Consider the following 46,976-nt stretch of genomic DNA (forward strand, 5'->3'; position numbering starts at 1 on the left):
GCGCTGCCGCGCCGGCGCCTGCCGTTTCCGCGGCATCGGCCGGCGGCAAGTCCGCCAGTGCGCCCGCGCCTGCGGCCAGCACAGCCGCCAACAACATCACGTTGACCAACCTGACTTCGTGGACTTTCGGCGAACTGCCGGAGCTGCTGGAAATCGCTCAGGGCAAGCTGACGCTGATCGGCTTCCCGGCGCTGGTCGACAAGGGCACGCACTGCGACCTGGAAGTGTTCGACGATCCGAATGTTGCCGCGCGCACGCACCGCGTCGGCCTGCGCCGCCTGTTCGCGCTGCAGATGAAGGACCAGATCAAGTTCATCGAAAAGAGCATCCCCGGCCTGCAGCAGATGGGCATGCAGTTCATGAGCATGGGCACGCAGGAAGAACTGCGCGAGCAGATCATCAACAAGGCGCTGGACATCGCCTGCCTGCAGGACCCGCTGCCGGTCGACGCCGCCAGCTTCGCCAAGCGCAAGGAAGAGGGCAAGTCGCGCCTGGTGCTGCTGGTGAACGAGATCGCGCGGTTGCTGTCGCAGGTGCTGACCGAGTTCCACGGCCTGCCCAAGCGTCTGCAAGGTCTGCCGCAGCAGGCGGCGCAGGACATGCAGCAGCAACTGCAAGGGCTGGTGCACAAGCGCTTCCTGCAGGAGAACGACTACAGCCAGCTGGCGCACTTCCCGCGCTATCTGAAGGCGATGAACGTGCGGATCGAAAAGCTGCGCGGCGATCCGTCCCGCGATGCGAAACTGACGGCGGAATGGCAGCAGGCCGCCGCGGCTTACCAGCGTGCGATGCGCGACAAGTCGGCCGGCAAGAATACCGATCCGAAGCTGGTGGAATTCCGCTGGATGCTCGAGGAATTGCGCGTCTCGCTGTTCGCGCAGGAGCTGCGCACGCCGATGCCGGTGTCGGCCAAGCGCTTGCAGAAAGTGTGGGAGTCGATGCAGCGCTAAACCGGCCCTGTGCGCGTTGCCGTACGCAGCGCGCGGCGGCTTTGGGGTAGACTGATTGGCAACTCCAGGAGGTTGCGATGAAGGTCAAGACCGGCAAGCTGATGAGTAGTCTGCTACGGGCCGGAACCCGGTCCGCGAAGCTGTTCGTCGCCGTCTCCAAGGCGGCCGCCGAGGCGGCCGCGCCGCCCAAGCCGAAAACCAGGAAGCGCAAGGCCGCTGTCAAACCGCGTGCGACCGGCGGCACGCGCGTCGGCGCCTCGGCCGCGGTGGCGCCCGCGCCGGAGTTCGCGTCCGCCGTCGCTCCCGGCAAATGGTTGTCTTCCCACGTGCCCGCCGCCGGCGGCAAGCGCATGAACTATTGGCTGTATCTGCCGAACAGCCGCGCGGAAAACCTGCCGCTGGTCGTGATGCTGCACGGCTGCCAGCAGACCGCCACCCAGTTCGCGCAGGGCACGCGCATGAATTTGATGGCGGAGGAGGTGGGCCATGCGGTGGTCTATCCTCAGCAACTGCTCAGTAGCCACCCGCAGCGCTGCTGGAAATGGTACGACCGCGACACGCAGCATGGCGGCGGCGACGTCCCCACCATCGTCGGTATCGTCCACAGGGTGATGACGCAGTACCCGGTCGACCGCTCGCGCATCTACATCGCCGGCATCTCGGCCGGCGCCGGCATGGCCAACATCGTCGCGCTCAACCATCCCCATCTGTTCGCCGCCGTCGGCCTGCATTCCGGCCCGGTGTTCGGCGCCGGCCACAATACACTGGGCGCCCTGAGCGTGATGAAAAATGGCGCGCCCGGCATGCGTCCCGATCTCGCGGTGCAGGAAATCCTGCAGCGCCATCCCGAATTCCCCGGCATGCCGGCGATCCTGTTGCAGGGCGAGGGCGACGGCGTGGTCCACCCCATCAACCAGGCCCAGTTGATGCGCCAAAGCCTGCAGCTGAACCGCCTGGCCGGCCTGGCGAAGATCACACACAAGCCGCGCGGACGCGGCGGCAGCCGCAATGCGCACCAGTTGCACGAGTTTTATGAGGGCAGAAAACCCATCCTGCGCGTGGTCCAGATCGAACAGCTGGAGCATGCCTGGAGCGGCGGCGATCCGGCGCTGTCATTCAACCAGCGCGCCGGACCGGATGCGAGCCGGATGATGCTGGAGTTCTTCCGCCATCACCAGCGCGTTTGAATCACTGCTGCGTGCCGATGCTGGTGATGCGGCCTTGTGCATCCAGCTTGACGACGGTCGGAATATTGCGCACGCCGAAGGCGCGGAAAACGGCGCCATCCTGATCCAGCGCCTGCGGAATCGCGGTGTGCTTCTCCTTGGCGTAATCGCTGAGCTCCGAGCGCGAAGTCCACAACGGCGACGCAATGGCCAGCCATTCCTGGCCGCGGCCCTCGGCCTGTTTCTCCGTCTCGATGCGGGTGCGGGCGCAGGCGGCGGCGACGGCCGGACGGCTGTCCTTCAGATACGACTCGCACCAGGGCGAGAAGAACACCAGCGTGCGCGGCTTGCCGGCGCCCAGCGTCACCTTGTCGCCGGCCATGGTGGTGAGGCTGATGCCGCTGACCTTGTCGCCGACCTTGAACGCCGCCGGCGCCTTGCCCTGCGGCGCCAGTGCAACCGCGTCGCCCGAAGCCGGCGTCTTCGCCACCCGCTCCAGCGCATCATGCAACTCCTTGTCATCCAGATGGCCGACGTGCACGACGCGGCCATTGGCATCGATCACGATATGCTGCGGCGTCACGCGCAGATCGAGCTGGGCGCCGAGCGTGCCGTCGTCGATCACGGTCGGTATATGCAGCTGGTACTTGGCGACGAAGGCGCGGACATCGGCCGCGGTCTCGCTGTAGCCGGTATTGACCGCCACCATGGCGATGCGCTTGCCGTATTGCTGATAAATCTGCTCGAACCCCGGCGCCTGCTGATTGCAGGGGATGCACCAGGTGGCCCAGAACTTCAGATACACAGGCTGCTTGCCGTAGAACGACGCCAGATCGATACGCTGACCGTCGATGCTCGTCAGCGTGGCGCGCGGTCCCGGCTGCCCGACCAGTTTCTGCCCCACACGCTGCGCGCGCTGCCGGCCATCGCCGCCATCATTCGCATCCGCCGCCCCGGCGCCCGCCGACAGCAAGCCGCACAACACCAACACCACCGCGCTCCATTTCATGACACACCCTCGATGAGTTCAACATCAACCCATCCTACCCATCCGCTGGCACAGATAAAAGGTGCAAGAATCGCCTACACGACTAGGCCAAGAAAGCATGAGCCACCTCAAGCCTGCGGTTCGATAGCGGTCGTAAGCTTTTCTTGTTTGAGTGTATCTCATGGAATACACTGTAAAAGGTTAGCCAAGATGGATGTCTTACAGACTGAGGGTTTCAGCTCATGGTTTGCTCATCTTAAAGATAAAAAAGCCCGGGCGCGCATACAGATGCGTATAGATCGCCTGGAGGATGGGAACTTGGGTGACCATCATTTTGTCGGCGACGGCGTATCCGAATTGCGGATTGATTATGGCCCGGGCTATCGCGTTTACTATGCAATGCAAGGGAGCACAGCCATCATAGTTTTAGCCGGCGGCGATAAAGCGTCTCAAAGCAAGGACATCAAAATCGCGCGATTGCTTGCGAAACAGTTGTAGGGGACAGACATGACACTCAAATTAACAAGCTGGGATAGCGCGGCACATCTGCGGAGCCCAGAGGATATTGCACTCTATCTCGATGCGTGCCTTGAGGAGGCTGGAGACGATGTGGAATTTATTGCCAAGGCTCTGGGCAATATCGCTCGTTCGCACGGCATGACTCAACTCGCTAATGACACTGGCCTGGGACGAGAAAGCCTGTACAAGGCACTTTCAGCTGACGGCAATCCAAGTTTTGCCACGGTTCTGAAAGTGATGCGCGCACTTGGATTGCAATTCCGTGTCAAGGTGGCAGCTTAAAGCAGCAGAAAGGCCAGGGCGGCGACTGCGGTGGGGGCGAGGGCGCCTGCCAGCAGGCCGAGCGTGCCGATGGATTCGTCGCGGAAGCCGCGGCGCAACAGGGCCACGCCCGCCGGGTTCGGCGCGTTGGCGATCACGGTCAGGCCGCCGCCAGTCACGGCGCCCGCCATCAGCATGTATTGCGCCGGCGCGGAGATGCCGTCGATCAGCGAGCCCAGATAGGTGAGGGCGGCATTGTCGGTGATCGCGGTCAGGCTCATGGCGCCGAAAAACAGGGCCAGCGGCGACAGGCTTTCGACGATGGGCTGCAGCCACCATTGCTGCATGCCGCCCAATACCACCAGCCCGGCCAGGAAGAAGCCGACCAGCAAGCCTTCCTTGATGATCAACGGACTCTGGTGCCGCTGGTAGGCTTGGGTGTAGCCGAGGAAGAACATGAACACACCCAGGAACAGTTCCGTGTGATGGCCCAGCAGCACCACCGCCGCCAGGAAGCCCAGGTGGATGGCGCTGGCGGCCAGCGGCACCGGGGCGGCTGCGGCATCGCCGGCGGCCGGCGCGCGCAGGTGGCGGCGCAGTGCGAAGGTGGCGGCGCTGGCGTTGATGAGCACCGCCACCATCGCTTTCCAGCCGAACTGCGCCGCCATGAAGGCGCTGTCCCATTGCCAGTTCGCGGCCACCATCAGCACCGGCGGCGCGGCGTAGGCGGTCAGCAGGCCGCCGATCGAAATGTTCACGAACAGGACGCCCAGCGCGGCGTATTTCAGCCGTTCCGGCATGCCGTCGCGGAAAATCAGCGGCGCCAGCATCAGCGCCGCCAGCGTCATCGCGGCCGGCTCGGTGATCAGCGAGCCGGTCAGCGGCACCAGCGCCAGGCCCAGCCACACCAGCGCCACCTCGGTACGCAACGGCATCGCGCGCGCCATCGCCAGCAGTACGCGCTCGACGATGGCCAGCACCGGCCGCGACGCCGCCACCACCATCACCACGAACACGAACAGCGGCTCGGTGTACTGGCGCGATTCGGCGTAGGCGACCGCCGCTTCGCCACCGTTGAGCAAGGCCAGCGCCAGTATCAGGACGCAGGCCCAGAAGCCGAACACCACCTCGACCTCGCCCAGCAGATGGAACAGCCCGGCATGGCGCGGGTGGCGGTGCGCCAGCACCTCGAAGGATTTGGCGGCGAAAGTGTGCAGCAGCGCCAGGCCGAACAGGATCGCGCCGACCAGTTGTATCGTTTGCAAAATGCGTCCTTTGTCAATTTTTCTTCCAGCATGGTACCGCAAAGCACGCACGATACACCTTGCCAAAATGGCCTTGAAAGAGTACTGTGTATTTATACAGTATTTGCCTTATAATGCCATGAACCACCCCGAAACCGTGCACCCGTCCCTGTGGCGGGCCTCTCAGCTTGCGCACAGCCAGACGCGTTGCCTGGATACGGGCTTTGCCGCGCTGTCGGCGCAGTTGCCGGGCGGCGGCTGGCCGCTGGGCACGCTGATCGATTTGCTGCTGCAGCAGTCCGGCATCGGTGAACTGCGTTTGCTGCAACCGGTGTTAAAGGCGCTGGGCCAGCGGCCCATTGTGCTGCTGGAGCCGCCGCATGCGCCGCAGGTGCTGGCGCTGGCCGCGCTTGGACTGGAACCGTCGCAGCTGCTGTGGCTACGCAGCGGCGCCAAGGCCAGCGACGCGCTGTGGGCGGCCGAGCAGGTGCTGCGCAGCGGCTGTTGCGGCGCGCTGCTGATGTGGCAGAAACAGGCGCGCGGCGAAACGCTGCGCCGCCTGCATCTGGCGGCGCAGAGCAACGACACGCTGTTCTGCATGCTGCGGCCGCTGGCGGCGGCGCAGGATGCGTCGCCGGCGCCGTTGCGGCTGTCGCTCAAGCCCACCCAGGGCGGCGTGCACATCGGTTTCGTCAAGCGGCGCGGGCCGCAGCGCGACGCGCCCTTGTTTCTTCCCTTGACCCCGTCTTTGTTGCAACGAAATCATGCGCCTCTGGATCGCGATACACCTGCCCCGGCTCCCGCTCGAAGTATTCTGCCCGCGCTGGTCGGCGGATAACGGCACGGTGGTGCTGGAGCGGGAGCGGGTGGTCGCCATGGCAGACTCGGCCTACGAGGCCGGCGTGCGCGCGGGCTTGCGGCGCGGCGGCGCCATCATGCTGGCGCCGCGCGCGCAGTTCCAGCAGCGTTCGCCGCCGCTGGAGGCGGAAGGGCTGCACGCCGCCGCCATGGCGCTGCTGCAGTTCACGCCGCAGCTGGCACTGGCGGAAGAGGCGACGCTGCTGCTCGACGTCGGCGCCAGCCTGCGGCTGTTCGGCGGCATCCGCGCGCTGTGCCGGCAAGTGGCGGCCAGCGTGCGCGCGCTGGGCTTCACCGGCACCCTCGGCTGTGCGCCCACCGCGCGCGGCGCCTGGCTGCTGGCCTGTGCCGATGCCGGCCGCGCCGTCACCATGGGCACGCTGGCGCGCAAGCTGGCGGCGCTGCCGGCCGCTCTGCTGCCGCCGGCGCGGCCGTATCTGGGCTGGCTGGAAGGCATAGGCTGCCAGACCCTGGGCCAGCTCCACGCACTGCCGCGTCCCGGCCTGCAGCGCCGTTGTGGCCGCGCTGTGCTGGACATGCTGGACGATGCCCATGGCGCCCGGCCGGAACTGCACACCTGGCTGGAGGCGCCGGCCAGTTTCCGCGCCAGGATGGAACTGTTCGACCGCGTGGAGCAGGCCGACGCGCTGCTGTACGGCGCCCAGCGGCTGCTGCTGCAGCTGACCGGCTGGCTGAGCGCGCATCAGCTGGCGGTGGAACGTATCCAGTTGTTGCTGGAGCATGAGCGCGGCCGGGTGGCGCGGGCGCCGACCGTGATCGAGGTGGTGCTGGGCGAGCCGACCTGGCGCGACACCCATCTGCTGCGGCTGCTGAAAGAGCGCCTGGCCAAGCAGGTGCTGGAGGCGCCGGTGATCGGGCTGGCGCTGGAGGCGCCGCAGGTGCGGCCGATGGCGCCGCCCAGTGAGTCGCTGTTTCCCGAACCGGGCGGCAGCAAGGAGGACTGGCAGCGTGTGCTGGAGCTGCTGACCGCCCGGCTGGGGGCGGAGAATGTGCTGCAGGCTGTGCCGCGCGCCGATTACCGTCCCGAGCAGGCCAACCACTGGGCCAGCATCCAGGAAAGAATCCGTCCGGCCGACGCGCGCGCGCAATTGCCGCCGCAGGTGGGCAGTCTGCCGCGGCCGGCGTGGCTGCTGGCCAGGCCGATTCCGCTGGTACTGCGCGACCACCGGCCCTATTACGGTTCGCCGCTGCGCATCTGTTCCACCGGCGAGCGCGTCGAGGCCGGCTGGTGGAGCCAGACGCTGGCCCGCGACTACTACATGGCGGAGGGCGAGGACCGCGCGTTTTACTGGTTGTACCGCGAGCGCAGCGGCCAGCAGGATGAGCGCGAGCCGCGCTGGTACTTGCAAGGCTTGTTCGGCTGAGTTTAAGTTTCTTTAAAAGAAAGGTCTTTATCATGCCCTGCTTAGACTTTATGCGATTGAGAAATGAAACTAGGACCTTTACTGGTGCCGTACACCGCCCTGCTGGTGTTGTTGACGGCGCTCGTCTGCCTGGCCATGGCCCGGTATTTCGACCGCCGTAGCGAGCGCAAGATCGAAGCCACCATCACCTGGATGCTGTTGATCGCACTGGCGGCGGCGCGGCTGTTCTTCGTCTGGCGTTATCGCTCGCTGTATCTGAGCAGCCCGCTGACCATCCTCGACATCCGCGACGGCGGCTGGGATGCCGAGGCCGGCGTGATCGCCGCCTGGGTCTATGCGCTGGCGCAGATCCACCGCACGCGCGCGATCCGCAAGGCCATGCTGTGGACGGTGGGCGCGGCCAGCGTGGTCTGGATCGCCGGCTCGCTGGCGCTGTTTGCCCGCACCGCGACACAGGGCAGCATGCCGTCCCAGGTGCTGCAGGACCTGCAAGGCCGCCCGGTGACCATCGGCGACTTCCGCGGCAAGCCGACGGTAATCAATTTCTGGGCCACCTGGTGCCCACCCTGCCAGAAGGAAATGCCGGCCATGGCGGCGGTACAGGCGCAACGGCCGGACGTGAATTTCGTCTTCGTGAACCAGGCCGAGCCGCTGGATACGGTGGTCGAATTCCTCACCATTGCCCGGCTATCGCTGAAAAATGTGCTGCTCGACCCGCAGCAGGCCGTGGCCCGCGATTTCCAGGTGATGGGCTATCCGACCACCCTGATGTTCGACGCCTCCGGCAAGCTGGTGTACCAGCACATGGGCGCGCTGTCGGAAGCCGCGCTGACCCAGCATTTGGGAGAGGTGGCGACACAGCCGCCCGGAAGTTTGGTTAAATGATGCCTGATTCCATCACCAGGACAGGCCATGCATTCACATCGACAAGAATTTATCGGCGCCCACGGCGATAAGCTGGCGGCGCGGCTGGACCAGCCGGCGGGCGAGATCAAGGCGTATGCGCTGTTCGCCCACTGCTTCACCTGCGGCAAGGATGTGTTTGCCGCGAGCCGGGTGGCGCAGGCGCTGACCGAACATGGCATCGCCGTGCTGCGTTTCGATTTCACCGGCCTGGGCGCCAGCGAGGGCGAGTTCGCCAACACCAATTTCTCGTCCAACCTGGCGGACCTGGTGGCGGCCGCCGATTTCCTGCGCCAGCAGTTTCAGGCGCCGCGTCTGCTGATCGGCCACAGCCTGGGCGGCGCGGCGGCGCTGGCGGCGGCGTGCGAGATGCCGGAAGTCAAAGCGGTGGTGACGATCGCCGCGCCCAGCGATACCGCCTCCGTGGTCGGCCTGTTCGGCCAGCATCTGGATGAGATCGCGCGCGAAGGCGAAGCGCTGGTGCAGCTGGCCGGGCGGCCATTCCGCATCCGGCAGCAGTTTGTCGAGGATGCGGGCAGCCACAACCTGAAGCAAAAGATCGCCGGCCTGCAGCGCGCGCTGCTGTTGATGCACGCGCCGGGCGACGACACGGTCAGCATCAACAACGCCATGGATATTTTCATGGCGGCCAGGCATCCGAAGAGTTTTATTTCGCTGGACAGCGCCGACCACTTGCTGACCCGGCGCGAGGATGCGGTCTACGTCGCCAACCTCATCGCCGCCTGGGCCGGGCGCTATGTATTTTAGAAATCTTCCGACAGGTCTTTCCAGCCCTTGCCGGCGGCAAAGGTATTGAATTCGTCGGGCGCTTCCAGCACCAGCAGCCGGCTTTCCTGCAAGACCGGATCGCCGGGCGCCAGCTCCGGCCCCTTGTAGCCGACCGTGCGCAGTTGCGCCACCACGGCCGCGATCAGGGCCTTGTCCTTGTGCAGTCCGCTGATCGGCGCCTTGAAGTCGACATACACGTCGATGGCGCCGTAGCCTTCATCGAAAATGCGGATCGCCTTGACGTCGTGGGCGCGGCCGGCGCCGTCGGTGGCCTTGAACGGGCCGCTGAGCTGGATATCGGTGTCTTTGTTCATGGACTCAGCATAACCGTTCTAGTCGACTTTCGGCAAGGCCATGCCGCGCTGGACGGCGGGGCGCGCGCCTATCATGTCCAGCCAGCGGTTCAGATGCGGCTTGTCGGCCAGCTTGTCGCCGACGGCCGGCTTGAGCTTGTCGCGCGCGGCCACCGCCCACGGGTAGCAGGCTATGTCGGCGATGCTGTACTGCGCGCCGGCGATGTAGGGATGTTTCGACAGCTGCTTGTCCATCACGCCCATCAGGCGGTCGGCTTCTTCGACGAAGCGGTCGATCGCCAGCGGCGATTTTTCCTCCGAGCGCAAGGCGAAGAAGCCGAGCTGGCCGAACATCGGCCCCAGCCCGCCGATCTGCCAATGCAGCCATTCCAGCACCTGGTAGCGCGCGGGACCGGCGGCCGGCAGCAGTTGCCCGGTTTTCTCGGCCAGATACTGCAAGATCGCGCCGCTTTCAAAGATGGTCAACTTGTTGCCGTCGGCGTCGACGTGTTCCAGGGCCGGGATCTTGTTGTTGGGCGACATGGCCAGAAACTCGGGCGTGAATTGTTCGCCCTTGCCGATGTCGACCGCCAGAATATCGTATTCCAGCCCCAGCTCCTCCAGCATGATGGGAATTTTGCGGCCGTTCGGCGTGGTCCAGGTGTGCAGTGTCAGCATCGCGATCCTCCAGTCTAGTGCGGCTAGGGTACCGCGTTTGCTGCCGGAGGCGCGTTCAGTTTAAACGTGGCAAGGCCATGCCGCGCTGCACGGCCGCGCGCGACGACAGCGTGTTGATCCAGCGCCGCAGATGCGGCCTGCTGCCCAGCGCCGGTGCGTGGCGCAGCGCCGCCACCCACGGGTAACAGGCGATGTCGGCGATGCTGTATTCCTCGTTGGCCATGTAGGTGTAGCGGGTCAGCTGGCGATCCATCACACCCAGCAGGCGATCGGCCTCGTCGGCCAGGTGGGTATTGGTGGACTCGGCCACCAGCTGGCTCAGCACCGGGCCCAGGCTGGCGGTCTGCCAGTGCAGCCATTCCAGCACCTGGTAGCGGTCGGCGCCATGGTCGGGTAGCAGTTGACCGGTTTTCTCGGCCAGATACTGCAGGATGGCGCCACTTTCGAATACCGTGATGGTTCTGCCGTCGATTCCGCTATCGCTCAGCACCGGGATTTTGTTGGTCGGCGAGATCGCCTGGTAGGCCGGGGAAAACTGCTCGCCCTGGATCAGGTTGACGGTCTTGATGAGGTAGGGAATCCCGAGTTCTTCCAGCATGATGGAAATCTTGCGGCCGTTCGGGGTGGTCCAGGTGTGCAGCGTGATCATGATCGTGCTCCTTGAAAAACAGGCCGGGAGCATCCCGGCCTGTGGACCACGTTACGCTGTCTGCCGCGCTCGGCTTTGATGTGGGATTACTTCAGTGGTTGCAGGATCGCTTCCAGCCGGTCCGGCGTGCCGGCGATGCGTTCCAGGCGCGGATACTTCAGGCCGTCGTGATAGTCGAGCGCATAGGTCTGGTACAGATTGCCTTTTTTGACCAGCAGGTTGATCGGCTCCTTGCCGCCCTTGGCCGCCGTCACCGCCGCGCGCAGCAGTTCCGGCTTGTAGGCGCGGCCGTTCACCGCCAGCAGTTGCGCGCCGCCGGACAGGCCGGCCTTGAAGCCCACGCCTTCCCACTGGAACGCTTCCAGCTTGCCGTCCGCGCCCACCGAGAAGCCCAGCGAATACTGGAAGTTGGCCGACTTGCTCAGGTCTTCCTGCGCCTTGAGGAAATCGGTCGGCTTGTCGGTGTACACCAGCTTCCAGCCGGCGCGTGCCAGGCCGTCCAGCGGTGCGCCCGGGCCGTGGCCGTCCAGGCGGCTGCGCAGGAACTGCGCCCAGTCGTAGGGCTGCACCGCGTTGAGCGCCTTCACCACGTCGTCGAAGGTGTAGTGCTTGGCGACGTAGGCGCCGTCGTCGACGCCGAAGAAGCTGCGGGCGAAATCGTTCAGCGATTTTTTCTCGCCTGACAGTTCGCGGATCTTGGTGTCGGCGTCCAGCCAGATCAGTTCACCTTCCGAGTAGTAATCCTCGGCGCGCTGCCAGTTGTTCCAGCCCTGCGGCCGGCGGGCGTTGACGATAGGATCGTTGACGGTGTCCTGCACCGCGCGCCATTCGCGGCCCTTGACGTTGTCGTAGCGGGCGGCGGTGGCGGCGATCAGGTCGCGCGTATGTTCCGGCTTGATCAGGCCCGCGCGCGCGGCCAGCACCTGGCCCCAGTACTGGGTCTGGCCTTCGTACACCCACAGCAGTTCGTTTTGCAGCGGGGTGTTGAAGTCGGGCACGTTCTGGCCGGCCGGGCGGCGGAACTTGCCGTTCCACGAGTGGGTGAATTCGTGCGACAGCAGCTCGCGCCGCGCTTCGTACTTGTTCCACTCGGCGAAGTAACCAAGCTTGACGCCGTTCTCGCTGGACTGGTGGTGCTCGCGGCCGATGCCGCCGAATTCGTCGCTGATGGCGAACAGGAAATCGTAATGCTTGTAGTGCTGCGAGTTAAACAGCTTATACGCTTGCCGCACCATCTCGCGGTGCGGCGCGATCTGCTCCGGCGTCGCCTCCAGCTGCTCGGCCGAGTCGGCCACCACGTTCAGGCGCACCGGGATCTTCGCGCCCGGATCGAGGTCGATCTGGCGGAAATAGCGGCCGGCGAACAGCGGCGAGTCGATCAGGGTTTCCAGGTCCAGCGGCTTGAAGGCGACGTCGTCGCCGGTGCGCGCCTGCTGTTCCAGCGCGCTGCCGTACTGCCAGCCGGCCGGCACCTTCAGGTTCGGCTGCACCGTGATCTTGCGGCTGTTGTAGCCGGCCGGGTACAGCGTCACCGATTGCCACTGCACGCCGACGATGTCGTTGGTCATGGTGGCGCGGCCCTGGTTGGCCTCCACCGGCGACAGGTATTCGAACTCGACCTCGACGCTGGCGGCGCCTTTCGGCACCTCCAGGTGGAAGGCGTAGACGTTGACCATGTCGCGCACCCATTGCAGCGGCTGGCCGTTGGCCGTCACCTTCAGGCCGGCGAACTGGTTGAGCGCGCCGCTGGGACCGTGATTGCCGGGGATCCACTGCGGATACAGCAGGGTCAGCTTGCCGGGCTTGGCCGGGATGGTCTCGCGCACGCGGAAGATATTCTGCGCGGTGTTGGATGCATCTACTTTCAGGACGATGGTGCCCGGGTAGGGCGTATCGGAGGCGGCCTGGGCGCTGAAGGCGGTAGCCAGCACGGCGGCAAGTACGGCACGGGTCAGTAACATGATCAAAAACCGGTTTGAAAAAGGAAACGAGTGTAGCACGAAGGAAATCGAAAAAATTTGAAAAAAGACCTCTTGAAACCTTTTTGGGCCGACTTATATAGGACTCAGCGGTTGCCCAGACGGGGACCGCGAGACGGGGATGCTCCCGACACTCACAACCCATATCGCTTATTTTGACAAGGATATTTATCATGCGTACTTTCGACCTGACCCCCCTGTACCGTTCCGCTATCGGCTTCGACCGTCTGGCACAAATGCTGAATGACGCCGCCCGCAGCGACTCCGCTCCCAGCTATCCTCCTTACAACATCGAACTGGTTTCGGAAGACCAATACCGCATCGTCATGGCGCTGGCTGGCTTCAACCGTTCGGAAATCGACATCACCTTCGAGCGCGATTCGCTGACCGTGGTCGGCCGCAAGCAGAAAGAGACCACCGAGCGCACCTTCCTGCACCGCGGTATCGCTTCGCGTGATTTCGAACAGCGCTTCCAGCTGGCCAACCACGTCAAGGTGACCGGCGCCAGCTTCGACAACGGCATGCTTACCATCGAACTGGTGCGTGAGATTCCGGAGGCGTTGAAGCCACGTAAAATCGTCATCGACGGCGCGGACAACGTGACCGCGCTGGAACAACGCGCCGCCGCTTAAGCGCGTCTGACAGCAGTACCACAAATGGCCGGTGATCCGGCCATTTGTGCGTTGTGGCGCCACACCTGGCTGCCCCCAAAGTTAAGCAGGGTCTAAGTTTGATCCTTCATATTGGATACATCTAAAATCCTTATTCATCCAGGAGAACCGTTATGTCCAAATCGACTCTCAAACAGGCCGCTGTCGCAGTCGCCGTGCTGGGCGTGATCGGCGTCGGCGGTGCAGTCGCAGTCAAGCAGAATGCCGCTGTCGCAGCCGCCACCGTCCCCGCCGCCGCCGTTGCGCCCGCAACCGCCGCGGCGCCGGCGCCGGTCCCGGTTGGCGCGCCTGGCATCACGCTGCCGGACTTCAGCACCATCGTCGCCCATAATGGCCCGGCGGTGGTCAACATCAACGTCACCGGCAGCACCAAGACCGCCTACGAAGGCGATGGTCCGCAGGCGCGTGGCAACGACCCGTTCGGCGACGATCCGTTCTATGAATTCTTCCGCCGCTTCCAGGGCCAGCAGCGCGGCCAGCAGCGTTCGGTGCCGACCCATGGCCTGGGCTCCGGCTTCATCATCAGCTCGGACGGCATCATCCTGACCAATGCGCACGTGGTGCGCGATGCCAGCGAGGTGGTGGTCAAGCTGACCGACCGCCGTGAATTCCGCGCCAAGGTGCTGGGCTCCGACCCGCAGAGCGACGTCGCCGTGCTGAAGATCGACGCCAAGAATCTGCCGGTGGTGCCGCTGGCGCGCGACAACGACCTGAAAGTGGGTGAATGGGTGCTGGCGATCGGCTCGCCATACGGCCTCGATAACACCGTGACCGCCGGCGTGGTCAGCGCCAAGGGCCGCTCGCTGCCCGATGGTAATGTGCCGTTCATCCAGACCGACGTCGCGGTCAATCCCGGCAACTCGGGCGGCCCGCTGTTCAACACGCGCGGCGAAGTGGTCGGCATCAATTCGCAGATCTACAGCCAGACCGGCGGCTACCAGGGCTTGTCGTTCGCCATCCCGATCGACGTGGCGAACAAGATCAAGAACCAGATCGTCTCCACCGGCAAGGTGGTGCACGCCAAGCTGGGCGTGACGGTGCAGGAAGTCAACCAGAGCTTTGCCGATTCCTTCAACCTGGCGACGCCCGAAGGCGCGCTGGTGTCGAATGTGGAACGCGGCGGCCCGGCCGACAAGGCCGGCCTGAAAGCCGGCGACGTGATCCGCTCGCTGAACGGCCAGAAGGTCATCAGCTCTGCCGACCTGCCGTCGGTGATCAGTCTGTCGGCGCCGGGCGAGAAGATCAACCTGGAAGTCTGGCGTCAGGGCAAGCCGGTGCAGATCACGGCCACCCTGGGCAATGCCAGCGACAAGGTCGCCAGGGCCGATGCGCCGGTCGATCAGGCCAGCGCCAAGATGCGTCTCGGTCTGTCGCTGCGGCCGCTGGACCCGGCCGAGCGCCGCGATTCCGGCATCGCCAGCGGCCTGCTGATCCAGGACGCCGGCGGCGCCGCGGCCGATGCCGGCGTGCAGCCGGGCGACGTGCTGCTGTCGGTGAACGGCCGTCCGGTCAACAGCATCGATCAGGTGCGCGAGGTGGTCGGCAAGTCTTCCAAGTCGGTGGCATTGCTGATCCAGCGTGGCGACGATAAAATCTTCATACCGGTCCGCCTGGGGTAATCTGCTGGCCGGCAGAACGCTGAACAAAAACAGAAAGGGAACAATATGCGACTTCTGCTGGTAGAAGACGACACGATGATCGGTGAAGTGGTGCTCGACCTGCTGCGGGCCGAGCACTACGCGGTGGACTGGGTCAAGGACGGCGCGATGGCCGACACCGCGCTGCAGACCCAGACCTACGACCTGGTGCTGCTGGACCTGGGCCTGCCGCGCAAGGACGGCCTGGACGTGCTGCGCTCGATGCGCGCGCGCAAGGAACTGACCCCGGTGCTGATCGCCACCGCGCGCGACGCCAAGGAACAGCGCATCGCCGGCCTCGACGCCGGCGCCGACGATTACGTGCTCAAACCCTACGACCTCGACGAACTGCTGGCGCGTATCCGCGCCTTGCTGCGCCGCTCGGCCGGCCGCGCCGAACCGATCTTCGAACACGGCAACGTCACCGTCAATCCGCAGACGCGCGAAGTGATCGCCGACGGCAAGCCGGTCAGCCTGTCGGCGCGCGAATGGGCGGTGCTGGAAGCGCTGATCGCGCGTCCCGGCATCGTGCTGTCGCGCCACCAGCTGGAAGAAAAGCTGTACAGCTGGAAGGATGAGGTCAACAGCAACGCGGTCGAAGTCTACATCCACGGCCTGCGCAAGAAACTCGGCGCGGAACTGATACAGAACGTGCGCGGCCTGGGCTACATGGTGCCCAAACTATGAAGGTGAAGGTCCCGTCGCTGCCGCGCGTGCCGGTGGTGACGCACTCCCTGCGCGGCCGCCTGCTATGGTTTTTGCTGGCCGCCATCACCATGGCGGCTCTGGCGCAGGCCACCATCGCCTACCGCAGCGCGCTCAGCGACGCCGACCAGATCTTCGACTACCACATGCAGCAGATGGCGATGTCGCTGCGTTCCAGCGCCACGCTGACCAACAAGGCCGCCGACACCGCGGCCGATCCGGAAAACGATGACCTGGTGGTGCAGGTCTGGACCCCGGACGGTGCCCAGGTATTCCGCTCGCTGTCGCGCGCGGCGCTGCCGCAACGGGCGGTGCTGGGCTTTTCCAACGTGCGGGTCAACAAGACCACCTACCGCGTGTTCTCGGTGCAGACTTCCAACCAGACCGTACAGATCGCCCAGGACATGGCGGTGCGCCAGCGCATGGCCGGCACGCTGGCGCTGCGCACCGTCGGACCGATCGCCGTCATGGCGCCGGTGCTGATGCTGGTGGTGTGGTGGGTGGTGTCCGGCTCGCTGGCGCCGGTGTCGCGCGTCAAGCGGCAGGTGGCGGCGCGCCAGGCCGACGATTTGTCGCCGGTGTCGGAAAACGACCTGCCGGACGAGGTGCTGCCGCTGGTGCAGGAACTGAACCTGCTGTTCGTGCGCGTGCGCACGGCGTTCGAGGCGCAGCAGCACTTCGTGGCCGATGCCGCGCACGAGTTGCGCACGCCGCTGGCGGCCCTGAAATTGCAGGTGCTGAGCCTGGAGCGGGCGCAGGATGCCGCCGCGCGCAGCGTGGCCGTCTCGCGCGTCACGGCCGGCATCGAGCGCGCCACGCGGCTGGTCGAGCAACTGCTGGTGCTGGCGCGGCAGGAGGGCGGCGTCGAGGAAGTCAAGCTGGAGCCGGTCAATCTCAGCGACCTGGTCAAGCGCGTGCTCGGCGACATGAACGGCCTGGCCCAGGCGCGCCAGATCGACCTGGGCCTGAATCATGCCGACGAGGTGGTGCTGGCCGGCCAGCAGGACGCGCTGCTGATCCTGCTGCGCAATCTGGTCGACAACGCCATCAAGTACACGCCGGCCGGCGGCACCGTCGATATCGACTTGCGCCGTAGCGTGGGCGCCACAAAAAACGCCCCGGCGCGCATCGTGCTGAGCGTGGAAGATTCCGGTCCCGGCATCCCGCCGGAAGAGCGCGAACGGGTGTTCAGCCGCTTCTACCGCGTGCCCGGCAGCCCGGCCGGCGGCAGCGGTCTGGGCATGGCCATCGTGCAGTCGATTGCCGAGCGCCACCATGCCACCCTCAAGCTCGACCAGTCCGAGCGGCTGGGGGGGCTGAAGATCAGCGTCGATTTTCCCGAGACTGTAAAGCCCACTCCAGTCTAAAATGCCGTTTTTACATGGCGTGGGAGTGGTGCATGAAGAAAATCGGATTTTCGGGAACGCTGGACCCGATCACCAACGGTCATATGTGGGTGATCAACGAAGCGCGTTCGCTGGCGGACGAGGTGGTGGTATTCCTGTCCGAGAATCCGGCCAAGAAGCCCAAGTTCACGGCCGAGGAGCGCAAGAGCATCATCGCGCTCAGTTGCGCCGAGCAGGGCTGGGATAACGTCTCGGTGGTGATCGTGCGCGGCGACTACACGGCGCGCGCGGCCAAGAAGCAGGGCGTGCACTGCCTGATCCGCGGCATCCGCACCACCGCCGACTTCGACTACGAAAACCTGATCCAGCAGACCAACGTCGACGTGCTGCAGGGCGCCAAGACCGTGTTCGTGATGCCGCCGCGCGACCTGGGTTCGGTCAGCTCCTCGTTCGTGAAAGCGCTGGAAGGGCCGATCGGCTGGAACTGGATCATGAAGAAATTCGTGCCGGGACCGGCCTACCACGCCTGGGTGCTGAGCTGGCTGCGGCGCGAGTGGGAAACCCTGTGGGACTACGAACACCGCGACGCCACCGCCATCGCCCACGCCGACGACTGGTTCGCCCGCCTGACCGGCGAGACCGCGTATGGCGGCGCGGCGCGCCATTACCACAACCTCGACCACCTGGTGCACGGCCTGTGCGAAATCCGCGTCTGGGCCGCCAACACCCGGCCCGACGCGGCCGACGTCGACATCATCAAACAGGCGTTCTGGTTCCACGACGCGGAATATGGCCACAACCGCGATGCCGGCGCGCCGACCAACGAAGAAGCCAGCGCGCAACTATGGCTGGGCAGCCACCTGGGGCAGGAAATGAGCGACGCGGCCGAGCTGATACGTGCGACCGACCACTTCCAGGAAGCCAGCATCACCCATCGCCTGAAAGATATTTTGCTGTGTGTGGATCTGGCCATCCTCGGCCAGGACGACGAGGTCTACCATAACTACGCGCGCGCGATCCGGCAGGAATACCTCCACCTGCCGGACGACGAATATCGTCGCCAGCGCAGCGGCGCGCTGGCGCACCTGAGCCGCAAGGCCGAAGCGGGCCAGCTGTTCCGCGACGCCTACTTCGCCGACCAGTACAACGAGCGCGCCATCGCCAACATGCAGCGCGAAATCGCCGGGCTGTAGAGTCCCCCGATTTTACTGCGGCGGCAGTTCGATGGTTTCCTTGCGCGCGGCCATGGCTTCGCCCAGTTCCATCAGGTCCAGCTTGGTTTTGCGGACTTTCGGGAACATGTCGGTTTCTTCTTCTTCGACGTGGTGGTCGATCATTTCCGACAGCACTTTGACCTTGGCGTCGAACAGGTCGTCGGTCGGTTCCATTTCCTGGATCTGCGCAATCAGGTCTTTGGCGGAAGCGTGTTCGACCAGCGACTCGTCCATGATGTCGTCGTCCTTGATGGCTTTGCGTACAGCCGGATAGAAGATTTCTTCCTCGATCATGGTGTGCCTGATCAGCTCTTCGCAGATCTGCATCGCCAGCTTGTGCTTGCTGACATTGGCGCGATCGCCCAGTTGTTCGTATTGCTCGAACAGCGATTTCACCTGTTCATGGTCCTCCGTCAGCAGGGTGATCGCATCCTGCGGATCGGTTTCGGTCGGGATGGCTTTGCCTACTTTGGCGGGCGTGTGGGAAGTGGTTCTCATGTCGGCTCCTTACGTGGCTGATGGACGTACGAGCCCAGTCTAGAAGCCGCTCCCCCCACCGTCTGTGCGTTGCGCCACGTTGTTTACGGAGCCAGCCGCGTGAAGACGAAGTCGTGGTTCTTGACCAGCGCCTGGTGACAGCCCCAGCAAGTCTGATGCTGGGCTTCATCTGCGGGCTTGCCGTCGATGAAGCGGCCGAAACCCCAGCCGCCGGTCGCCGCATATTTCCTGGAATCCTTGACCATCACCTGCACCGTGGTGGCCTTGCCCGGCACATAGGCGGGCGGCGATTCCGCCGACTGCACGTGTTTCCAGGCCAGCTTGACCAGTACCGTGCCGTCGGGGAAAGGCAGCTGGTTTTTTTCGATCGCGGCCATGGCGACCGGATTGCCCACCACCACGCGCAATTCGTCCAGCGGCGCCGTTTCGTGGGCCGGGGCAATGAATTGCCATTGGCGGTAGCCTTCGGGCAGCGTTACACCATAGATCGGCGAGGCGGCGGGGGCGGCCGCCCGGGCCAGGCCAGTGGCGGCAAACAGCAGGGATAGCAGCAGAGATTTCATGGCAGAGCTCCTCAAGAATTTAATAATCGTATCAGATTAAATCGTATGCGTCAGTAATTCCTTTTAAAAACGGCCCGTAGGCCGTTCGCGTGGCGACCGGTTCAGAACCGGTTCCAATTATTCCGCCGATGTTCGCTGGCTTCCATCATCAAGTGAGAGGCTCTTTGCTCATCCTTTCGGGTAAGGTCATCGCCGCGCTGCACCGTCATCGCCAGTTCCTGGATGGCGGGCGGATACTCGTGCTCGGCCGCTTCCTCCAGCCAGGCGCGGCCCTTGGCACGGTCGCGGACGACGCCGATGCCGTCGTTGTAGAGGTAGGACAGCAGGAACATCGCATGCGGGTTGCCCAGCTGGCTGGCTTGTTCCAGCCAATGCGCGGCCCGGACCGGATCGCGCGGCACCCCTTCGCCATTCTTGTACAGCAGGCCCAGCATCAGCGATGCCTTGGCGTGCTGCTGACGGGCCGCCATGTCGTACCACGGCGCTGCGGCTGCCGGCGCGGCCGGTACGCCGGCCACGCCGACCCGCAGCATCTCGCCGGCCTGGAACGCGGCTTCGCGGTCGCCGCCGCGCGCCGCCAGCTCGAACAACGCGAGCGCGGCGTCGCGCTGTTTGGGACGGGCCTGATACAGGATGGCCAGCTCGCGCTGTGCCACCGGCAGGTGTTGCCCGGCCCAGTCCATCAGCTTGCGCTCGGCGTGGGCGTCGGCTTCCTGCCGGGCTTTCATGCCCAGCACTTCGATCTGCGCCGAGCTCGGCGCTTCCCGCTGGATCTGGCAGCCGAACAGCAAGGCCGAGGTCACGACGACCAGGGCCATGCCGGCGGAGTGGTGGATGCGCATGGCGTGCCCCTGCTTATTTGCTCAAGTCGATGGCGTACTTGGCGAAGCCGCTCGCATCCAGGCCGCCTTCGGCGGTGACGGCGCTCAGGCCGGCGCTCTTGGCCAGCGCCAGGTGGCCGGGCGCCGAACGCAGGATCACCGGACCGGCGGTGGTGGTCTTGACGAAGCTCCAGCTGCGCGCGCTGCCATTGCCGGCCAGCGTGACCTTGCCGGTCGCCGCGCCCTGCGCCGCCAGGTAATTGCTGACCACGGTCTGGTTGGCGTCCGGCGACTTGATGATGGTCTTGCTGCCGTCGATGCCCGGCACGGCGCCGCCGCCGCCCGCGCGGTAGTCGTTGGTGGCGACGATAAAGTCATCCGTATCGGCCACGGGCTTGCCGTTGTAGCTCAGGTTGACGATGCGGCTGCCGCCCGGCTTGGTGACGTCGATCTGGTAGGTCAGCGCATTGTTCTCGGCGTAGAACACGTCGTAGTTGTAGATAGTGCCGTACGACGGCACCAGGTCCTGCTCGGTGGTCTTGCCCGGGTCGATCTGACCGAACTGCTTGGCCGCGGTTTCCAGCCATGCCTTCAGGTCGGATCCCTTGATCTTGACCGCCTGCAGGTTGTTGTTCGAGTACAGGTACAGGTCGCCCGGATTACGCACTTGCAGGCCGACCGGCGCGCTCGAGGAAGCCCCCGGCGCCACGTCGGTGAAGTCGGATGGACCGTTGCGGCCGGCCTTGAACGGCGCGCTGCACGAGATCACCGGGATGTTCTTGTAGCTGGCCAGGGTGGCATCGGTGCTGGTGGCGATGAAGTTCTTCACGTACGCCAGCTGCGCCTGGTTGACCAGCTGGATCGCGGTCACATCGCCCACCAGCGAGAAGTAGGACGACATTTCGAAATCGGTGGTTACGCCCAGCGGCTGCTTGGCGTAGGCGATGGTGGCGGCGTGCTCGCTGGCGACCAGCGGCGCGATGGCGGCGTCGGCGGCGACGTTGGTGCTGCCGTCGGTGTACTTGAAACCGCGCGATTCCACCGTGGTCTTGCCGTTCTGCACCACCCACTTGCCATTGGTGTAGGCCAGCGTCATCTTGATGATGCCCAGGCGGCGGCCCCAGCTCTGCGCCATCACGGTCGGCACGCCGTTGACGAAGCCGTTGACGGCGTCGATGTTGGCGCTGGCCGGGAAGGCGGCGAACGACGGGTCGAGCGCGGCGGCGCCGGTCTCTTTGCCTTTCGGGAAGATCAGGTGCGAGTGGCCGATCAGCAGCGCGTCAATGCCGGTGCTGGTCAGGTGGTAGGAACCGTTTTCCATTTTCGGGCTGTAGCTGCTCGGGTCGAGACCGCCGTGCGACAGCGCCACCACCAGGTCGGCGCCCTTGCTGCGCAGTTCGGGCACGTACTGCTTGGCCGCCTCCTGCACGCCAGTGACGGCGACCTTGCCGGCCAGGTTTTTCTGGTCCCATTCCAGGATCTGCGGCGGCACGAAGCTCATGATGCCGATGTTCAGTTTCACGTCCAGCTTGGTCCCATCGGGCTTGACGGCCGAGAAGGTCTTGGGCAGCAGGGTGTAGGGCTGGACGATGGGCTTGCCGCTGGCCACGCCGGTGACGTTGGTCAGCACCAGCGGGAAGGCCGGCGCGCCGCAAGTGCCGCCCGGTTTGGTGACGCCGGGGATGCCGAAGTCGGTGTTGGTGATCTGGCTCAGGAACGGCAGGCCGTAGTTGAATTCGTGGTTGCCGAAGCCGCCGCCGTCGAACTTCATGGCGTTCATGGCCTTGTGCACGGCCAGCGTGTCGCTGCAGGCGATCGGCTTGGTCACGGCCTGCATGTCGCCCAGCAGCGTGCCCTGGATCACGTCGCCGTCGTCGAGCAGCACGTTGTTGGGGTTTTCCTGGCGCGCGGCGTTGACCAGGGTGGCGGTGCGCTCCAGGCCCAGGCTGGTGTCTTCGGACAGCGAGTAGTAGTTGTAGCTCATCACGTTGGCGTGGATGTCGGTGGTTTCCAACAGGGCCAGGGTGACGGTGGTGCCTTCCGGGATCGCCGGCGCGGCGGGCGGCGTGGCGGTGACCGGATTGTTATCGCCGCCGCATGCTACCAGGCCGGCCGCGGTGAGCGCGGCCAGCATTACCAGATTCAATTTCATCGCAACCTCGAAGAATGGGAATTCAAGGTTGCGACTTTAACTACTTTACGTGACGGCTACATGACAGCGCGTTGATCCGTTTGTATCAATCAGTAGGCCCAGTAGGGGCCGGTCTTGCCGCCGGTGGTGGCGTCTTCCATGACGACGAACACGCGGCGGCCATAGAAGAACGGCAGGCCCCAGTCGAAATAGCTGCCGCCGGCCGTGCCGCCCACCTGCGCCGCACTGATGGTCGAGTCCAGCGCCACCAGGTTGACCAGGCTGAAACTGACCGCGCCGCTGACGCTGCCGTCGGCGGCGGTGTTGGTGGCGCTCAGCGCCAGCGGCGCCGCCGGACAGTAGAAATCGCCGCCGGAGCACTGACGGATGCTGCTGTCGCTGAAGAAGTAGCCGTTGGAGCCGCTGTCGATGAAGCTGGCGCTGTACGTCTTGCCTTGGTAGGTGGTGCTGAAGTCGCCGCCGCTGTTGGCCTGGTAGATGGTTGCGCTGCCGATGGTGTTGTTGCTCTGCGTGTTGACGCCGAAAATCAGCGTGCCGCTGACCGACGTCAGGCCGGCCGTTCCCACCGCCGGCAGGGCGATCAGCACGCCGTTGTTGTTGGTGCTGAACGACGCTACCGGATTGCCGATCTGCTGCGCCAGCGGCATGGTGCTGGCGGTGCAGTTGCCGCTGGCGCAGGCGTAATAGATGCCGCCGACCGCCGTGTTGACGCAGGACGCGCCGCAATCCTGCTTGAACATGCCGACGCCGAGGATGCCCTTGGCGCCCAGCGCGGCCAGCGTGCCGAGGTTGCTGCCGGCGCTGCTGCAGCTGGCTGGCGTGCCGGCATAGCTGGCGCCGCGGTCGCCGATCACCTGGATGGAGATGCCGGCGGCCACCTCGTCCGCCATCTTGACGTCGGCCTGGCGCACCGCGCCCCAGGTATAGCCGCTGATGAACTTGCCGCATTCGCCGGCGTCGGCGCCGCTGGCCGTGCTCACCGCCGGCAAGGCCAGCGTCGAACTGAGCTGGCTGGCCAGCAGGCGCAGGCCGTAGGAGCCGGTGTCGAGCAGCACGTGGTCGACCGTCTGGCACACGCTGCTGCCGGGGCGGCACACGGTCACGCTCACGTACGGCACATTGATCGCGCCGCTGACGCCGCTCGGACCGTTGTCGACCACGATGGCGGTGCTGTTGCTGAGCGCGGCGGTGACGCTGAGCGCGGCGCTGGCCGTGGCGGTGCCGCCGTCGCCGCTGCAGCTCAAGCTGTAGGTAAAGTTGCCGGCATCGGTGGGCGTGACGGTGACCGCGCCGGAAGTGCTCCTGGCGCCGCTCCAGCCGCCGCTGGCGTTGCAGACAGTGGCGTTGGCCGATGACCAGCTCAGCGTGGTGCTTTGGGCGGTGCTGATGTTGGCCGGCGCGAACGTCAGGCTGACCGTGGGCGTGGGCGGCGGCGTGGCCACCGTCACCGTGGCGGTGTTGCTGACGCTGCCGCAAGTCAGGGTGTAGCTGGCCGTGCCGGCATCGCCGGCGCTGACGGCCTGGGTGCCGCTGCTGGCCACGCTGCCGCTCCACGCGCCCGATGCGGTGCAACCGCCGGCCGGCGGATTGCTGACGCTCCAGCTCAGCGTGATCACCTGACCGGTGGTGGTGGCGGTCGGCGTGGCGCTGATGCTGACCACCGGCACGGCCGCCGTCATGCCTTCGCTGACGCCGGTCGACGAGCTGCCGCCATTGGTCGAGCCGCCACCGCACGCCGACAGCACGGCCGCGACCAGCATCGCCAGCATGACCGCGAGCGCTGGCCGCGGCTCTGCCTCTCGCACGACCGTGCGGACCGGCTCCGGCGCAGCCGCCCGAGCGCCGTGCGTCATCCTGCCCGACAGCAGACGCGTCAATTGGGCCATGTTCATGCAGTTCCTTATTCCATGGTGCCGGTGTCGAAGCCGGCCGGCAGCGCGCCGGGTATCCAGGCCCGCCCGGTGAACGCGCGCATATGGCCGTTGGAGACGATCACCACGTCCGCCTGGTTCACCGCCAGTTGCGAATGGCCGGCCTTGGGCCGCTTGGCGGCATTGCTGGTCATCACAGTGAATTTATCGCCGAGCAAGGTGCGCAGGTCGGGCAGGGTGGGACCGTTCCAGCTGACGGCAAACACCACGCCGTTGGCGTCGACGTATTCGCGCACCACGGTGCCGCTGTCCAGTGTCGCCTGGCTGATGGTGTAGACGGCGCCGGTGTCGGCGGCGGCCAGACTGCGCGCGGCCTGCCGGATCTGTTTGCCGCCGCCGAAGTCGGACGGAGAACTGCCCAGTGCCGCGTACGCCAGCGCGCCTTGCAGCAGGGACAGGAACAACATCAGGGTGAATGCGTGGCGCATGGGACACTCCGTTCAAGACCACGGCAGTGTAGAACGCCCCCGAGTTGGATTGAGTTAGGGAGATGTAAGAAAACGTAAAAGAACGGCGTCCGCGGACGCCGTTCCTTGAGGGCAGCAGGCTTTAGAACTTGACGTACAGGCGGCCGAAGTAGGACGCGCCGTTCAGACCGAACTGCACCGATTCGTACTTGAAGCCATTGTCGGTCTCGTCCGGATTCTGGCTGGTCGGCTTGACGTTGAAGATGTTGTTGCCGCCAAACGTGAACTTCATGTTCTTGTTGATGGTGTAGGTCAGGCTCAGGTCGGCCGAGGTCTTGGCCTCATAGTGCTGGTTCGGCACGCCGGCGGCGGTGCCGCTGTAGGTGCCCAGCGTCTGCGGACCGAAGTGGATGATCTTCAGGTCGCCTTCCCAGTCGCCGTGGATGTAGTCGAAGCCCAGCGTCGCCTTCGAGCGCGGCGCGCCCTGTTCGATGTACAGGCGTTCCTTCTCCGACAGCAGCACGTCCTCATAGCCCTTCAGCGAAGCCGGCGCATGGATGCCGGTCACTTCGGTCTTGCTGACGTTCATGGCCAGGTAAGTGTTCAACTTGTCCGCGCCGAAACTGGTCTTGTGCGAGGCAGTCAGGTCCAGGCCCTTGGTCTTGGTGTCGACCGAGTTGACGAAGAACTGCGCCTGGCCCACGCCCAGCGTCGCCAGCTTGGCCGCCAGGTCGGGATAGTTGCTGTCGTCGAAGCGGCCGGACAGCACGATGCGGTCCTTGATCTTGATCTGGTACAGGTCGGCGGTGACCGAGATCGCCTGGGTCGGCGTCCAGGTCGTGCCCAGCGTGTAGCTGGTGGATTTCTCTTCCTTCAGCTTGGGAATGCCGGCCAGGTTGGTGACCGCGCTGTTGTTCGGCGCCAGCACCACGTCGGTCGGCACGCCGCTGATGAAGTCGGTGAAGGTGGAGGAGAAATACATCTGCTGCAGCGACGGCGCGCGGAAGCCGGTCGAGGCCGAACCGCGCAGCAGCACTGTCGGCGCCACGCGCCAGCTGCCGGCCAGCTTGCCGGTGGTGGTCGAGCCGAAGTCGCTGTATTTCTCGTAGCGCACCGCGCCCTGGGCCTTGACGGTGTCGGTCAGGTCGGCTTCCAGATCGAGGTAGGCGGCCAGACTGTGGCGGTTGGCGTCGACCTGGTCGGCCGGCTGGAAGCCGGGGAAGCCCTGGCTGCCGGCGTTGCCGCCGATGCCGACGCCATCGGCGTCGACGTAGGAGCCCGGTTCGCCGGCGTAGATCTTGTAGTTCTCGTGGCGGTACTCGCCGCCGAACGCGACGTTCAGGCCGCCCGCGCCGAACACGCCGTCGAAGTAGCGGTTAAAGTCCAGGTTGGTGGTCAGCTGCTCGAAGGAGAAGCCGCCGGCGTTGAAGTGGTCGGGGCTGATGCCCTTGCCGCCGGCCAGCAAGTCCTTGTTGGCGATCGACGCGTTCAGCGTGTGGCTGATGTCGTAGATCATCTTGTTGTAGCCGTAGGTCTGCGACACGTCCATATTCCATTCGCCGACCTGGTTGCGGTGGCCGATGGTGGCGTAACGGTCGTCGATCTGCGCATTGATGAATGGCACGAAGCCATCCGGATACATGGCGGCCGAGTTGCGCGACGGGATGTCGTCGCTGCCGATGCCGCCGCGCGACCAGGCGCCCGACGAGGCGTCGCGGCTTTGCACGCCGGCGGTCAGGTACAGCCGGCCGCTGCCGACGGTCGGCAGTTCGCCGTTGAGGTACAGGGTCTGGTTTTCGGTCTTGCTGTCGCCGATGGTGCGTGGATTGTCGGGGCCGGCGCGGTTGGAGCGGCCGCGGTCCAGGTATTCGCCGGTGACGCCCAGCACGCCGCCATTGCCGATGTCGAAGCCGCAGTAGGCCGAGGCCAGGTAATTCTTGCCGTCGCCGGCGCTGTACTGACTGTAGCCGGCCACCGCTTCGCAGCCCTTGGATTTTTTCAGGCCGATGTCCATCACGCCGGCGATCGCGTCCGAGCCGTACTGGGCGGCGGCGCCGTCGCGCAGCACCTGCACATCCTTGATTGCCATCATGGGGATGGCGTTCATGTCGGTGCCGGTGTTGCCCCGGTTGCGCGCGCCGAACAGGTTGACCAGCGCGGTGGTGTGGCGGCGCTTGCCGTTGACCAGCACCAGGGTCTGGTCGGAACCGAGGCCGCGCAGCGCGGCCGAATCGACCAGGTCGGCGCCGTCGGAGCCGGTCTGGCGGGTCGAGTTGAACGACGGTGAAATATAGGTCAGCGTCTGCGCCAGGTCGAACTGGCCACCCGACTCGGAGACTTTGCTCAGGGGGATCACGTCCACCGGCACCACGGTATCGGTGGCCGAGCTGGTCGCGCGGCGCGAGCCGACGATGCTCACCGATTGCAGATCGGATTGCGCGGCCGCGTCCGCCATTACGGTCAGCGCGCTGGCGCCGTACAGGCTGAGCAGAACGGCTTTATGTAAGATTTTGTTGTTGATCATTGTCTACTCCCGGAAAACTTGATTTTATTCAAATTGGTTATATAGACAGGTGTTTTTCTAACAATTTTGCGTGCGAACATTATTTAGTGTTGCATCCATGCTTCACACTAAGGGAAACCCTTACGTAGTGCTACGGAATTCGGCATTTCCGCCGATCAGTACCCTATCGTTCAGCAATTCCGTAGGTAGCCGGCAGGGCGCACGCCGTGCCGCGGATGCACGGCGAGTCGTCCATTTTTTGCATTCTGGGCCATTAAATGGGCGGTCTGTCGCATCGTGCACTGGCTGACGGCGCGGCGATGCAAAAATGTCTTTTTCATCAGGGAAAGACGTCATGATAATGCGTAGCGTAGCGGTGATGGCTGGACTGTGGTGCGCCGGACAGGCGCTGGCGGCCACCGTCACAACGGAGCTGATCGATGGCCGCGCGGTCGAAATGATCAGCGTAAAGAATCCGGCGGCCAAGGCGGTGGTGGTATTTGAAAACGGTTCGCGCGCCACTGTCGACAAGTGGGACAAGGTGATCGACGCCATTGCGCCGCAAGCCTCGGTGTTCGCCTACAACCGTCCCGGCTACGGCAAGAGCGCCGAAACCGACGCGCCGCGCGACGGCCTGACCATCGTCGAGCAACTGCGCGCGCAGCTGCGTCAACAGGGGCTGAGGCCGCCCTACATCCTGGTTGGCCATTCGCTGGGCGGCCTGTACATGCAGTTGTTTGCCAAGCGCCATCCAGAAGAGGTCAGTGGCATCGTACTGGTCGATTCATTGTACCCACGCGTGATCAAGAAGCAGGAAGACTTCCCCCTGTTGACCCGTGTCGGCGCCCGCCTGTTCTTTTCGAGCATGGTGCGCAAGGAAATCAACAGTATTGACGAAACCAGCGAACAAGTGCTGGCGCAAGGCTCGATCGACGATAAGCCCCTGATTCGCCTGGTCAACCAGCCCAGGGGCGCCACTGCCATCCCCGTCGATTTCGGCGTCGTCAACAAGGACCCGCAAACCGTCGCTTTCGTCAAAGCGCTGTACCCGCAGGCCAAAACGGTGTTTGTCGACTCCGACCACCAGATGCAGACCGCTACACCGCAAGCGGTCATCGACGCTATCAAGGAAATGATTGTCTTGCGGCAATAGCCTGACCCAACGCGAATAGGGTAAAATACTGTATATATAAACAGTATCAACCATGAGCACCCCTCCGCCATCAACGGAATTGCCGGCGTATGCCGAGCTGTTCTGTCTATCCAATTTTTCGTTTCTGCAGGGCGCCTCCCATGCGGAAGAATTGGTGGCGCGCGCGGCACAGCTCAATTATGCGGCGCTGGCCATTACCGATGAGTGTTCGCTGGCCGGCGTGGTGCGCGCGCATGGGGAGGCGAAGAAGGCGGGCTTGCCGCTGATCATCGGCAGCTATTTCAAGCTGAGCAATCCGGATGGCAGCGCGGCCCTGTCGCTGGTGGCGCTGGCCACCAACAAGAATGGTTACGGCAATTTGTGCGAACTGATCACGATAGGCCGCAACCGCGTCGAAAAGGGGCGTTACCTGTTGCGGCCGGACGACCTGGCCGCGCCGCCGCCCGCCTTCGCCCACCTGCGCGGATTGCCGGACTGCCTGCTGATCCTGCTGCCGGATTACCCCGCCCACCAGGCCGAGGATGTGGACCGGCTGCACCTGCAGGCGGCGTGGATGGAAGCCACGTTTCCAGGCCGCTCATGGATGGGCCTGAATCTGCTGCTGCGTTCTTTCGATGAGGCGCACCGCCTCAGCATTGCCGAAGTGGCGACCCAGCACCGCATGCCGGTGGTGGCGGTCGGTCATGTGTGCATGCATGTGCGTTCGCGCAAGCCGCTGCAGGATACGATGACCGCCATCCGCGTCGGCCGGCCGGTGGGCGAGTGCGGCTACGCGCTGGCGCAGAACGCCGAGCAGCACCTGCGCCCGCGTGTGCTGCTGGCCAACCTGTATCCGGCGTCGGCGCTGGCGGAGACGGTGCGCATCGCGCAACTGTGCACCTTCAATTTGACCGAACTGCGCTATCACTATCCGAGCGAGCTGATACCGCCCGGCCACACGCCGGGCAGCTATCTGCGACAGGAAGTGGAGCTCGGCATTCTGCGTTTCTGGCCGGGCGGCGCGTCGCCGAAAGTCCGGGACCAGGTCGAGAAAGAGCTGACGCTGATTGCGGCACTGGAGTACGAGTCATATTTTCTGACCGTGTACGACATCGTGCGCTTCGCGCGCTCCAGGGATATCCTGTGTCAGGGACGCGGCTCGGCCGCCAACTCGGCGGTCTGCTATTGCCTGGGCATCACCGCCGTCGATCCCGAGCGCGGCAATCTGCTGACCGGCCGCTTCATCTCGCGCGAGCGCAACGAGCCGCCCGACATCGACGTCGATTTCGAGCACCAGCGGCGCGAAGAGGTGATTCAGTACATCTACGAGAAGTACGGCCATGACCGGGCGGCCCTGGCGGCGGTGGTGATCTGCTATCGGCCGCGCAGTGCGCTGCGTGACAGCGGCAAGGCGCTGGGCGTGGACCTGGCCGTGGTCGACAAGGTCTGCAAGTCGCACCGCTGGTTCGACAGTCGCCACGATCTGCTGGCGCGGCTGCAGGAATGCGGTCTCGATCCGGCGGCGCAATTGTCCCAGCAATGGGCGGCGCTGGCGTTTGCCCTGCTGAACAATCCGCGCCACCTGTCGCAGCATCCGGGCGGCTTCGTGATCTCGCACGAGAAGCTGACGCGGCTGGTGCCGATCGAGGCGGCCACCATGGAAAACCGCTATGTGATCCAGTGGGACAAGGACGATCTCGAAGAACTCGGGCTGATGAAGGTGGACGTGCTGGCGCTGGGCATGCTGTCGGCGTTGCGCCGCTCGCTGGACCTGCTGAGCGTGCGCTACGGCCGGCCGTTCGCCATGCATGACATCCCCAAAGAAGACCCCGCGACCTACGACATGATGTGCGAGGCCGACACCATCGGGGTGTTCCAGATCGAATCGCGCGCGCAGATGAGCATGCTGCCGCGCCTGCGGCCCAGGGAGTTTTACGACCTGGTGATCGAGGTGGCGATCGTGCGGCCGGGGCCGATCCAGGGCGGCATGGTGCATCCTTATCTGCAGCGGCGCGTGGACCCCACCAAGATCGATTGTCCGCCCGGTCTGGAAGTCGCCCTGAAGCGTACGCTGGGCGTGCCGATCTTCCAGGAGCAGGTGATGCAGATCGCCATGATCGCGGCCGGCTTTACCGAGGGCGAGGCCGACGATCTGCGGCGCGCCATGGCGGCCTGGAAGCGCAAGGGCGGCGTCGACAAGTACAAGGACCGCATCGTCGACGGCATGATCGAGCGTGGCTATGAGGAGGATTTTGCCCTGGCCATCTGCGAGCAGATCAAGGGCTTCGGCGAATACGGCTTTCCCGAATCGCACTCCGCCAGCTTCGCCCTGCTGACCTACAACAGCTCGTGGATCAAGCGCCATGAGCCGGCGGCTTTCCTGTGCGCGCTGTTGAACAGCCAGCCGATGGGCTTCTACAGTCCCTCGCAGCTGGTGCAGGACGCGAAACGGCATGGCGTGGTGGTGCGCGCGATCGATGTCACCGTCAGCGACTGGGAATCCACGCTGGAAGAGGAAACCGGCAAGCTGCGGCAGCCGGCGGTGCGGCTCGGCCTGACGATGCTGAAGGGCATGCGCGAGGACGTCGCCAAGCGCATCGAAGCGGCGCGCCAGCAGCAGCCGTTCGCCAGCGTTGCCGACCTGGCGCGGCGCGCCGACCTCGACCGCCACGCGCTGCAGGTGCTGGCCGGCGGCAACGCGCTGAGCCGCTTGGCCGGGCATCGGCGCCAGGCCTTGTGGCAGGCGGTCGGCGCGGTGCCGGACCAGGATTTGCTGCGTCCCACCATGCCCGACGAGGAAACACCCGCATTGCGGGCGCCCAGCGAAGGCGAGGACATCCTCGGCGATTACCGCTCGCACGGCCTGACGCTGCGCCGGCATCCGGTGGCGCTGCTGCGGCCGGCGCTGTTCCAGCATCGCTTCATGCCGGCGACCACGCTCAACACCTACACCAGCGGCATGGTGGCGCGCGCCTGCGGCATGGTCACGGTGCGGCAGCGGCCCGGCACCGCCAAGGGCGTGATTTTCATGACGCTGGAAGATGAAACCGGCAGCGTCAACGTGATCATCTGGCCGACGTTGCTGGAACAGCAGCGGCGCGAAGTGCTGAGCGCGCCGCTGCTGGGGGTGTATGGGGTGTGGCAGGAAGAGGGCAAGGTGCGCCACCTGGTGGCCAAGCGGCTGGTCGACATGTCGCACCTGCTGGGCAGGTTGCCGACCGTGAGCCGCGATTTCTGTTAATGACGCGACGAACGTCGTCGCAAGTGGACCGCCACCATCGATTCGTGCCCGTCGGCCCAACCGCTGAGCATGACGGGCATGCCATCCTGCAGCCGCTCGGGGCGGCGCAGGAAGTTACGGTACAACCAGTGAGCAGCCAGGCCGGCGACGCCGACCAGCACGAGGATGGCGGCCAACATCACCGTGCTCCCGTGCCCGTGCCGCCGAGACTGCCGCCGGTGCCGTAGTAGCTGTGCACCTGGCTGGCCCAGGTCTGGTTGGCCATGTCCGGCCAGTCGTCCTTGTCGAAACCTGGCGCCGCCTCGATGCGCTCCTTGTCGATGTTCAGCGTGAAGCGCTTGTTGACGGTGTCCAGGGTCAGCGCCTCCCATGGCACGGCAAACAGTTTTTCGCCCATGGTCAGCACGCCGCCCGACGCCATCACCGCGTAGGCGATCTGGCCGGTGCGCATGTCCAGCATGATTTCCTTGATGGTGCCCAGGTGTTCGTTCTGCAGATTGTGCACGTGGTCGCCGATCAGGGTGTCGGCGCCCATCAGTTCCGGACCCGGGCCCTTGTGGCCGCGGTCCACGTACATGCCGTATTGGTCGCGATCTTCGTAGCTCATGATACCTCCCGTAATCAATGAGTTATCATTTTGCTCTCGGTTTGTCAGCTGGTCTGTACGCTGATGCACCCTCCGGCAAGCTTGCCAAAGCGGTCAGACGGCGCGCTTTGCCGGGCAGAAGGTGAAGAATCGGCGGTTTTAGGATATAATTTCAATTTCCCGCATGTGCCGTTCGGCACCTTCCGCAATGACCAAATTTGTCTTCGTCACCGGCGGCGTCGTGTCTTCCCTGGGTAAAGGGATCGCCGCTGCTTCCCTCGCTGCGATCCTCGAATCGCGCGGCCTCAAAGTCACCATGCTCAAGCTCGACCCGTACATCAACGTCGACCCGGGCACCATGTCTCCAATGCAACACGGTGAAGTGTTCGTCACCGATGACGGCGCCGAGACCGACCTCGACCTCGGTCACTACGAGCGTTTCATCAGCACGCGCATGCGCAAGGTGAACAACTTCACCACCGGCCAGATCTACGAATCGGTGATCCGCAAGGAACGCCGCGGCGAGTACCTGGGCAAGACGGTGCAGGTGATCCCGCACATCACCAATGAAATCCAGGATTACATCCGGCGTGGCGCGGAAGGCTACGATGTGGCCCTGTGCGAAATCGGCGGCACCGTCGGCGACATCGAGTCGCTGCCGTTCCTGGAAGCCGCACGTCAGCTGAGTCTGCGCGCCGGCCGCAAGAACTCGGCCTTCGTGCACCTGACCCTGGTGCCCTACATCGCCTCGGCCGGCGAGCTGAAGACCAAACCGACCCAGCACTCGGTACAGAAACTGCGCGAAATCGGCATCTCGCCGAACGCGCTGCTGTGCCGCGCCGACCGCCGCATCCCGGACGACGAGCGCGCCAAGATTTCGCTGTTCTCCAACATCGAAGAGCAGGCCGTGATCTCGGTGTGGGACGTGGACACCATCTACAAGGTGCCGCAGATGCTGCACGACCAGGGCCTGGACGCGATCATCTGCGAAGCGCTGGACATCAACCCGGCCCCGGCCGATCTGTCCATGTGGAGCAAGCTGATCCACACGCTGGAACATCCGAAGAACGAAGTGTCTATCGGCATGGTGGGCAAGTATGTGGAGCTGACCGAGTCGTACAAGTCGCTGACCGAAGCGCTGCGCCACGCCGGCATCCACACCGAATCCAGGGTCAACATCGAGTATATCGACTCGGAAGAAATCGAAACCACCGGCTGCGCCAGCCTGGCCAAGTACGACGCCATCCTGGTGCCGGGCGGTTTCGGCAAGCGCGGCGTGGAAGGCAAGATCCTGGCCGCCCAGTTCGCCCGTGAAAACAAGATTCCTTACCTCGGCATCTGCCTGGGCATGCAGGTGGCGCTGATCGAATACGCGCGCCACAAGGCCGGCCTGACCGAAGCCAATTCGACCGAGTTCGACCTGAACACCGCGCAACCGGTGGTGGCGCTGATCGACGAATGGCAGGGCCAGGACGGCAAGGTCGAGAAGCGCGACGAGAACTCCGACCTGGGCGGCACCATGCGCCTGGGCGCGCAGACCTGCGCCATCAAGCCGGGCACGCTGGCCTCGGAAATCTACGGCGCGGTGGTGACCGAGCGTCACCGTCACCGCTACGAAGCCAACAACCACTACCTGCCGCGCGTGGAAGCGGCCGGCCTGGTGGTGGCGGCGCGTACGCCGACCGAAGACCTGTGCGAAATCATGGAGCTGCCGCGCAGCGGCGACAACGCCCACCCGTGGTACATGGGCGTGCAGTACCACCCTGAATTCAAATCCACCCCGCGTGACGGCCACCCGCTGTTCACGTCCTATATCAAGGCAGCGCTGGCCCACAAGGCCGCGGGCGGTGCCGATGCACTGCAAGGAGAGGCAGCATGAAACTGTGCGGATTCGATGTCGGCCTCGATAAGCCGTTCTTCCTGATCTCGGGCAACTGCGTGGTCGAGTCGCGCCAGATGGCGTTCGACACCGCCGGCGCGCTGAAGGAAATGACCAGCGCGCTGGGCATCCCGTTCATCTTCAAGGCTTCGTTCGACAAGGCCAACCGTTCGTCGGGCAAGTCCTACCGCGGTCCCGGCCGCGAGCAGGGCCTGGAAATCCTGGCCGCCGTCAAGCGCGAGCTGGGCGTGCCGGTGCTGACCGACGTGCACACCATCGAAGACATCGCAGTGGCGTCGAAAGTGGTGGACGTGCTGCAGACCCCGGCCTTCCTGTGCCGCCAGACCGACTTCATCGTCGCCTGCGCGCAGTCCGGCCTGCCGGTCAACATCAAGAAGGGCCAGTTCCTGGCCCCGCACGACATGAAGAACGTGATCGACAAGGCCCGTGCCGCCGCCAAGGAAGCCGGCCTGAACGAAGACAACTTCATGGCCTGCGAACGCGGCGCCTCGTTCGGCTACAACAACCTGGTGTCCGACATGCGCTCGCTGTCCATCATGCGCGAAACCGGCGCGCCGGTGGTGTTCGATGCGACCCACTCGGTGCAGCTGCCGGGCGGCAACGGCACTTCCTCGGGCGGCATGCGCGAGATGGTGCCGGTGCTGTCGCGCGCGGCGGTGGCGGTCGGCGTCGACGGCCTGTTCATGGAAACCCATCCCAATCCCGCGGAAGCCCTGTCGGACGGCCCCAACGCCGTGCCGCTGGGCCGCATGAAGGACTTGCTGTCCGTTCTGATCGAACTGGACCGCGTCACCAAAAAAGCTGGTTTCCTGGAGAACAGCTTCAACTAAAGCAACATACCCGGTGTGAAAGTTTTAGCAAGCTTGCCTGCACCGGGTACAATTCCCGTTATTTCGTCCCGCAACGCGCATCAGAACGCGGAGCGACATCGTCTCGTCTAACTTTGGAGAATGACATGAGTGCTATTGTTGACATCATCGGCCGTGAAGTACTGGATTCGCGCGGCAATCCCACCGTCGAATGCGACGTGCTGCTGGAATCGGGCGTGATGGGCCGCGCCGCGGTGCCGTCGGGCGCCTCGACCGGTTCGCGCGAAGCGATCGAACTGCGCGACGGCGATCCGAAACGCTACTTCGGCAAGGGCGTGCTGAAAGCCTGCGAAAACATCAACACCGAAATCTCGGAAGCCATCATGGGCCTGGACGCCAATGAGCAGGCTTTCCTGGACCGCACTCTGATCGATCTGGACGGCACCGAAAACAAGTCGCGCCTGGGCGCCAACGCCATGCTGGCGGTGTCGATGGCGGTGGCCAAGGCCGCCGCGGAAGAAGCCGGCCTGCCGCTGTACCGCTACTTCGGCGGCTCCGGCGCGATGCAGCTGCCGGTGCCGATGATGAACGTGATCAACGGCGGCGCCCACGCCGACAACAACCTGGACATCCAGGAATTCATGATCATTCCGGTCGGCGCACCATCGTTCAAGGAAGCCATCCGCTACGGCGCGGAAGTGTTCCACACCCTGAAGAAGATCCTGCACAAGCGCGGCCTGAACACCGCCGTCGGCGATGAAGGCGGTTTTGCGCCGTCGCTGGCCAACCATGAAGAAGCGATCAAGCTGATCATCGAAGCGATCGAGCAGGCCGGCTACGAGCCGGGCACCCAGATCGCCATCGGCCTGGACTGCGCTGCCTCCGAGTTCTACAAGGACGGCAAGTACGAGCTGGAAGGCGAGGGCCTGTCGCTGACGGCGACCGAGTTCACCAATCTGCTGGCCACCTGGTGCGACAAGTACCCGATCATCTCGATCGAAGACGCGATGCACGAGGGCGACTGGGAAGGCTGGGCCATCCTGACCAAGGAACTGGGCAAGAAGGTGCAGCTGGTGGGCGACGACCTGTACGTCACCAACACCAAGATCCTGAAGGAAGGCATCTCGAAAGGCATCGCCAACTCGATCCTGATCAAGATCAACCAGATCGGCACCCTGACCGAAACCTTCGCCGCCATCGAAATGGCCAAGCGCGCCGGCTACACCGCCGTGATCTCGCACCGTTCCGGCGAAACCGAGGATTCGACCATCGCCGACATCGCTGTCGGTACCAACGCCCTGCAGATCAAGACCGGCTCGATGTCGCGCTCGGACCGCATGGCCAAGTACAACCAGCTGCTGCGCATCGAAGAGGATCTGGGCGACATCGCTTCCTACCCGGGCCGTGACGCGTTCTACAACCTGAAGTAATCAAGCCAGCGCGGCCGGAGTCGTTCCCGTTCCGGCCGCTGTCGCCCCATGCGTCTGATTACCCTCGCCCTCGCATTCCTGCTGCTGCTGATCCAGTACCCTTTGTGGCTGGGGAAGGGCGGCTGGCTGCGCGTCAAGGATTTCGAGGCACAGGTCGACGTGGCGCACAAGCGCAACGCGGAACTGCTGGCGCGTAACGCCAAACTCGATTCCGAAGTGCGCGACTTGAAAGACGGCACCGGCGCCGTCGAGGAACGGGCTCGCTACGAGCTCAACATGATCAAGCAAAACGAGATCTTCATTCAGATCGTCGGCAAGGATAAAGCCGCTCCCCTGGCGCCACTGGCGCCCCGTCCCGCTACCCCGCCCCAGCAATAAATCCGGCAGCTGTCGCTCCGCGCAATGCGGCACGGTTTTGATATCGCTATCATTTCCGTGTATTTGCCGACGAAATACACGGTATTTGCTTTAAGCATGAAATATATTTATTTATGTTAAATTCCGTATGGGAAAATTTATTAATTTAAATAAATGTGTGCAAAAACAACGATTTAAATTGCATGATCTTGTTGATTTTTCATTGTAAAAATAGAATTAAATTCTGCAGCCGCCGCGATAATCCGAATTTAAACGGGTGATTTCCTGCCTTTGTTACCGCTATCATGAAAGCGAGGTAATGATGATATTTTATACATAAGGGAGAGCTTGAAATGAATCACCCGTTGACTTCTCTGCGCCGTTTGCGGCGGGCACTGTTGGCTTGCGGCATGGTGCTGGCAGCAGCGCCGGTGCTGGCGGACACCATCGATTTCGAATCGCATACCAATCTCGTCAGTCCCGTGCTGAGCGCGGGCGACACCGCCTACGCCGGACGCGATCAGTTTGCCGTCGGCGCCTATGTGGCCAGCGTCGCCGACAGCGTCTACGCCCAAAGCCTGCCCGATTATGAGCCCGGCGCCGCTGGCGTGATCGTCGACCATTCGGACCGGCTGGCGTGCAACATTGTCACCTGCCCGGGCAGCTTCTTTAATTCCACCCACTACTACGCCGGCCTGAACGACAGCTCGGTGACTCTGGCGCGTGCCGACGGCAAAGCCTTCAGCCTGTCCTCGCTGGACTTCGCGTTCGTGGCGCCGATGTACGACCTGCCCAACCTCAGCTACGGCCAACTGGTGCTGAGCGCGACCGTGGCAGGCGCCGCCAGCCCGGTCACGCGCAGCCTGAATTTCCCCGGCCAGTTTTTGGACGGTAATTTCGTGTTCGACACCTGGACCCTGGACAGCAGTTTTGCCGGCCTGCAGATCACCAGTCTGAATATCAGCGCCTGCGCTTTCGATGCCGCGATGAACTGCCTCAACGGCGCCGACAGCTACGGCCTGGCGCAATTCGCCATCGACAACGTAATGTTGTCCGCCGTGCCGGAACCGCAGACCTGGGCCATGCTGGCCGCTGGCGCTGCCCTGCTGGGCGCGCGCCGTCGTCGCCAGGGAGAGCCAGCATGAGGCCGCGCCTGCTGCCCCTGGCGCTGCTGCTGGCCGGCGTTTTCGCCGGGCACGCCGTCCAGGCAAATCAAGCGGCGCAGACTGCCCCGGCGGTTCAGGCAGCGCGTCACACCTACATCGTCCAGCTTAGCGACAAGCCGGCCGCGTCCTATACCGGTGGCGTCAATGGTCTGGCCGCCACCAAACCACCGGCCGGCACCTTGATCAACCCCGAATCGGTGGCGGTGCAAAACTACCTGCAGTATCTGCAACAGCGCCGCAGCGCCGTCACCGCCGGCTTGCCGGCCGGCGCGCTGGTGCATGATTTCAAGCTGGTGTACAACGGCTTCGTGGCGCGCCTGACCGACGCCGAGGCGCTCGCGCTCAAGCACACCGATGGCGTGCTGGCGGTGCGGCCGGACACCTATTTCGCGCCGGCCACCAGCTACACGCCGACCTACCTGGGACTGGACCGGCCAGGCGGGCTGTGGAGCCAGTTGGGCGGCAAGGAGCATGCCGGTGAAAACATTATCATCGGCGTCATCGATACCGGCATCTGGCCGGAAAACCCGTCGTTCGCCGACCGCGTGGACGCCAACGGCGCCCCCACGCACGACCCCTCCGGCACGCTGGTCTACGATGCGCCGCCGGCGCGCTGGCGCGGCTTTTGCCAGTACGGCTATGGTTTCAATCCGGGCGCCTGCAACAACAAGCTGATCGGCGCGCGCTATTACAACTTCCTCAAAGACGAGGGCATGGAGCAGCACTGGACCGAGTTCGATTCGCCGCGCGATTCGACCGCCGGCCAATACGGCAAGGGGGGGCACGGTACGCATACCGCCTCGACCGCCGCCGGCAACAACGGCGTGGCCGCCAATATCGCCGGCGCGCCGGTGGGGCAGGTCAGCGGCATGGCGCCGCGCGCGCGCGTGGCCGCCTACAAGATCTGCTTTACCCGTGCGGCGTCGGACAGCCCGGTCGGCATCAATGGCTGTTCCAGCACCTCGGCCGTCGCCGCCATCGAGCAGGCGGTGTTCGACGGCGTCGATGTGCTCAGCTATTCGATCAGCGGCATCACCGACAGCGTGGACGAAATCGTCGAGCAAGCCTTCCTCGGCGCCACCAACGCCGGGGTGTTCGTCTCGGTGGCGGCCGGCAATGCCGGTCCGGGCAATTCGGTGAACCATCCGTCGCCATGGCTGACGTCGGTCGGCGCGTCCACCACCGACCGCCTGTCCGGCGCGCAGGCGCTGCTCAGCACCGGCGCCAAGTACGTCGGCGCTTCGGTCAACCCGACGCCGCTGGCGGCCGCGCCGGTTATCCTGGCCGAGAACGCCGGCAGTATTCCGTATGAAAACCTGGCCGGTCCGGACCGCGACGCGCGCCGCCTGTGCTACACCGAGGCCGATCGCATCACCTACGGCGCCAGCAGCAATGGCGCGCTGGACCCGGCGCTGACGGCCGGTAAAGTGGTGATTTGCCAGCGCGGCAACAGCGCCCGCGTCGACAAGAGCAAGGCGGTGCTGGAGGCCGGCGGCGTCGGCATGGTGCTGGTCGACGATGGCAACGGCATTACCATCGACCCGCACGCGGTGCCGAGCGTGCACGTATCGGTGCAGGACGGCGCCGCCATCCGCGCGGCCGTGCTGGCCCAACCGTCGCTGCGGATCGGCATCAGCGCGTTTGGCCTGTTCCCGAATCCGGAGGGGTCGCCCAAAATGGCCAGCTTCTCCAGCCGCGGCCCGAACATGGCGCTGGCCAGCATCCTCAAGCCGGACCTGACCGCGCCCGGCGTCAACGTGCTGGCCGGTTTCGCACCGGACTTGACGCAGGAACAGCACGACGCCATCCAGAACGGCGCCGCTGTCACCACCGTGGCCTGGAGCTACGCCAGCGGCACGTCGATGGCGACGCCGCATGTGTCCGGTCTGGCGGCGCTGCTCAAACAGCGCCATCCCGACTGGTCGCCGGCCGCCATCAAGTCGGCGCTGATGACCACGGCCACGCCCACTGTCGATGACGGCCTGCCGGCCGATTTCAACGGCATGAACGCCTTCGGCCAGGGCGCCGGCCACGTGGCGCCGACGCCGGCCGCCGATCCCGGCCTGGTGTATGAACTGGGCGCGACCGACTATCAGCGCTTCCTGTGCGGCATCGGCTCCTACAACGTCGCGGCCGAGGTGTGCGCCAGCGTCGGCAGTGTCAAGGACTACGACCTCAACCTGGCGTCGCTGACGGCGGGCAATGTGCCGGACACCCTGACGCTCAAGCGCCGCGTGACCAACGTCAGCGCCACGCAGTCGACTTACACCGCCAGCGCCAGCGTGCCCGGCTTTACGGTCAGCGTGTCGCCGGCGTCGCTGACCCTGGCGCCCGGCGCCAGCGCCGAGTACAGCGTCACGCTGAAGCGCGCCACGGCGGCCAACAACGCCTGGTCGTTCGGCCAGCTGGAGTGGAGCGACGGCAGCCATCACGTGCGCAGCCCGCTGACCGCGCGGACCTCCCTGTTCACCGCCCAGCCGCTCTACTATTCGGAAGGCAGCTCGGGCAACAAGACGGTCGGCATCACGCCCGCCTTCAGCGGCAAGCTGACGGTGAAGGCGGCGGGCTTGCGTGAGGCCACGCAGGATACCTACACGCTGGCGCAGAATACCTCGACCGACTACGGCGTGGCGGAATGCGCGGCCGGCGGCAATGCCAGCGTCAGCTACAAGCGCGTGACCATTCCGGCCGGCACGGTCGGCGCCCGGTTCTCGCTGTACGATGAGGACACCAGCGGCGGTTCGGCGGACGACCTCAACCTGCTGCTGCTGGACGGCAAAGGCAACCTGCTGTACGGCAGTGTCAGCCTGTATTCGTCCAACGAAGACTTGCAGACGGCCGATCCGGAACCGGGCGATTATATCGTCTGCGTGGTGGCGCGCTCGCCGGTCAATGGCAGCGCCACCGCCAAGCTGTCGAGCTGGCTGATCGGGTCGGGGCCGACCAGTACCGGCAACCTGAAGGTGCTGGCGCCGTCGACGGTGTTTGCCTATCGTCCGGCCTCGGCCACCTATACCTGGTCGGGTCTGACGCCGGGCAAGCACTACATGGGCGGCATCGAGTACAGCAATGGTAGCCTGCGCCTGGGCGCGACGCTGATCCAGGTGGAAAGCTTCGACACCATCTGGGCCCGCACGCCGGGCAGTTACACCTACATCACCGGGCGTCAATTGCCGCCCGGCACACGCTAGGTTGACAGCTTGATCAGGGCCGGCCGGGATGGCGGCCCGCGGTGTTGGGAAATTGCCTCATTGCAATGGGCGATGGGCGGAAGTGGGCTGGGTAAGGCTTATAATCGGCGGCATGCGTTTATTTTTTGTGTCCATGTTGCTGTTGTCGATCTGTTTGCCGGCCCGCGCCGGCGGCTGCATTCCGCTGCGCGTGGGCTATATGGACCAGAACCGGCCGCCGTACTGGCTGGGCGACGGCGACAAGGTGCCCGATCCGCCCGGTGCGGCGGTGGACCTGATCCGCGATGCGGTGATCGGCGCCGGTTTCGGCTGCACCCCGGTGTGGGTGCGGCTGCCGGCGGCGCGCCTCAAGCTGGCGCTGGCCAACGGCGACATCGACCTGGCGCCGCTGGGCGAGATGAGCTATTACCCGGCCGAGATCGCGCTGCCGCGTGACAAGGTCGGCAACATCGACCTCGAGCGCGCGCTGCACAATCAGGTGCTGGTGCTGGTGCGCACCAAGGACAAGCTGCCGGCCAGCACCAATCCCATGCAGTATTTCAAGGGCAAGATGCTGGGTATCCCGCAAGGCAACAGCTACGCGCCGCGCCTGCGCGAGATGGGCCTGACCCTGGACGACGGTGGCCGCGACCTCGACCGCAACATCGAAAAGCTCAAGCTGGGCCGCGTCGATGGCGTGGTGGTGGCGGCGGTGGCGCCGGCCCACCTGAAGGAAACGCTGGCCAGGTACAAGGGCGAGGTGGTGCAGCTGCCGCAGGCGCTGCTGAACATCCGCGTCTGGCTGGCGTTCAACGACGGTTTCTATCACGCGCATCCGCGCGAAAGCGAGGCGCTGTGGACCTGGCTGGACCACAACCGTGGCCGCCTCGGCTACGTCATGCAGAAATACCGCAAGACTGATTGATGTGTACAATTCCCTGACCTATGTCCGGGAGTGACCATGACGCTCAAACACATCAGCGCGATCAGCCTGTTTGTCGAAGACTTGCCCGCGTCCCGGGCGTTTTATTGCGCGGTGTTCGGCGTGCCGGTCGTGTACGAGGATGACAATTGCGCGGTGGTGCAGTTCGAGCACCTGCTGGTCAACCTGCTCAAGGTGGCCAACGCGGCGGACATCGTCGCTCCCGGCGCGGTGGCGCCGCGCGATGCCGGTTCGCGTTTCCAGCTCAGCATCTGGGTGGCCGATGTCGACGCGGTCTGCGCGCACCTGCGCCAGCGCGGCGTGGCGTTTCACGGCCCGCTGGACCGGCCCTGGGGGCTGCGCACCATCAATTTCGTCGATCCGGCCGGTCACAGCTGGGAAGTCGGCCAGCAACTGAACGGAACCGCCACCGCCGAGCCGGTAAGCTAGAATAAGCTCCCTGGTTTTATCCGAGTCTGGTTTGAGAGCTTTATTCCTTGCAGTGACGCTGGCGTCGGCCGGCGCGTATGCCGCCGAGCCGGCGTTATCGGCAGCCGATACCCTGAATGCGGCGCAGCGCGCCAGGCCGGTGCAGGCCCATGCCAGCGGTCCCAACGTCCTGCGCGCGCAAGTGCTGCTGGACCGCGCCCACTTTTCCCCCGGCGAGATGGACGGGGCTTACGGCGGCAATCTGCGCCAGGCGATCCGCGGCTTCCAGAAACTGCAACAGCTGCCCGTCACCGGCGTGGTCGATGCGGCCACCTGGCAGGCACTGGAGCGCGACGATGCGCCGGTGCTGAACGTCTACACCATCACCGACAAGGATGTGGCCGGCCCCTATGCCCAAGTCCCGGCCGACATGGCCGGCAAAGCGAAGCTGGGCGCGCTCGGCTACGCCAGCCTGGCCGAGGCGCTGGGCGAGCGCTTCCACTGCAGCCCCGAACTGCTGCGCCGGCTGAACCCCGGCAAAACGCTGAAGCGCGCGGGCGAGCAGCTGCTGGTGCCCAACGTGGCCAGCATCAAGCCGCTGCCGAAAGCCCATGCGATTCTGGTCGATGCGAAAGAGGGCACGCTGACCCTGCTCGATGCGGGCGGCATGCCGTTCGCGCAGTTCCCGGCCAGTACCGGCAGCAGGCACGATCCGTTGCCGGAAGGCCGCTGGCAGGTGCGCGCCGTCGCCACCAATCCCGAGTACCGCTACAACCCCAGGCTGTTCTGGGACGCCAAGGCCGGCGACACCAAGGCCCGTATCGCGGCCGGGCCGAACAATCCGGTGGGCCTGGCCTGGATCGACCTCAGCATCGACCACTACGGCATCCACGGCACCCCCGAGCCGGGCAAGATCGGCAAGACGCAGTCACACGGCTGCGTGCGCCTGACGAACTGGGATGTGATGCAAGTGGTGCGCGCCGTCGCGCGCGGCGCCACGGTGCTGATGCAATCTTAGTGACAATTCAATAGTTTTCCGAGGAGAAATTTTTATACAATCGGCGGGTCGCTTACACGGGCCCCGACCATGCCGAAACTGTCAGCCGTCCTCTTGCTGCTCCCCCTGCTGTGCCAGGCCCAGGTCTACAAATGGGTGGACGCCAAGGGCGTGGTGCATTACACCGACAATAAATTCGAGGCCGGCGCCGCGCCGGTCTCCGAGCTCAAGCCGAACGGCGCGCCGGCGCCGCTGCTGCCGGCCGGCGTCAGCTGGCAGCAGCGCGACGCGGAATTCCGCCGCAAGCAGCAGTACCGGCAGCTGGCGCCGGCCTATCGTCCGCGCCGCGCGCCGCCGCCTGGTGATCTGCACGCGTCCACCTGCGTGCCATCGAGCGCCGTTTGCCCCTAAAATGGCTGCCGGGGCAGCGAAAAGGAGCGGGCTTGAAAACCATTGGACTGATAGGCGGCATGAGCTGGGAATCGACGGTGCCTTATTACCGTCAGATCAACGAAACCATCAAGCAGCGGCTGGGCGGACTGCATTCGGCGCGGCTGGTGTTGTACAGCGTCGATTTTCACGAGGTCGAGCGTTTGCAGCATGCCGGCGACTGGGACGCGGCCGGCGCCATGATGGCCGATGCGGCGCGTGCGTTGCGGGCGGCCGGCGCCGACTTCATCGTGCTGTGCACGAATACCATGCACAAGGTGGCGCCGGCGATCGAAGCGGCGGTCGATATCCCGCTGTTCCACATCGCCGATCCGACCGCGCAGGAAATCAAGCGCGCCGGCATCGGCAAGGTCGGCCTGCTCGGCACCCGTTTCACCATGGAGCAGGCGTTCTACAAGGAGCGCCTGCGCGAACGGCACGGCTTGCAGGTGCTGGTGCCGGAGGCGGCCGAGCGCGATATCGTCCACCGCATCATTTACGATGAACTGTGCCTGGGCCGCATCGTCGACGCCTCGCGCGACGACTACCGCCGCATCATCGCCGGGCTGGTGGAACAGGGCGCGCAGGCCATCATTTTGGGCTGCACGGAAATCTCGCTGCTGGTCGGCCAGCAGGACGCCGCCGTGCCGCTGTTCGACACCACCGGCATCCACGCCCGCGCCGCGGCCTTGTGGGCGCTGAACCCGAACCAGGAGCAGACATGAAACTGATAGGCATGCTGGATTCCCCTTATGTGCGCCGCGTTGCGGTGTCGCTGCAACTGCTGGAGCTGCCGTTCGAGCACCAGTCGCTGTCGGTGTTCCGCACCTTCGACCAGTTCCGCCAGATTAATCCGGTGGTCAAGGCGCCGACGCTGGTGGCGGACGATGGCACGGTGCTGATGGATTCCACCCTGATCCTGCAGTATGCCGAGGCGCTGGCGGCGCCGGCGCGTCGTCTGACGCCGGCCGCACCCGCCGCGTTGCTGCGCTCGCTCCACGTACAAGGTTTGGCGCTGGCGGCGACCGACAAGGCGGTGCAGATCGTCTACGAGCACATGGTGCGGCCGGCCGAAAAGCTGCACGAGCCATGGATGGAGCGCGTCAAGCTGCAATTGCTGGCCGCGCTCGACGCGCTGGAAGCGGAGTTGCGCGCCGATCCGCCCGCGCTGGCACCGCGCATGGACCCGGGCGCGCTGATGGCGGCCGTCGGCTGGCACTTCATCGAACAGATGGTGCCCGACGCCTTCTCCGTTGCCAGCTATCCGCTGCTGAGCGGATTCTCGCGCCAGGCCGAGACCTTGCCGGCCTTCGCCGCCGCGCCGCACGGCGACAGCACGTATCGCGCCATATAATGACGCATCTCGCGCGCCAGATCCGCTGGCCGGCGTAACCAAGGATACTTAATGCCCGTTTCTGCCTACCTGAATACCTTTCCCGTGATGGGCGAGGGCCTGTACCTGCACGCCACCGCCACCGTGATCGGCGATGTCACCATCGGCAAGGATTGCTCGATCTGGTGCAACACCGTGCTGCGCGGCGACGTCAACCGCATCGTCATCGGCGACTGCACCAACGTGCAGGACTTCGCCATGGGCCACGTCTCGCACCGCAACGCGGCCAAGCCGGACGGCTCGCCGCTGATCATCGGCAATTATGTGACCATCGGCCACCAGGCCATGCTGCACGGCTGCACCATCGGCAACGAGTGCCTGATCGGCATGGGCAGCACCATCATGGACGACGTGGTGGTGCAGGACCGGGTCATGGTCGGCGCCGGCAGCTTGGTCCCGCCAGGCAAGGTACTGCAAAGCGGCTACCTGTACGTCGGCAGCCCGGTGCGCCGCATCCGCGAGCTGACGCCGGAAGAGATCGCCTACCTCAAGTATTCGGCCGAGCACTACGTGCGCGTCAAGAACAACTACCTGGCCGGCGAGGGCGTGTAGCGGAGTTATCGGCCGCACTGTTGATGCCAATGACAGCGACTGGCGCGCCGAGCTTGTCCGGGGCGGATGTTCAGGCGATGTTGAGGCCGCCGTCAGCGGTGAGGATCTGGCCGGTGATCCAGTGCGCACCGGACGAGGCCAGCCACACGATGGCCTGGGCCACATCGTCCGGCTCGCCGCGCCGGCCGAGCGGAATGCGTTCGCGCTCCTGCTGCTTGACGGCGGCGATCTGCTCCGGCGTCAGCTGCATGCGTTCGGCCAGGAACGCGGTTTCGGTCGGGCCGGCGGCGACGGCGTTGACGCGCACGCCGGCCGGCGCCAGTTCCAGCGCCCAGCAGCGTGTCAGGTGTTCCAGTGCGGCCTTGCTGGCCGCATAGTGGGACAGGCCGGCGCCGGCCTTGTGGCCGAACGTCGACGAGATGTTGATGATGGCGCCGCGGCTGGCGCGCAGATGCGGCAGGGCGGCGGTCGCCAGCAACGACGGGCCGATCACGTTGACCGCAAAGATGTTGCGCACCTGCTCGGCGCCGGCATCGGCCAATGGCAGCAGCGCGCCGGCACCGGCATTGTTCACCAGCAGGTCGAGCCGGCCCCAGCGTTCGATGACGGTGGCGATGGTGGCGCGCGCGTCGTCGGCATCGGCGGCGTCGGCGATCACGTAATCGATCAGCGGCTGATGCGCCGCCAAATCGCGCAGGGGCGGTTCGCGGCGGCCGGTGACGACCACGCGCGCGCCGGCTTCGGCGAAGCGGAGGGCGGCGGCCTGGCCGATGCCGGCCGCGCCGCCGGTGATCAGGATGACTTGGTCTTTGAAGCTCTGCATAGTAGTGCCTTTCGGTTCAGATGGATCATGCAGAGTAAAAATGCGCCAGGCGCTCGGCCAGACGGACGCGGCGTTCCTGCAGCACGCTGATCATCTGATCCAGCTCGGCGAGCTTGCGCTGATGCAGGGCATAACCGGCTTCGCAGGCGGCGGCATCCCAGCTGTCCCGTTGCAGGCAATGCATCATGCCGGCGATCTGGCGTGTGCTGAAGCCGCAATCGAGCAGCTCGCGTATCCAGCGCACCTGCTCGATGGTGGCGGTACTGAATTCGCGGTAGCCGTTTGCGCCGCGTTGGGCGGCAATCAACCCCTGGGATTCATAGTGGCGCAAGGTGCGGACGCTGACCGCGGCCGCCCTGGCGAGGGCTCCGATGCGCATTGCTTACTCCTTGAACGTAGTCTGCCAGCCTGCCGCTAATGGCAGAGTCAAGACCTAGACGCGGCAAGGGGCGCGGTTGTGACAATCCGGGGTCAGTTCTGCCAATCGCACACGGGCTCTGCTGTAGGCGACGCCTACAGCAGAGCCCGTG

Annotated in this window: 45 protein-coding genes; 28 read left to right on the forward strand and 17 right to left on the reverse strand. The window is 64.9% G+C overall.

Features of this window, described 5'->3' with window-relative positions:
• Both E4L98_RS21220 and E4L98_RS21225 read left to right on the forward strand, forming a co-directional pair.
• Positions 1–950: DUF3418 domain-containing protein (locus E4L98_RS21220; protein ID WP_229257493.1), on the forward strand; the 950-nt coding region annotated here is incomplete at its 5' end.
• A gap of 77 nt (positions 951–1,027) precedes the next feature.
• Positions 1,028–2,137, forward strand: coding sequence for an extracellular catalytic domain type 1 short-chain-length polyhydroxyalkanoate depolymerase (locus E4L98_RS21225; RefSeq protein WP_229257494.1), 1,110 nt, complete (start codon positions 1,028–1,030; stop codon positions 2,135–2,137).
• Position 2,138: 1 nt separating this feature from the next.
• Here the strand turns inward: E4L98_RS21225 and E4L98_RS21230 are convergent, their stop codons facing one another.
• A complete protein-coding gene (locus E4L98_RS21230) occupies positions 2,139–3,125 on the reverse strand; it encodes a TlpA family protein disulfide reductase (protein WP_135203536.1) in 987 nt (328 codons plus the stop codon).
• Between the two features lie 189 nt (positions 3,126–3,314).
• Here E4L98_RS21230 and E4L98_RS21235 point away from each other — a divergent pair, with 189 nt between their 5' ends.
• Both E4L98_RS21235 and E4L98_RS21240 read left to right on the forward strand, forming a co-directional pair.
• Positions 3,315–3,602 (forward strand): type II toxin-antitoxin system RelE/ParE family toxin, encoded by a 288-nt coding sequence (locus E4L98_RS21235; protein ID WP_135203537.1) that lies wholly within the window; start codon positions 3,315–3,317, stop codon positions 3,600–3,602.
• 9 nt (positions 3,603–3,611) lie between these two features.
• The gene (locus tag E4L98_RS21240; RefSeq protein WP_135203538.1) at positions 3,612–3,905 is read left to right on the forward strand and encodes an addiction module antidote protein; all 294 of its coding nucleotides are present in this window, start codon (positions 3,612–3,614) and stop codon (positions 3,903–3,905) included.
• Here E4L98_RS21240 and E4L98_RS21245 read toward each other — a convergent pair.
• Positions 3,902–5,149, reverse strand: coding sequence for a putative Na+/H+ antiporter (locus E4L98_RS21245; RefSeq protein WP_135203539.1), 1,248 nt, complete (start codon positions 5,147–5,149; stop codon positions 3,902–3,904). The two genes, E4L98_RS21240 and E4L98_RS21245, sit on opposite strands and share 4 nt — an antisense overlap.
• Positions 5,150–5,267: 118 nt before the next feature.
• Here E4L98_RS21245 and imuA point away from each other — a divergent pair, with 118 nt between their 5' ends.
• The 4 genes from imuA to E4L98_RS21265 all read left to right on the forward strand — a co-directional run bounded on the left by imuA (position 5,268) and on the right by E4L98_RS21265 (position 9,042).
• Positions 5,268–5,966 carry a translesion DNA synthesis-associated protein ImuA gene (gene imuA / locus E4L98_RS21250; protein ID WP_135203540.1) on the forward strand — a complete coding sequence of 233 codons (699 nt, stop codon included), beginning with the start codon at positions 5,268–5,270 and terminating at the stop codon, positions 5,964–5,966.
• Positions 5,893–7,371, forward strand: a complete 1,479-nt coding sequence (locus E4L98_RS21255; protein WP_135203541.1) for a Y-family DNA polymerase — start codon at positions 5,893–5,895, stop codon at positions 7,369–7,371. Before imuA ends, E4L98_RS21255 begins: the two co-directional genes overlap by 74 nt.
• A 63-nt stretch (positions 7,372–7,434) precedes the next feature.
• Positions 7,435–8,256: a TlpA family protein disulfide reductase gene (locus E4L98_RS21260; protein WP_135203542.1), complete on the forward strand. Its 822-nt coding sequence runs from the start codon at positions 7,435–7,437 to the stop codon at positions 8,254–8,256.
• A 27-nt stretch (positions 8,257–8,283) separates the two neighbouring features.
• Positions 8,284–9,042: an alpha/beta hydrolase family protein gene (locus E4L98_RS21265; protein ID WP_135203543.1), complete on the forward strand. Its 759-nt coding sequence runs from the start codon at positions 8,284–8,286 to the stop codon at positions 9,040–9,042.
• Here E4L98_RS21265 and E4L98_RS21270 read toward each other — a convergent pair.
• The 4 genes from E4L98_RS21270 to E4L98_RS21285 form a co-directional block, all read right to left on the reverse strand.
• Positions 9,039–9,377, reverse strand: coding sequence for a hypothetical protein (locus E4L98_RS21270; protein ID WP_135203544.1), 339 nt, complete (start codon positions 9,375–9,377; stop codon positions 9,039–9,041). The genes E4L98_RS21265 and E4L98_RS21270 overlap by 4 nt on opposite strands.
• Before the next feature lie 18 nt (positions 9,378–9,395).
• A complete protein-coding gene (locus E4L98_RS21275; protein ID WP_135203545.1) occupies positions 9,396–10,034 on the reverse strand; it encodes a glutathione S-transferase family protein in 639 nt (212 codons plus the stop codon).
• 55 nt (positions 10,035–10,089) lie between these two features.
• On the reverse strand, positions 10,090–10,683 hold the full coding sequence (locus E4L98_RS21280) for a glutathione S-transferase family protein (RefSeq protein ID WP_135203546.1): 594 nt from the start codon (positions 10,681–10,683) through the stop codon (positions 10,090–10,092).
• An 86-nt stretch (positions 10,684–10,769) separates the two neighbouring features.
• A complete protein-coding gene (locus tag E4L98_RS21285; protein ID WP_135203547.1) occupies positions 10,770–12,644 on the reverse strand; it encodes a M61 family metallopeptidase in 1,875 nt (624 codons plus the stop codon).
• Positions 12,645–12,835: 191 nt separating this feature from the next.
• Here E4L98_RS21285 and E4L98_RS21290 point away from each other — a divergent pair, with 191 nt between their 5' ends.
• The 5 genes from E4L98_RS21290 to coaD all read left to right on the forward strand — a co-directional run bounded on the left by E4L98_RS21290 (position 12,836) and on the right by coaD (position 18,214).
• Positions 12,836–13,294, forward strand: coding sequence for an Hsp20 family protein (locus tag E4L98_RS21290; RefSeq protein WP_135203548.1), 459 nt, complete (start codon positions 12,836–12,838; stop codon positions 13,292–13,294).
• A 152-nt stretch (positions 13,295–13,446) separates the two neighbouring features.
• Positions 13,447–14,952, forward strand: a complete 1,506-nt coding sequence (locus tag E4L98_RS21295) for a Do family serine endopeptidase (RefSeq protein WP_135203549.1) — start codon at positions 13,447–13,449, stop codon at positions 14,950–14,952.
• A 45-nt stretch (positions 14,953–14,997) separates the two neighbouring features.
• A complete protein-coding gene (locus E4L98_RS21300; RefSeq protein ID WP_135203550.1) occupies positions 14,998–15,657 on the forward strand; it encodes a response regulator in 660 nt (219 codons plus the stop codon).
• Positions 15,654–17,042 carry an ATP-binding protein gene (locus E4L98_RS21305; protein WP_135203551.1) on the forward strand — a complete coding sequence of 463 codons (1,389 nt, stop codon included), beginning with the start codon at positions 15,654–15,656 and terminating at the stop codon, positions 17,040–17,042. The genes E4L98_RS21300 and E4L98_RS21305 overlap by 4 nt, the downstream gene beginning before the upstream one ends.
• Before the next feature lie 32 nt (positions 17,043–17,074).
• Positions 17,075–18,214 (forward strand): pantetheine-phosphate adenylyltransferase, encoded by a 1,140-nt coding sequence (coaD, locus tag E4L98_RS21310; RefSeq protein WP_135203552.1) that lies wholly within the window; start codon positions 17,075–17,077, stop codon positions 18,212–18,214.
• A gap of 12 nt (positions 18,215–18,226) precedes the next feature.
• Here the strand turns inward: coaD and E4L98_RS21315 are convergent, their stop codons facing one another.
• The 7 genes from E4L98_RS21315 to E4L98_RS21345 form a co-directional block, all read right to left on the reverse strand.
• The gene (locus tag E4L98_RS21315) at positions 18,227–18,733 is read right to left on the reverse strand and encodes a hemerythrin domain-containing protein (RefSeq protein WP_135203553.1); all 507 of its coding nucleotides are present in this window, start codon (positions 18,731–18,733) and stop codon (positions 18,227–18,229) included.
• Positions 18,734–18,816: 83 nt separating this feature from the next.
• Positions 18,817–19,296 (reverse strand): cytochrome P460 family protein, encoded by a 480-nt coding sequence (locus E4L98_RS21320; RefSeq protein WP_135203554.1) that lies wholly within the window; start codon positions 19,294–19,296, stop codon positions 18,817–18,819.
• A 101-nt stretch (positions 19,297–19,397) separates the two neighbouring features.
• Positions 19,398–20,138: a tetratricopeptide repeat protein gene (locus E4L98_RS21325; RefSeq protein ID WP_135203555.1), complete on the reverse strand. Its 741-nt coding sequence runs from the start codon at positions 20,136–20,138 to the stop codon at positions 19,398–19,400.
• Positions 20,139–20,151: 13 nt separating this feature from the next.
• Positions 20,152–22,269: a bifunctional 2',3'-cyclic-nucleotide 2'-phosphodiesterase/3'-nucleotidase gene (locus E4L98_RS21330; RefSeq protein WP_135203556.1), complete on the reverse strand. Its 2,118-nt coding sequence runs from the start codon at positions 22,267–22,269 to the stop codon at positions 20,152–20,154.
• Positions 22,270–22,358: 89 nt separating this feature from the next.
• Positions 22,359–24,161: a DUF3443 domain-containing protein gene (locus tag E4L98_RS21335; RefSeq protein WP_229257495.1), complete on the reverse strand. Its 1,803-nt coding sequence runs from the start codon at positions 24,159–24,161 to the stop codon at positions 22,359–22,361.
• Positions 24,162–24,169: 8 nt separating this feature from the next.
• Positions 24,170–24,628, reverse strand: coding sequence for a DUF2844 domain-containing protein (locus tag E4L98_RS21340; protein WP_135203557.1), 459 nt, complete (start codon positions 24,626–24,628; stop codon positions 24,170–24,172).
• Between the two features lie 121 nt (positions 24,629–24,749).
• Positions 24,750–27,131, reverse strand: coding sequence for a TonB-dependent receptor plug domain-containing protein (locus E4L98_RS21345; protein WP_135203558.1), 2,382 nt, complete (start codon positions 27,129–27,131; stop codon positions 24,750–24,752).
• A 334-nt stretch (positions 27,132–27,465) separates the two neighbouring features.
• On the opposite strand from E4L98_RS21345, the gene E4L98_RS21350 reads away from it, so the two are divergent.
• Together E4L98_RS21350 and E4L98_RS21355 are read left to right on the forward strand one after the other, a co-directional pair.
• Positions 27,466–28,263 (forward strand): alpha/beta fold hydrolase, encoded by a 798-nt coding sequence (locus E4L98_RS21350; protein ID WP_229257496.1) that lies wholly within the window; start codon positions 27,466–27,468, stop codon positions 28,261–28,263.
• 52 nt (positions 28,264–28,315) lie between these two features.
• Positions 28,316–31,483, forward strand: a complete 3,168-nt coding sequence (locus tag E4L98_RS21355; RefSeq protein WP_135203560.1) for an error-prone DNA polymerase — start codon at positions 28,316–28,318, stop codon at positions 31,481–31,483.
• Here E4L98_RS21355 and E4L98_RS21360 read toward each other — a convergent pair.
• Positions 31,480–31,662, reverse strand: a complete 183-nt coding sequence (locus tag E4L98_RS21360) for a hypothetical protein (protein WP_135203561.1) — start codon at positions 31,660–31,662, stop codon at positions 31,480–31,482. The two genes, E4L98_RS21355 and E4L98_RS21360, sit on opposite strands and share 4 nt — an antisense overlap.
• Positions 31,662–32,090 (reverse strand): PRC-barrel domain-containing protein, encoded by a 429-nt coding sequence (locus E4L98_RS21365; RefSeq protein ID WP_135203562.1) that lies wholly within the window; start codon positions 32,088–32,090, stop codon positions 31,662–31,664. Before E4L98_RS21365 ends, E4L98_RS21360 begins: the two co-directional genes overlap by 1 nt.
• A gap of 187 nt (positions 32,091–32,277) precedes the next feature.
• Between E4L98_RS21365 and pyrG the strand changes: the two genes are divergently transcribed.
• The 13 genes from pyrG to E4L98_RS21430 all read left to right on the forward strand — a co-directional run bounded on the left by pyrG (position 32,278) and on the right by E4L98_RS21430 (position 45,623).
• Positions 32,278–33,948 carry a CTP synthase gene (gene pyrG, locus E4L98_RS21370; RefSeq protein WP_135203563.1) on the forward strand — a complete coding sequence of 557 codons (1,671 nt, stop codon included), beginning with the start codon at positions 32,278–32,280 and terminating at the stop codon, positions 33,946–33,948.
• On the forward strand, positions 33,945–34,799 hold the full coding sequence (kdsA, locus tag E4L98_RS21375) for a 3-deoxy-8-phosphooctulonate synthase (protein ID WP_135203564.1): 855 nt from the start codon (positions 33,945–33,947) through the stop codon (positions 34,797–34,799). The genes pyrG and kdsA overlap by 4 nt, the downstream gene beginning before the upstream one ends.
• Positions 34,800–34,924: 125 nt before the next feature.
• Entirely contained in the window at positions 34,925–36,208 is a 1,284-nt protein-coding gene (gene eno, locus E4L98_RS21380) for a phosphopyruvate hydratase (protein ID WP_135203565.1), read from the forward strand.
• A 48-nt stretch (positions 36,209–36,256) separates the two neighbouring features.
• Positions 36,257–36,586: a cell division protein FtsB gene (gene ftsB, locus E4L98_RS21385; protein ID WP_135203566.1), complete on the forward strand. Its 330-nt coding sequence runs from the start codon at positions 36,257–36,259 to the stop codon at positions 36,584–36,586.
• Positions 36,587–36,918: 332 nt separating this feature from the next.
• A complete protein-coding gene (locus tag E4L98_RS30415; RefSeq protein WP_229257497.1) occupies positions 36,919–37,710 on the forward strand; it encodes an NF038120 family PEP-CTERM protein in 792 nt (263 codons plus the stop codon).
• A complete protein-coding gene (locus tag E4L98_RS21395) occupies positions 37,707–40,922 on the forward strand; it encodes a S8 family peptidase (RefSeq protein ID WP_135203567.1) in 3,216 nt (1,071 codons plus the stop codon). Before E4L98_RS30415 ends, E4L98_RS21395 begins: the two co-directional genes overlap by 4 nt.
• 112 nt (positions 40,923–41,034) lie before the next feature.
• Positions 41,035–41,826, forward strand: coding sequence for a transporter substrate-binding domain-containing protein (locus tag E4L98_RS21400; protein WP_229257498.1), 792 nt, complete (start codon positions 41,035–41,037; stop codon positions 41,824–41,826).
• A 36-nt stretch (positions 41,827–41,862) separates the two neighbouring features.
• Positions 41,863–42,273: a VOC family protein gene (locus E4L98_RS21405; RefSeq protein WP_135203568.1), complete on the forward strand. Its 411-nt coding sequence runs from the start codon at positions 41,863–41,865 to the stop codon at positions 42,271–42,273.
• A 31-nt stretch (positions 42,274–42,304) separates the two neighbouring features.
• The gene (locus E4L98_RS21410) at positions 42,305–43,270 is read left to right on the forward strand and encodes a L,D-transpeptidase family protein (RefSeq protein WP_135203569.1); all 966 of its coding nucleotides are present in this window, start codon (positions 42,305–42,307) and stop codon (positions 43,268–43,270) included.
• Between the two features lie 69 nt (positions 43,271–43,339).
• Positions 43,340–43,660: a DUF4124 domain-containing protein gene (locus E4L98_RS21415; protein ID WP_135203570.1), complete on the forward strand. Its 321-nt coding sequence runs from the start codon at positions 43,340–43,342 to the stop codon at positions 43,658–43,660.
• Positions 43,661–43,692: 32 nt separating this feature from the next.
• Positions 43,693–44,403: an aspartate/glutamate racemase family protein gene (locus tag E4L98_RS21420; protein WP_135203571.1), complete on the forward strand. Its 711-nt coding sequence runs from the start codon at positions 43,693–43,695 to the stop codon at positions 44,401–44,403.
• On the forward strand, positions 44,400–45,032 hold the full coding sequence (locus E4L98_RS21425; RefSeq protein WP_135203572.1) for a glutathione S-transferase: 633 nt from the start codon (positions 44,400–44,402) through the stop codon (positions 45,030–45,032). Before E4L98_RS21420 ends, E4L98_RS21425 begins: the two co-directional genes overlap by 4 nt.
• Before the next feature lie 51 nt (positions 45,033–45,083).
• On the forward strand, positions 45,084–45,623 hold the full coding sequence (locus E4L98_RS21430) for a gamma carbonic anhydrase family protein (protein WP_135203573.1): 540 nt from the start codon (positions 45,084–45,086) through the stop codon (positions 45,621–45,623).
• Between the two features lie 70 nt (positions 45,624–45,693).
• Here the strand turns inward: E4L98_RS21430 and E4L98_RS21435 are convergent, their stop codons facing one another.
• Both E4L98_RS21435 and E4L98_RS21440 read right to left on the reverse strand, forming a co-directional pair.
• Entirely contained in the window at positions 45,694–46,446 is a 753-nt protein-coding gene (locus E4L98_RS21435) for an SDR family NAD(P)-dependent oxidoreductase (RefSeq protein WP_135203574.1), read from the reverse strand.
• 25 nt (positions 46,447–46,471) lie between these two features.
• Positions 46,472–46,825: a MerR family transcriptional regulator gene (locus E4L98_RS21440; RefSeq protein ID WP_135203575.1), complete on the reverse strand. Its 354-nt coding sequence runs from the start codon at positions 46,823–46,825 to the stop codon at positions 46,472–46,474.
• Positions 46,826–46,976 lie beyond the last annotated feature (151 nt).

Source organism: Duganella callida, assembly GCF_004614165.1.
Classification (GTDB): domain Bacteria; phylum Pseudomonadota; class Gammaproteobacteria; order Burkholderiales; family Burkholderiaceae_D; genus Rugamonas; species Rugamonas callida.

Excerpts from the sequence above, each read along its gene's own strand:
- E4L98_RS21225 (WP_229257494.1), top strand. The coding sequence starts at position 1,028 with ATGAAGGTCAAGACCGGCAAGCTGATGAGTAGTCTGCTACGGGCCGGA.
- E4L98_RS21230 (WP_135203536.1), bottom strand. The coding sequence starts at position 3,125 with ATGAAATGGAGCGCGGTGGTGTTGGTGTTGTGCGGCTTGCTGTCGGCG.
- E4L98_RS21235 (WP_135203537.1), top strand. The coding sequence starts at position 3,315 with ATGGATGTCTTACAGACTGAGGGTTTCAGCTCATGGTTTGCTCATCTT.
- E4L98_RS21240 (WP_135203538.1), top strand. The coding sequence starts at position 3,612 with ATGACACTCAAATTAACAAGCTGGGATAGCGCGGCACATCTGCGGAGC.
- imuA (WP_135203540.1), top strand. The coding sequence starts at position 5,268 with ATGAACCACCCCGAAACCGTGCACCCGTCCCTGTGGCGGGCCTCTCAG.
- E4L98_RS21255 (WP_135203541.1), top strand. The coding sequence starts at position 5,893 with ATGCGCCTCTGGATCGCGATACACCTGCCCCGGCTCCCGCTCGAAGTA.
- E4L98_RS21260 (WP_135203542.1), top strand. The coding sequence starts at position 7,435 with ATGAAACTAGGACCTTTACTGGTGCCGTACACCGCCCTGCTGGTGTTG.
- E4L98_RS21265 (WP_135203543.1), top strand. The coding sequence starts at position 8,284 with ATGCATTCACATCGACAAGAATTTATCGGCGCCCACGGCGATAAGCTG.
- E4L98_RS21270 (WP_135203544.1), bottom strand. The coding sequence starts at position 9,377 with ATGAACAAAGACACCGATATCCAGCTCAGCGGCCCGTTCAAGGCCACC.
- E4L98_RS21275 (WP_135203545.1), bottom strand. The coding sequence starts at position 10,034 with ATGCTGACACTGCACACCTGGACCACGCCGAACGGCCGCAAAATTCCC.
- E4L98_RS21280 (WP_135203546.1), bottom strand. The coding sequence starts at position 10,683 with ATGATCACGCTGCACACCTGGACCACCCCGAACGGCCGCAAGATTTCC.
- E4L98_RS21285 (WP_135203547.1), bottom strand. The coding sequence starts at position 12,644 with ATGTTACTGACCCGTGCCGTACTTGCCGCCGTGCTGGCTACCGCCTTC.
- E4L98_RS21290 (WP_135203548.1), top strand. The coding sequence starts at position 12,836 with ATGCGTACTTTCGACCTGACCCCCCTGTACCGTTCCGCTATCGGCTTC.
- E4L98_RS21295 (WP_135203549.1), top strand. The coding sequence starts at position 13,447 with ATGTCCAAATCGACTCTCAAACAGGCCGCTGTCGCAGTCGCCGTGCTG.
- E4L98_RS21300 (WP_135203550.1), top strand. The coding sequence starts at position 14,998 with ATGCGACTTCTGCTGGTAGAAGACGACACGATGATCGGTGAAGTGGTG.
- E4L98_RS21305 (WP_135203551.1), top strand. The coding sequence starts at position 15,654 with ATGAAGGTGAAGGTCCCGTCGCTGCCGCGCGTGCCGGTGGTGACGCAC.
- coaD (WP_135203552.1), top strand. The coding sequence starts at position 17,075 with ATGAAGAAAATCGGATTTTCGGGAACGCTGGACCCGATCACCAACGGT.
- E4L98_RS21315 (WP_135203553.1), bottom strand. The coding sequence starts at position 18,733 with ATGAGAACCACTTCCCACACGCCCGCCAAAGTAGGCAAAGCCATCCCG.
- E4L98_RS21320 (WP_135203554.1), bottom strand. The coding sequence starts at position 19,296 with ATGAAATCTCTGCTGCTATCCCTGCTGTTTGCCGCCACTGGCCTGGCC.
- E4L98_RS21325 (WP_135203555.1), bottom strand. The coding sequence starts at position 20,138 with ATGCGCATCCACCACTCCGCCGGCATGGCCCTGGTCGTCGTGACCTCG.
- E4L98_RS21330 (WP_135203556.1), bottom strand. The coding sequence starts at position 22,269 with ATGAAATTGAATCTGGTAATGCTGGCCGCGCTCACCGCGGCCGGCCTG.
- E4L98_RS21335 (WP_229257495.1), bottom strand. The coding sequence starts at position 24,161 with ATGAACATGGCCCAATTGACGCGTCTGCTGTCGGGCAGGATGACGCAC.
- E4L98_RS21340 (WP_135203557.1), bottom strand. The coding sequence starts at position 24,628 with ATGCGCCACGCATTCACCCTGATGTTGTTCCTGTCCCTGCTGCAAGGC.
- E4L98_RS21345 (WP_135203558.1), bottom strand. The coding sequence starts at position 27,131 with ATGATCAACAACAAAATCTTACATAAAGCCGTTCTGCTCAGCCTGTAC.
- E4L98_RS21350 (WP_229257496.1), top strand. The coding sequence starts at position 27,466 with ATGATAATGCGTAGCGTAGCGGTGATGGCTGGACTGTGGTGCGCCGGA.
- E4L98_RS21355 (WP_135203560.1), top strand. The coding sequence starts at position 28,316 with ATGAGCACCCCTCCGCCATCAACGGAATTGCCGGCGTATGCCGAGCTG.
- E4L98_RS21360 (WP_135203561.1), bottom strand. The coding sequence starts at position 31,662 with ATGTTGGCCGCCATCCTCGTGCTGGTCGGCGTCGCCGGCCTGGCTGCT.
- E4L98_RS21365 (WP_135203562.1), bottom strand. The coding sequence starts at position 32,090 with ATGAGCTACGAAGATCGCGACCAATACGGCATGTACGTGGACCGCGGC.
- pyrG (WP_135203563.1), top strand. The coding sequence starts at position 32,278 with ATGACCAAATTTGTCTTCGTCACCGGCGGCGTCGTGTCTTCCCTGGGT.
- kdsA (WP_135203564.1), top strand. The coding sequence starts at position 33,945 with ATGAAACTGTGCGGATTCGATGTCGGCCTCGATAAGCCGTTCTTCCTG.
- eno (WP_135203565.1), top strand. The coding sequence starts at position 34,925 with ATGAGTGCTATTGTTGACATCATCGGCCGTGAAGTACTGGATTCGCGC.
- ftsB (WP_135203566.1), top strand. The coding sequence starts at position 36,257 with ATGCGTCTGATTACCCTCGCCCTCGCATTCCTGCTGCTGCTGATCCAG.
- E4L98_RS30415 (WP_229257497.1), top strand. The coding sequence starts at position 36,919 with ATGAATCACCCGTTGACTTCTCTGCGCCGTTTGCGGCGGGCACTGTTG.
- E4L98_RS21395 (WP_135203567.1), top strand. The coding sequence starts at position 37,707 with ATGAGGCCGCGCCTGCTGCCCCTGGCGCTGCTGCTGGCCGGCGTTTTC.
- E4L98_RS21400 (WP_229257498.1), top strand. The coding sequence starts at position 41,035 with ATGCGTTTATTTTTTGTGTCCATGTTGCTGTTGTCGATCTGTTTGCCG.
- E4L98_RS21405 (WP_135203568.1), top strand. The coding sequence starts at position 41,863 with ATGACGCTCAAACACATCAGCGCGATCAGCCTGTTTGTCGAAGACTTG.
- E4L98_RS21415 (WP_135203570.1), top strand. The coding sequence starts at position 43,340 with ATGCCGAAACTGTCAGCCGTCCTCTTGCTGCTCCCCCTGCTGTGCCAG.
- E4L98_RS21425 (WP_135203572.1), top strand. The coding sequence starts at position 44,400 with ATGAAACTGATAGGCATGCTGGATTCCCCTTATGTGCGCCGCGTTGCG.
- E4L98_RS21430 (WP_135203573.1), top strand. The coding sequence starts at position 45,084 with ATGCCCGTTTCTGCCTACCTGAATACCTTTCCCGTGATGGGCGAGGGC.
- E4L98_RS21435 (WP_135203574.1), bottom strand. The coding sequence starts at position 46,446 with ATGCAGAGCTTCAAAGACCAAGTCATCCTGATCACCGGCGGCGCGGCC.
- E4L98_RS21440 (WP_135203575.1), bottom strand. The coding sequence starts at position 46,825 with ATGCGCATCGGAGCCCTCGCCAGGGCGGCCGCGGTCAGCGTCCGCACC.